We start from the raw sequence: 57,671 nt of genomic DNA, 5'->3' as shown, positions 1-57,671 counted from the left end.
TGGCTTGATCGCGTAAGAAGAGCTATGAGCAGATCTGCAATGGTCGCCGGTCACTGCGCTGGTGCAAACTACCAAGCCTTGCCTCTCTGGCTAACAAAGCGCATGTCGCTCGATCAAAGGCTTTTCGATGCCTAACGCGATAACTCTGAGAAGAACGGACATTCAATGATACGGTCACGGCTGCAGTCGATCGCTTCGGGGTGCTATCATCGCCTCAAGGATTTACGCTCACGATATGTCCCTCAAAGAGATATGACGGAAGAGGACGAGCAGTACCTTCGTGAAAAGCTGAACTTTTCATTTATGGCCGATGCGGAGAATATCCGCATTATGTCGCAGTTCACGCCGGAGAGTAGGGAAGCCTTTGCCCTAAAGACCAATTCTTTCGTCCTTTATCCACCAGCAGAAGCTATTGCTATTATGAAGCAGGAGGAAGAAGCCGCGTTGCGCGCCGCGCCAACTGGATACCCTTTGATGATGCTGAATGGTATCAACGTCGGATGTGGTGACAGAAGAATCAGCGAGCACCTAACTCCCGTTGACATCATGCGTGAAGATAAAGGGTCGAGCGGTGCTCACCACGCTTTTCTTAAGGACGCTATTCTGGCAAATCCCGAAGATCTGCCGTTCAAGCAGGCAAGCCTCGATTACATCGTTGCCCTCCATATGCTGGAGCACGTCTCCAATCCCGTTGAAGTGCTGTTGCATTGGGAAACCGTCCTTAAGCCAGGCGGTGGCATAGGACTTATCTTGCCGGACTATCGTTATACCTGGAACGCTTCAGGCGATAATAGCCAGTTTGGGCACAAGTGGAACTCGTGCGCGGCCGTCTTCGTCCGTCTTTTCGAGCAGTCGCTCTCAGATTGCTTCGAGCTGGAGCAGATCGACACCCTTCCTAGAAAGATCAGCTTCGATGTTGTCCTTAGAAAAAAGGGAAACTTTGTTCCCTTTTCCATATCAAACGCTACCAGCATGAAATCCGGTGCGGAGCTTGCTGCGTCTGGAGAAATGGTAAGTGGATTGAACGGTGGACATTAGTGGCATACGCGAGGGCGATTGGTTCAATTTTTAAGAAGTTCGAAGAGAGGTCGATCTAAATGTACTTCAACGTCTATTCCGATACTGGTGAGACGATCGAAGGATATCTTATCCCTGATGGCTTCTCAACGAAGCCGGCTATCACTGTTACTTGTAACTCGCGGAGCTATGGCCCTTTTCCGTGTGATGTATTTCTGGAGGGCCCGTTGAAACATGGACACCACGACACGGGAGTGGTGGGTTTCAGGCTCGACAACGAGAAGGTGCCGAAAATCGCAACTTCATCGGATCTGACTATAGCCGACGAAGAAACTGGATTTGTCATTTATCAGCGTTACAATCCAGACAGGCATATCGCTAAAAGACTGTTCAGGCTTGAGACGCAATTCGCGCCCCATAAGGAACTGGACAACAGCCTGAAGGCCTACTTCCAGTTTCACTCTGGAAGCGCCGAGCTATATGGCGGCGAAACGGTTCGCCAAATGCTGGAGATCATCAATCAGCCCTCCACTTACGTGAGTGGAAGAGTACTGTTACGGACGGTTCATCGATATTTTACAGACGATACCATACGGATAACGTCGCTCAGGGATCCATTTTATGAACTCGCGATAAGGCTTCTTACTGTATCATCCCATAAAAAGCGTCCGCTCAATTTCATGTCAGAACGAGACATAATCTTGTTTAAGCCCGCAATGGAGCATTTTTCCGATACCAACTTCAACGACCCGCTAAATATAAAGGCGAAAATTCTCGGTGCTCACAAAGACGTCTTGTCTCTTTTTGAATCGCCGTTCACTCATCAACTAGTTGCAAGTAGCCCCACCGATAAGGTATCCCGTGAAGGGGTCCCCAGCGCTTTAGATTCACTTTCACAGTTCACCATTTTCGACCCGCATGAATCCGGCAGTGAGATTGCGGATGCGATCAGTGAAAGTACGAATATCTTGCGCGATGAGATTGCGTTTTCACCGTTAAGGTCACCGTTTATCGAGTTAGCCGGCGTGCTGCGGGAGATAAAGGTGCTTGAACATGTGCTGGAAAACGACCTCATTCTCATGCACTTCATAAAGAAGGCTGAAAATCGCGCAAAGGGTCAAATGAGATAGAGTGGAGACGAGCTAGGTCCTTCCCAGGTCGCTAAGTTGTTTGAGAGGCTCAGGATACGTCGTTTACGCATGGGCTCTCTGGTATCAGAGCATTATTGTCGCTATACAAGGCAACTGCAGGACCGCTGTCAGTCAATTGTGCCTCGCAGACGGGAAATCTCGTTGCGTTCACGAGCTTAGCGGGTGGATTTTGCACCCTTGGCACACCATTTGCGAGTGTGGAGTAGGCGCCAGATATGAATGTTGAGGTTGGACAGCTGACACATGCGGATGGTAGAAAGGATTTGATTTCTGCTGATGCGACAAATGATGAGGATCTCAGCGAGACTAAAGGTTTCTTCACCAAGAAAACGTCCTTTATGCTCTTCGTTATCCTGCCAAGCATCGTAGCTGCCGTCTATTACGCTTTCGTCGCTAGCAGCCAGTATATTTCGGAATCTCGTATGGTGGTTCGCACCATCGGGGTCAGTGAGCAATTTGACACGTCAGAAAAACGTGATGGTCGATCCATCATTGGTGGTGACTCTCTCACTCAGGATTCCTACATCGTTGCGAACTATCTTCAGTCTCCGCAACTCGTCCGGATCCTCAACGACCGCATCGGGTTGCACGACATGTTTTCGAAACTCACTATCGACTGGTTCTCACGCCTGCCGGGAACAGCGAAGTTTGAAGACTTGCATAAATATTGGCTACAGCAAGTCGACACCTACGTGGACGGCCCTTCGGGTATCATTATTTTGACTATCCGAGCCTTTTCACCTGACGACGCAGCAACCATCTCCAGGGCAGCCATGCAAGCAGCCAATGAGATGATCGATATGATTTCAGAGAAGGCAAAGCGCGATCTTATCAAACGCGGCGAAAACGACATGGATTTAGCGTTGAACCAGTATCGCAAGGCGCTTGATGATTTGCGCGAGTATCAGAACGAAACCGGAATTCTGGATCCACTCGCTTCCGCTAAAATGTCGAACGCGGTGATCGCCAAATTGACCGAGCAAAAGCTGACGCTGACCGTAAATCTCAACTCGATGAGGGCCGCCGGCGCAGACAATTCTGCTCGGGCTCGTGATCTCAAGCGAACCATTGAAGCCATCGATGAACAGATTAAGTTACGGCAGGATAGTGTTGCGGGTAACGACATGCCGTCCGCCGGTGTGCAGCTTTCGAGTAGCCTTACGGAATTCTCAAGGCTTGAGACGCAGCGTATTGTTACCCAAGCAATTTACGAGTCCACGGTGAGAAATTTAGATACTGCGAAATCAACCGCGCTGAAGCGTACGACATTCATCTCGGTCTTTTCCGACGCTGAAATACCCGAAAAGTCCCGTTACCCGCAACGTTTTTCACAATGGCTAATCATTTTCGGTGGTTTGCTGACATTGTGGATGACGGCCACCCTCATCTGGATGTCGATCGAAGACCACAGGGTGTGAGCATGATCACTTTGGATCGCGTCACGAAATACTACAGGACAGCGGCACACCGTCGCTATATTCTTCGTGATCAAACAATGCATTTCCAGGCTGGTCGGTCTTATGGTTTGCTAGGCGTCAACGGAGCGGGAAAGTCAACGACGATGCGGCTTATTTCAGGTGCAGAACTACCAAACGCCGGTAGGATTAGGCGCAACGTCCGTGTGTCATGGCCACTGGGTTTCGCCAACGGCCTAAATCAACAATTGAGCGGCAAGGAAAATCTCAAGTTCGTAGCGAGAGCATATGGGGAAGACTTTCGTCGAGTGCTGCGGTTCGTGGCAGACTTCGCCGAAATAGGCAGTTACCTGAACGAACCTATCCGAACGTACTCGTCGGGAATGATGGCGCGTTTCGCGTTCGGTCTCTCGATGGCAATCGAGTTCGACTGTTACCTTGTGGACGAGATAACCGCGGTTGGTGACTCCAACTTCCAAAGGCGCTGTCGTGAGGCTTTTCGCCAGCGGCGTGAGAGATCGGATGTTATAATGATTTCGCACGATATGGACACAATCAAGGATTATTGCGACGTTGCCATTGTTCTGATTGACGGACATATGGTGCAGTTTGATAGTGTCGAGCAGGGTATTGCTACCTACATGCGCCTCAATCGCTAATCACGGTGTCAGGAGAGACGCGTGAAGGATCATAATCAAATCTTGCAGCAAGGCGCACTGGCCTCATCAGATCGCCGGCAGAAGATGGCTTCTGCGTTAAGTGCATATGCCCGTATGCTGACGTTTGAAAATCGATCTCGACGCAATCTTTATCGCCTCGCTGGCTTGGCGCCGCGGACGCGCGATAAGGTATTTTCGATCTTGATACTGGTGTGCTTCGCGTTGACATTCGTGTTGCCGATGATGGCTAGCACAGCTTATTACGCCTTCTTAGTTAGCCCGCAATACGCCTCTGAGGTTCGCTTTGTACTGCGTTCCTCCGCCCCGATGCTAAGCAGGGACAGATATGCCAGCTCAATGGTCGAGCCGAAGGCAAAAATCGTCCAGGATACAGCGGTACTGTTGAACTACATAGACAGCCCCGCGCTGATCCAGGAAATGCAAGGGAAGATCTCACTTACGGACTATTTTGGCGCAGACAGTATTGACCGACTGTCGCGGCTAAGTGTCAATGCCAACCAGGATCAGGTTTTGAAGTACTGGCGCAAGCACTACACGGCCTCTGTAAATCCTAAAAGTGGCATCGTGGAACTGGAAGTAGCGGCCTATTCCGCCAAGCAGGCGCGCGATCTTCTGCAACTCGTACTTCGCCTCGCGGAGATGCAGGTAAACAGGCTTAGCTCCGGCATGTGGGATGACCTGTTGCGCTCGACACAGAAGGATGTTGACAACGCCATGCAGGAGGTAGGGGACTTGCGGGGGAAGTTGCGGGATATTCAAAACGCCAGCGGAATTTTCGATCTCGGACTCTCTGCGCAGCGGCTCAACACCGTCCTTACGGGACTAGAAGGCGAGATAGCGGAGTTAGAGAGCCGCCGAACGGCGCTGATACAGACGGTCGGGCAAGGATCGCCGCAACTGGCGGAGATGGAGAGGCGGCTTAATGCACTAAAAAAGCAGGCTTCTGAAGTAACAGAGCGTGCTGCCGGCAACGGGACAGACAGCTTATCGGGCTACGCAACGCAGTTTGAAAATGCGCAGCTCAATTTAAAGCTTGGTGAGGATCGCTTGAAATCCGCCATTTCGGATCTCGAAAAGGTCAAGCTCGTTAGTTCGCTGCAACTGGTTTATGTGGACAACTTTACACAGCCGACATTGCCAGATTCTCCGAAGTACCCAAAGGTGGCGCTCAGCCTTTTTTTTGCGCTGTTGATTTCTGGATCAATCGCCGTAGTGACGTGTGGTCTACTTGCGCTATTGAGGAAAAAGCTGGATTAGCGATAGCGACTTCTCCATAAAGGTCCAGGTGATGCAGATCGATAATTCCCCTTCAATGAGCGCGGACGCGCTAGGTCAGACATCACTTGCGCGCGCTAGTAAGGGAAAAGTATCGATAAAAGAGGCTTTGAAGCGGAAGCTGAATGTCATGCATGCGGTTATTCTGCGTGATATCCGCAGCAGGTACTTTGACCACGGACTGGGTTTCTTAGTTGTGCCCCTCTTTCCGGCAGCGCATATGGCCCTGCTTCTTCTCATATATAAGGTTGTCGACAGGCAGGCAGTTTTTGGTGAAGATCTCGTGCTATTTTTCGCGACGGGGTTGATACCCGTGTTAACCTTTATTTATGTGTCCCGTTTTATGTCTGTCTCGCTAGTTGCCAATAAAGGTATGCTAGCGTTTCCAGCCGTGAAGCTTCTTGATATTGTTTTGGCTCGTTCTGCATTAGAGCTTGTCGGCATAGTTTTATCCGTGATGTTTGTTGTGGCGATTATCGTTGCTGTCGGATCTAGCCCAGTGCCCAGATCAACAGTGGACGTCGTCCTAGTATTATTTTTCGTGTCACTACTCTCCATTGGAGTCGGCATTTTTGTTAGCGTGATATCGGCAATCTGGCCGTTTTTTGCTATGGCCTACGCACTTTTTACGGCTGTTATTTATCTCAGTTCAGGTGCTCCGATATACCTGAACTCATTTCCGGATATTGTTCAATATTATTGCTCTTTTAACCCTGCTTTCCATGCTGTTGAATGGATGCGCTCCGCTTACTATTTAGGCTATCCAGCGCAGCATTTGAGCAAAAATTACTTCATTGGCTGGTCTCTTGGCAGCTTAGCCGTGGGGCTCACAATGGAGCGGTTGTTGCGCCGACACATCGCGAACTGAGCATACACCCATACTCCTCCAACTTTTTGGCACCTGTATAAGAACATGCGATGGATTTCACTGAGCAGTTGGAGATGCGCGCGAGCCAAAGTCTCGGACAATGTGCTGCACTACAATTCAGTGACTGTAAGGGAGGGGATCTACGTCTAACGACTCCTCATGCGAGCGCAGGCATCCAGTACTTAGGATACGTTTCGTGACTATGAAGCCATGCGATTAGTGAAGAGTCATCCACTGCGCCATTGAGCGAATACTCTTTGGAATGCACGCCCCCAGCAATGTAAAGAAATTCCAATCCTTGAGCCAGTGCGCCGCGCGCATCTGTTAACATTCCATCACCGATCGCGAGCACGCGAGAGTGTTCGAAATCACCTCTCTCCTCGCGTGCAACAGTAAGTGCCTCGTGATAGATCGGAGAGTGCGGTTTGCCCAATAGGATCGACCTGCCACCTATCTGTTCATAATACGCGGCGATCGCTCCCGCACAAGGAATTATCTCGTTCCCTTTTTTCACCGAGAGGTCGGGATTCGCGCAAATCAAATCAATTTTCCGGTCTGCGAATTCTTTAAGTAGGTCGGCATAGTTTGCGGGAACGTCAGTCTCATTGATCAGGCCTGTGCATACAACAACTTCCGCACATTTTGCGGGGACTACCTCTATATGCAGCCCGTCGAAGAAGTTGCTGTTCCGCTTGGGACCGATGAGGAAAATCTTGCTCGGCCCCGCTGCGACTATTTGACGGCAAACGTCGCCCGAGGTTACGATGCGGTCATAGGCCTGGTCGGAGATGCCTAGCTCTCTCAGTTGAGACATAACCCCATGTGATGGGCGAGGCGAATTTGTTAATAGAATGACAGTCGCTCCCGCCTGTCTAACCGAGGTCAGGGCGGCCTCCGCCAGCTCTAGCCCTTTCACTCCATGATGCAAGACCCCCCAAACGTCGCAAAGAATGACGTCAAATTTTTCCGCGATTTCGCCTAAACTACAAACGCGCTGAGTCATCTTTCACCGTCCTTCGCTTCACCTTACGATCTGACAAAACGTTGTTATTCGCAAGGCCGTTTCTGGAGCGGCACAGGTGAAAGATTAGTTCTTATTACGCAAAGAGAAAAAAGGGCTTGGCGGAAGCCTGGAGATGAAGCCAAACGAGCAGTCTCGACCTTTATGAGGAAATTGTGTGGTGCGTTGGTTAACATTCCGCGGAGCGTGTATTCAGCCTCCGGGATCAGAACCTGAGTGATTGACGGATATTGACGTAAGCGTGAGTTTCGTATCGCCGATAGAGCGATGTTCTCTTGCGTTCGCGTCACGCAAACCATATGAAAAGCTAATTTTTGAATTCAACTAGCTCGGTGGTGATCAGGTACGTTCATGCAGTACAATAAAAACCTATCTGACGCTCAATTTAACGATATCGAGGTCGCACTTGATCAAACGAGGGATCGAATTGCTCTATTCTCTAGCAGTGATTTCCGTGAAAGGTTGTATCGAAGGCTGTTCGCTGACCCAGCTATCAAGGTTTGGTCGCTTGATGTCTTCGACACCGTTCTATTACGCGACAACTCGTCAGAGTTAACAAGGTTCTTAGAAATCGGCGCTGCAATGTCTAAGGTGGCTAATGATACTGGTTACACGAGAACATTTAAAGCCGTGGATGCTTTTCTTGCGAGGCATATGGGTACCAAGGCAACGTACAGAGGCTCCGATCCGCGAGATGGTTGCGTGGAAGGATCGCTCGGAGAAATCCACACGGTAGCCAGCCGCCTCCTTACAGGTAACAGCGAGTTGACGGAAAAATTCATTGAGGCGGAATTGGAGTACGAGTCGACGAGACTCAGTCTCAATGAAACATTGGTGAATGCAGTTGTCGACTTCAAAGGAAGAGGTGGCTCTGTTATTTTGGTGTCCGACATGTATATGCATGCTGTGCATATAAAACACCTTCTGAAAAAAAAGGGCGTTGACCTCGCTCTGTTTGACGGAGTTTTTTCGAGTGCCGACCTCAAATTTTCGAAGCATTCTGGCAAGGTATTTCCGTATTTGGAGAATGAGCTCGCAACTGCTGCAGCGCAAATCCTCCATATAGGCGACAATCTACAGAGTGACTTCATGAAGGCGCTCGAGCACGGCTTCGCAGCACTGCATCTTCCTATACCTTCGACTGACGCAAGTATTAGAAGGCAGGACCATAGGCGTACGGCTGAGATGCTAAAGCGCGATCATGGGGTATTGCTTGATATTGCAATGCCGCACTAATTTTCAAGTATTGTCGCGAGAATAGAATGGCCATTTCTGATGAAATTCTCATTTCGGAACAAATTGCGGAGGAGTTATTCTGTCCTGTAATCCATAGGTGGATATCCAATCTTCATCAATTTATTACTTATTATAATGATGGAGACACTCAATTTCTGTTTCATGCGCGGGCCGGCGTCCGCATACGCCACCTGTATGATCTCTTTCTTCAAGGAAGAGGCGGGGACATGGACGATGCATTTTCGATGTTTTGGGCATCGCGGCTGTCGGTGGCGAAGGGTACGTTCTCGCGCCAGCCTGCAGCAGCTATCGATCTTATAAAAAAAGAATATGAGTACGCGCCACTCTCCAGCCTACTGGCCGGATTGCTAAGAAATAATCGCGATATATTGAAGAGAATCAATCTATCTGACGGGCGTCTCGCGGCCCAAGGTTCTAAGTTCCCCGAGTGGCTGGAATCCGGAACGTCATCAGCCAGGTTGGTTAAGAGCTACCTTCAGGATGCTAGTTTCGCAATGGATGAATATATCGCGAAACTGATTGGTACCAAACGGCGAGTAGTCCTCATTGACAGTGGATGGCAAGGTACGGCGCAAACGTTGTTGGCGGATGCGTTTCCAAGCTATTCATGGAAAGGGCTATACTTTGGACGTAGTTTTTTGCCCGGTCGTCAAACCTCGCGAAGCCGTGACATCATAGGCGTCCTTTTTGAAAATGACTACTACGATCCACAGCAGCCGGAATCAGCGTTTGTCAGGCACCGCCACTTAATTGAAAGCCTTCTTGAGCCAAATGCCCCTTCGATAGAGGAGGCTCCAGGAGGGAAATTTCTCAGCGCCGTTCAGCCCGCAATCGATGCAAATATGGCTGATACGCCAGACCCTTCTAAAGACTTTTATTATGCCAGGGCTGTGTCCTATTTTGAGCGCAACGCAAACTTAAGTGACGTCCAAATCTTGATGCGTCACCAGGAGGCTATGCCCAAACTTGCGCGCATCATCGTGCATCCAACGGCAAGCGAAGCTTCGGCACTTGTATCAAAGGAACGGTCTGCGGATTTCGGCAAGGAGTTGCTCGTGCCTGTCCTGCTTTCACCATCAGGAGGAGACCGCGGCGGTGGCGCGGGGCAGCGAATAAAGGACGCGCTTTGGCAAGAAGGGCAGATTGCGCTTGAATACGAGAATGACCAGCGCTCCGCCTTTGCGCTTCAGGCGCAGGTCGCGCTTACAGGACATCCTGATCAACACCGAGAACCGCCGGACACATTGCCGCACGCGTTCAGTACAAGCGTCGAGATTATTAAGCCTACCGTTGCTGTCATCACCCGCACAAAGAACCGACCGATACTTTTGAAGCGGGCGGCTGAGAGCGTTGCTCGACAAACCTATGCCGAATACACTTGGGTCGTCGTGAACGACGGTGGAGACCCGCGGTCGGTTCATAGCGTCATCGAGCGATCAGCAGTAGATAGGCGTAAAGTCGTAGTCGTCAACAACTCTTCCAGTTTGGGGATGGAGGCGGCTTCGAACATCGGTATTCACGCATCGCAATCGGATTATGTCGTAATTCATGACGACGATGACAGTTGGCATCCCCAGTTTCTTGAGAAAGCGGTCGGATTCCTAGAAGGAAAGACTGGATTGAGATATGGCGGCGTAATAACGCGCTGCGAATATGTTTCGGAGGAGATTGCTGGGGAAACAGTCATAGAGCACGGGCGTCATCCATTTATGGAGTGGGTCCAGAATGTGCATTTGGCGGAGATGGCCTGCGGCAATATTTTCGCGCCTATATCGTTTCTCTACCGCCGACGGCTGTTTGATGAAATAGGTGGCTATAACGAAACGTTGCCCGTTTTGGGCGACTGGTACTTTAACCTAGAATTCCTCCTCCGTGCGGATATAGGTGTGCTGCCTGAGTTCCTTGCCTATTACCACCATCGTGATCGTGGCGAGGCGCCTCAATCCTATTCGAATTCTGTGATCGGTGGAATTTCGAAGCACGAAGAGTTTCTTTCTGTCGCATCGAATGAGTTTGTTCGCCGTAATTCCAGTAAATTTCCTGGCGCTCTCGCAATCTTGTTTGGATTTGGTGTCAGGGTAAATCGTTGGGGCTTTGAGCAGCTAATGCATCATCCGCTCGGCGGCGCGAACAATTCGCAAGATACGAAAGACAGATACTGGTGTGCGGCTCATCTAAATATGACCGCCGCCAGACACTTCTGGTCGCGCCTGTCGGGTTCAAAGGTGGTCGATCCCGGTCAAAGCTGGGAGGAGATGTTGAGCGGGGTGAAGCGGCGTCGCTCGCGTCTGCCTGCGCCTCCTGATTTTGATGAGGATACATATCTTCGAGTGAATAAAGATGTCGCGGATGCCGTTCTCCAAAAGAGAATACCCAACGCCTATTTCCATTACATCCTGTACGGACGCAGAGAGGGAAGGGCAAGGGCAACTCGGTAAATCCTATGGATGGCCGCTAACCGCTTAAATGAGGAGGGAGTATGATCCGTCTACTTAGTAACGATCTCGACGCAGCCGTATCGAAGGCGATCGAGCTAACGAATTCAGGTCGGTACGAAGAGGCACGGGCGGCGTGGAAAAAAATCCGAGCGAAGTCGGATGCGCATGAGGAAGCGTATGTTTTAGGTGGGTATACCGCGCTAAAATTATCCGACTTCCCTGAGGCCGAACTGCTCCTTCGCGAGGCGACAGAGCGTTTTCCAAACAATCCGTATTCGCATCTTTATTACGCTGACTGTGCGCGTGCAGCTGATAATTTGTCTCTTGCAGTTGAACGGTTGTTGCAAATAGAAGGAGGAAATCACCATGAAAACTTATTTCAAGCGATTTTGACTTACCTATTGGAATTGCAAGACAGTGTCTTGGTCGCTAAACTGATGAGAATTTTCATTCATCAACAGTTTTCAAGAACCGATGTTCCTTACATCGTGGGAAGGCTCAACACCTTACGTGATACCAACCCGCCAGCGGCAGAAAAACTCGTCGGTGCGTTCCTAACATTTGCCCAAACAGCATCCGCGTTCGAACGCGAGCTGGAGATATTTTTTATTTTGCAGATCCTCTGTGAACAAGATTTATCTACGGACAGGGTGAAGTATATCTCTGAAGAACTATATAAAAAGAAAAATATATCATATCTATTTGAAGTATTTCATTGGGGTAGTTACAAAGCGGGCACAGTTCTTGCTGAAATTATACTTGATGACCTTTTAGTCAACGGAGTTAAAGCGAAAAGCACATCTGAGATCAAAATTATATATGCCATTTTATCTTCTTTTTTTCCTGCTGCGATTATTGATCTTTTCAAAGCGGTTCGTGTTTCGATGACCCCGCAGGAGCTGCCCGCTTTTAGCACTTGCATAGCCGCGGGCGCAGTGGCGTCGAATGTACCAACGCCCGCATTAAAAGGTTTCCGGAGCAGATTGCGTATCGCCGTTTGCGTATCGGGGCAACTGAGGGGATATGACAAAGCGCGGCGCACTTGGGACAGGATTGGCTTACGTGACCACGACTGCCATTACTTCGTCCACACTTGGCGGAATATTGGCCGTAAGTTCCCGATACCACAGCATGCTCAACGTGTTCTCTCTGGGAATTTTCTCGATGTTTATCGCAACGCATTTATGCATCTCGGAGAGGAGGAGATGCGTCGATTGTACCCGTCTTTATTTCTACTATTCATAGATAGTTCAAACGTCTCCATAAAAGATGTCACTAATGCATACATGACTGATAGTGTTGTCGTCGAAGACGACAATGATGCCGAGTTTGAGAAATTCAATAATTCTGAGAAAATGTACTACAAGATTAAGATGTGCCACTGCCTCTCAGTTATGTCTGGTCGAGAATATGATCTATTTATACGGATAAGGCCCGACTTGGCGATCGGCGGAGCAATGCGTCCGCTGGGATCCCTTCTTGAAGAGATAAGGGGACAAAGTGTGATATTTTTGGATACAGGTCCTTATATTCACCCCAAGGTTGGGTATGTGGTAGGGGACCAATTCGCAATCGCTGATCGGCGCGGAATGGACGCGTATGCTGCGACCTTTGACAACACGCGTTTCTCATCTGAATATTTCCTCAGCGATTTTACTAAAGGCTATGTTCCCCATGTAAATCTTGCAGACAGCATAACTGTTTCCGGTATGCGACCTACCAGCCAACATGGAATCTCTTTCGACGGATGGCGTGATCCCGACAGAATCAGTGAGAAGTCTCTTTATGCCGCTATAAGCAAAGATGCGAGCGCACGTGGCGCAAGCAAGTGGGATGCGTTGTTGCAGGCGGCTTGCATAGACTAGTCCGAATAAGTCTGAGACAGGACCAGACACAACCACTGGAGTATTCAGCAATGAAAATATTGGCGCATCGTGGCTGGTGGCATCAAGCGAATGAAAAGAATTCGGAAACGGCGATACGTCGCGCTCTCGAAAATGGGTTTGGAATAGAGACCGATCTAAGAGATCACAATGGCACGATAGTTATTTCGCACGATATGCCAGTAGGTGACGGCTTAATGAGTTTGGCTCAGTTCAAAGCGATATGCGAAGAGTATTCGGAAGATAATGTCATCGCGCTGAACGTAAAAGCAGACGGTCTTCAGCAATCCGTAACTGAGTGCGTTTCAACCTGGCGAAATCCAGTATTCTTTTTTGATATGTCAGTCCCGGACACATTGGGGTATCTCAAGATAGGATTGCCCGTGTTTACCCGCGAATCTGAGTTTGAGCCACACCCTGCAATGTATTCCGAAAGCCAGGGTGTTTGGATTGACGCTTTTCTTGACGACTGGGTAAGAGCCGAAACAGTGGAGAAGCATCTGGCAAATGATAAGCAGGTGTGTTTGGTGTCGCCGGAGCTCCACGGGCGAGGGCATACGCGAGCGTGGGATCACTGGAGAGATATATCAACAGAGAACGTAATGATATGCACGGATTTCCCGGAGCTAGCAGCTATTCATTGGAAGTAGGTTGGGTTATCACCGGGTTATCCCAAGTGCGTAAAATACAAAGGTGGCGCAGTGATCAAAGCAGTCTTGTTTGACATGGACGGAGTTCTCATCGATGCGCGAGAGTGGCACTACGACAGCCTCAACAACGCCTTGGCATTATTTGGTCTGGCCATCAGCAGGGCTGAACATCTCGCGGTTTATGATGGGCTACCAACCAAGAAGAAACTCCAGATTTTGAGTAAGACGGGCGTTCTTCCGGAGAGGCTGCATTCCTTTGTTAATAATTACAAGCAAAAGCTCACTTTTCAAATGACTGTTGAACGGTGTCGTCCTGTTTTTCATCATAAGTATGCTTTAGCGAGGCTGCGTGGTGAGGGGAAACGACTAGTCGTTTGCTCCAATTCAATACGCGCCACTGTGCAGATAATGATGGAGCAATCAAGTCTACTCGAGTATCTCGAGTTCTTTCTTTCGAATCAAGATGTCGCAAAAGCTAAACCCGATCCAGAAATCTACCTGGCGGCTATGAGTCGCTTGGACCTAGATCCAGACGAGTGTCTAATCTTAGAGGATAATGACCACGGTGTCCATGCTGCGCGGGCGTCTGGGGCTCATGTCCTGGTCGTGGGGTCACCAAATGATGTGACTTACGAGAAAATTTCTAATGAAATCGCATTTATCGAGGCCCGATCATGAGATATGTCATCCCCCTCGCATCAGGAGATGATCTGTTTCCTAAAGATGAGTTCCATTTTCCCAAGCCGTTGATTGAAATCAATGGGCGCCCCATGATCAGTTATGTGATTGACAACATCAGGCTTACAGATCCTGATGCTAATTTTATATTCATCATACGACGGGAAGACAGCGTTCTACACAGCTTAGCATCAGCTCTGGAATTATTAGCCGGAGCAGGTACGCACGTTGTCGAATTGTCCCACGCAACGCAGGGTGCAATATGTTCCGTCCTAATGGCAATTGAACTGGTTGAAGATGACGCTCCACTGGTTATCTGCAATGGTGATCAGGTCATCGACGTAGATTTCAAACGGGTTGCTCAGTATTTTCAAAACAATGCCTATGATGCAGGAGTCATCACGTTCAATTCCGTTCATCCCCGCTGGTCATACGTCAGGATCGATGACGACGGTTTTGTCAGTGAATCGGCAGAGAAGCGAGTTATTAGTAGAGCCGCAATTGCGGGCTATTACTACTTCAAGAGTGGGAAGCAATTCGTCGCAGCTGCAACATCGTACCTCCTCAACGGTGAGGCGATAAACGGTCGCTATTATTTGTCGCCGTCCCTGAACGAGATTATTTTAGTCGGCGGAAAAGTCGGTGTCCACAGCGTTGCAGATGATCAGTACACAAGTTTCTATTCTCCTCAGCGAGTCGAGTACTTTCAACAAACTCGGTCCCATGAAAGCGCTGGGAGTCGAGGGCCGTCTGCGATACAAATCGTGGTTCCCATGGCCGGTCTCGGCAGCAGATTTTCAAAAGAAGGTTATGTAAAACCAAAGCCCTTTATTGATGTAAACGGAAAGACGATGATTGAGCGGGTTATGGACAATTTGCGAACCGATGATGCCCGGTTTGTTCTGATTGCCCGCCAAGAGCACCTTGATGCTGAACCAGATATTCACAAGGCTCTAGAGCGGAATGGGGTTGATTTCTTACCGATCAATTTCGTGACAGAAGGCCCAGCGTGCACAGTAATGACCGCTCGGTCTATTTTGCGATATGAGGATGCGCTGGTTGTCGCCAATTGTGATCAGATTATTGATTTTGACCTCAGTGACTTTATCGCAGACGCACGGCGTCGAAAGCTCGATGGTTCAATCCTCGTCTTCCGTGAGCCTGAAAAAAATCCGAAATGGTCGTTCGCTCGGCTTGGTGCGAACGGTCTAGTTCTTGAAGTTAAAGAAAAGGTCCCAATCTCTGACTTAGCGACCGTTGGTATATATTATTTCGCGAAAACGAGTGCATTCTTTGATGCCGCTATAGATATGATTGCACTAAAGGATCGGACGAACGATGAATTTTATGTTTGCCCCATGTATAACTATCTGATCAATAACGGTGGGCGGGTTGGCGTGTACGAGATCGAGCAAGCTGCAATGCACGGCATCGGCACACCGTCGGATTTGAAGATCTATCTGGAACATGTTCGCAAATGAAGTGCGTTGTTCCAATAGCCGGACCTGACCTATTCTCTAAAGAGTTTGGTTTGCGGCCGCTCTATGATTGGAACGGGCGCGCCCTGATTGAGGCTGTGCTGGAAGCTCGACCGTGGCGAGGTGGGCTGCGTTGTGAAGATTACATCTTTGTCGTCCGGGAAGTTGACCAAATCGACGCTTTGACGGACTTTCTGAGATCAAAATGGCCAGGCTGTGCGCTTGTTACTTTGTCTAACGTGACAGGGGGGGCCCTGTTTTCGTGCTTAGCAGGGATGGCTTTTGTTCAGTGTCACGAGCCGGTCATTGTTGATCTAGCTGACATATACTTTGATTCTGGGCTTGTTGATCCTTTAGTGCATTTCCAGGAAGGTTACAAAGCTCTAGTTCCGGTATTTAGATCGTCCGACATACAGTTCAGCTATTTGCTGTATGAGGGCGGAGTCTTCAAAAGGGCCGCCGAGAAGGAGGTCATTTCCGATTTGGCTTCTGCTGGTGTATACATGTTTGCAAACTTAGAGACGTTCCTCGATTGCGCTGCTTGGTCGATCAGGAATCGAGACGACGTATCTTGGGCAAACGCGCTCTACATCTGCCCGATGGTGAATGCTCTCGCTCTCGAAGGGAAAAGCGTCAAATCTCCCGTGATAGAAGACGTTCAACCTGTTGGTAAAATTTTCCATCTAAAGTAGATAATTCGGGCGTCGGTGAAGAGCTCACGGTAGGCGCTCATGCATTTCAGGTAAAGATCTAATGTCCGATCCTCTCTGGCTCAAGCTAACAAGAGAAGCTGAAAAAGCTTATCACGATCGAGATTTCAAACAGGCCGTTGCTCATATCAACAGCATCGATATTGCGGTACTTCCGACGATGGAAGCCTTGGAACGGCTTCCCTACCACGTACTATCCATTCTCCTATGCCAACTGCCATCGGTTGACGAGGTTTGGTTGCTCGAACTGATCAACCCCGCTCTACTGAAGTGGCTCGCAAACCAAAACAGCGATACAAGTGCAGGAGTCCCCTATCTCGCTCGGCACATATCAAGCCTCTACTGGAGCGATACTGTCAAATACGAAGCTTATCGAAGCATAGTCCAAGCCGCCATTCAGTTATTTTCGTTCGATGGTCGTATAAACACGGCTGAGGCCACAATAGTCTGTCAGACAAGTCTTGAGAAAAACAGAAGCGCGGTATACGAATTTCTTGACCAGAATTTTCAGTGCTTAAGTCTTTCGCAATCGAACTTTATATTCGCATTCACGAACAAAATTTGCATTGACTGGGTAATCGAAAATAGAAGGGAACTCATCTTCAAGGTAAAAGACAGTGCTATTTATTACAACTTGTTGGCTGCGATTTTATCTTACTGCCCCGAAGCTGATGCCGAAATGGCCATTATCAATTCCCGGTTTTTGGTCAGTACTGACTGTTCTATCACCGAGACTTTTGAACGCATCGACAGCGCTCGGAAATCGGCTAAAAAGTCTCGCACCATCAACTCCCGCCTAAGTGTTGCTCTTTGTGTCGTCGGACAACTAAGAGGCTATCGGAAAGCATTCCCCACATGGGGTGCACTAGGCCTTTCTAACCACGATGTCGAAATTTTCGTAGATGTCTGGGATGAGGTTGGTCGCAAAGTTCCGGTATCAGATCATGCCAGCCGAAGTTTTGCACCCAGGTTGGCTTCAGCATTTACCCGCTACGTTGCCGAAGTGGGCGCTGAGGAATTTTGGCGGCGATATCCGACGTTACTTTCTTTGTACACAGACCCGGACAAAGTCTCCATCGATGTTATCTCTGAATTTTATAATTCGTCTAACGTGTATGTGGAAGCTGACACTGGGGGATTCTCTTCTAACAGCGAGCGGATGTATTATAAGAACTCGGTCTGCTTCGAGAAAGTCAGGGAGTTCGGGGGACGGTTTGATCTGGTTATTAAGATCCGGCCCGATAAAGCGATTGATGAGGTGAGTACCGCACTGGATCTTACACAGATTTTGCGTGAGTGCCACAATGACAAAATAATTTACGTGGATCGACCTAACTTTATGTTAGCAACCGGCGGCTATAGCGTTGGCGATCAGATAGCTGTCGGAACTCAAGACGATATGGAGGAATACTGCGCAGTTTGGAAGCGGTACAGGAGCACTCGATCTCATGAAAAAATGCCACTGGATTATGGTATGCCTGTGGAATTATACCCCCACACAAACATCGCTCATAATTGTCTAGACCGTGGTATTCTGTTTCGAGATTTGAACACACTCGGATTGATAGCGGGTGACCTACTTGAGCCGGGACAAATAGATGAGAGCACCATTAGGGCAGCTGTACTTAACGACTTACCCGTGGATCCTACAGAACGTGATCTTGAATTGATAGATGCGACAGGAGGTTCCCGAGCTAGCGGCTAGTGGAGAAAAGATCTATGGGTTCCCTTGCCGGATTTGTCTCACGAACAACCCATCGGCGTGTCGACATTAGTGAGGCGCATGACGAATTTGATCCGTATGCCGGTGCCGTATTTGGCATGCTGACGAAATAAACCGTCTCATTTGATGCCATCGCGGAGTAGTTCTTCAAGATTGCGACTGAGCATACGGAGCTCGCACACCCGGAATTTGGAGAGCGCTGCGCAAGGCTGCCAAAGCTATTGTGGAACCGCAGTCATGCCGCTGAAGCGGGACACCGCCAGCGACAACCGCGGTAGTCACCGGATGCTTACTATACCCAAGCGGTACTGAGCCTTTCTGCTTCTGCCGACTGTAAGGTCGAGATCTTGGGGCGCGCCGATAATTTGAGCGGGAACATCCTCTTCACCTGCGGCGATGGCAGCGGAAGGACTTGGGCGACACAGCCGACGTTAGCCATAAGTCTCTAGGCTCTGCCGCCCTGAAAGCTCTCCCCGATGAAGTGCGTATTGCCGCAACTAGAATGACTGTATAAAAACTTACCATCGAATCTGGATTTAGGGCGGTCTGCCGTTGTTGTGGAAAAATTTCGTGTCGTGGCTGTCAAGTAGCGTGAAAAACGACGCTCAATCCCAGGCAACAGATTTTCGGCCACTTGAGCTTCACCCAGCCACAGCAGACTCGGAGCAAGTTGAGGTTGACGCAGCCCCAGCAGACTCGGAGCAAGTTGAGGTTGACCTAGCCCCAGCAGCATCGCGGGAAGTCGAGGTGAATCCCGCATCTAGGATGGCTGCCATCGAAGCGTCGATGCTTAGTAAAAATTACCTGGAGGCCGAACGTCTAGCACTTGTCGCGCTTGAGCTATTTCCGAGAGAACCAGGTCTATATAACCAACTGGCTCATGCGTACAAATTTCTCGGGAGAGATAGTGACGCAGATCAATGGGCGATCAAAGGTGCTGCTGTTGCTCCAGAACACGTTTGGCTTCGGTTGCTCGAGGCTGATGCGGTTGAAAGACGAGGTGACCTCGACAAAGCAAAACTATTTTGGGCTGCTTTTCAACGCGACTTTCAGCAGATGCCAGATGGATACTTCCGCCAGGCTTCAATAGCCCTTAATTCGGGGCTTCTGCAGGAGGCTAAATTGCATGCGGACCAGGGGGTAGAGGCGGCATCGCTTGGGATTTACGACATTCGCCTCGCTGTAGAGATCGATGCCAAGATTGGTGATTTCAGTCAGGGAGTTGCTAGGTGGCTGAAAGGTGTGGAGCGGCTTGATGCAAATCCACCGTTCTACGACGTGGGCGCATTTTTGCTTGTGAAAGCAATCGAAAACGATTGGCGCCGACCTATGCTCAACGAATTGTGGTCACAGCTCGTTGCCCAACAGCCCGATTCCTACGAGCGGTTTATGCCGGCCATCATTGGACAAACGCTACCCCTTGCGATCAGAGATCCATCGGCGTTTGAGAAGTTTCGAGCTTTCGCGAGGTCAATGGGGGGGACGTTGCCGCCGGACGCAGACGATACTTCATTAACGGCAATGGTGAAATTCATCGTGGCTCATGATATTCCAAAGGCTGTAGCGGAGAAATGGCTCGCTACAAACATCGGGAATATTTCGACGCAGATGCTTTGTTGCCTGTGTGATTTTTTATTAAAAGGCAACCTAGAGAATTTTGGAGCCGTTGTCGATCGTCGCATAAGCTACGATTCTATGACGCCTCAGGCTCTTTATAACTTCGCAGTTCTAGCATTTGCTTACAGGCCGGAGGCCCTAGAGAGTTTGTGGTCACATTTATCCGCAGATACTAGTGTCGTCACCAAGTCACCCCAGTCTGACGTTTTGGTTGAAGCTTCTAGAAGGCGCTTGAAACGGATCCATTCCTTGCCTGCGAAAACGGAAACATTACGTATCGCATTGTGCATATCTGGGCAGTTAAGGGGGTATAGGGATGCATTCTCCACATGGGGCGTGCTTGGTTTGGACAGGCATGAGGTGGATATCTTCGTGCATGTTTGGGACGACCTCGGGCGAAAGTTGCCGTATCCTCCACACTGTGACCGAGCATTTTCCCCAGAGTTTGCGCAGACCTTTCAGTCGGCATTCCGGACCTACGGCGAGGGCGGGATTGAGCGGCTTTATCCGAACTTGATAGGTTGGTTTCGTCAAAGTAGTAAAGTTACTGAAGCTGAGATAAAGGATTTCTACAAGACCGACTTTGTAGTCGTACAAAGTGCTGAAGATATGGAGCTTGCCTCGTGGCCAAACCACTATAAAATGTACTATAAAGTGGAGGAATGTTTTAAGCTCGCGCAGCATACGGGCAAGGAATATGACTTAGTTATTAGAATACGTCCCGACAAATCTTTCCACGATGGGCCGCCCATCGACCTTGCGGACTACGTTAATGAAATGCGAGCTAGATCAATTGTATATGTGGATGACCGCAACTTCCTTCACTATGCTACCCGGCTGTCTGTAGGGGACCAGTTTGCTGTGGGGTCTTGGGAAGATATGCGGATCTATTCGACGGCATTCTCTGCGGTGCGTGATACGTCATTCACAACTCAGTATATGTTCCCCACAGACTTGCTACCACACGAAAATTTCGCCTGCATGTTGTTCTATAACGGCATAACACCACTACCATGCCCAAATGTTCGCTTCGCTGCGCCGCTTGATCCAGAGCGGCTTTCCAACGATGACCTAAATCGTCTCCTGGTGCAAGATATTGGCGCCATTCCGCGTAATGACCTAGACTTAGCGCTGCTTGAACTGTTGGTACGTTAGATGCTGATCTCAGGGAGGGATCTCGTAGGGCGGCAACCATCTCCGATGCAGCGCCGCTCTGTGAGCGTGATGGCATCAAAATCCAAGACGTCTAGGACCTTATCATCGCGGTCGTTGAGAACGCCTTCGGTCTCATCAGCACCCTTCCAAAGGCAATCGACTAGCTGACGGACAACGGCTCCTGCTTCACCCCGAGGGAACCAAATCGCTGCTCATCGGCATCGGAATGGAGCCGCGTTCAACCCCGTTCGCAGCCCTCAGTTTAAAGGGAATAGCCGAAGGCCTCGTCAAAACCTTCGTAAGCGGCAAGCTGAGGCCGTTCAGGCCTTGTAGCTCCACGGCGTAAGGGCGGTGAACTTAATTGGCGACCTCAAAATTGTGCTTTTGGCTTTCGGCACGTTCGCTTGCGGTCTATACCTCGTTCTACTGGTCCGTTCGGCTCAATGCATTTTCATCGCTGGCCGATAAGAGGTAAGCCCCCGGTGAAGGCCGCAGGTCAGGCCGCTTGAGCGTTGATGGTCGGCGGTGTCCAATTCCAAGGAAGCAGTTGTGCTGCAGCTTGGTAATCGGGGTGTCCGGGATGCGGGCAAGAACGTCGGCAAGCCATGCCTGCGGATCGATGTCGTTGAGCTTTGCCGTCATGATCAGGGTGGCCATGAAGGCGGCACGGTCAGCACCACGATCCGATCCGGCGAAGAGCCACGATTTTCTGCCGAGTGCGAAGCCTCTGAGCGCCCGCTCAGCGGCATTGTTTGTCAGGCAAATTCTGCCATCCTCCAAGAATGACGTGAAGCCATCCCAGCGCTTGAGCATGTAGTCGATCGCCTCTGCGACCGGAGAACTGCGTGACAGCTTTGACCGCTCGGTTTGAAGCCAGGCCTGCAAATCGTCGACGAGCGGCAGACTTTCCTTGTGGCGACCTTCCAGGCGTTGGTCGGCCGTAAGCCCGTTGATCTCCCGCTCGATATCGAACAGGCCGTCGATCCGTTTGACGGCTTCGAGCGCCACAGGCGAGATCGGCGCGGCGTTCTTTCCACGCTTGGCGTTCGCGGCAATGTCGGCGAGCACAAAGAATTTGCGCCGCGAGTGCGCCCAGCAGAGTGCCTGCGTCAGCGGACCGGGATCGCGATCAACCTTGAACAGCGGATTGTAGCCGCCATAGGCATCCGCCTGCAGAATGCCGGTGAAGGTCTTCAGGTGGCGTTGCGGATGTTCCTACCGTCGATCGCGCGAGGCATAGTAAAGGGCGGCCGGCGGTGAGAGCCCTCCGAACGGTCGATCGTCCCGGACATAGGTCCAGATGCGGCCCGTATCAGTCTTTCCCTTTGCCAGGATCGGCACGGTCGTGTCGTCACCATGCAGACGGTCGGCAACAAGGACATGCGCTTCGATCAGAGAGTGAATGGGCTTCAGCGCCGCGGCGCATGCTCCAACCTGATCGGCCAGCGTCGACAAGCTGATGTCGACGCCCTCGCGGGCGTAGCGTTCGCTCTGACGATTGAGCGGCTGGTGCTGGGCAAACTTCTCGAACAGGATCATCGCCAGCAGGTTCGGTCCTGCAAAACCGCGGGGCGTTACGTGGAATGGTGCCGGCGGCTGCGTGATCTTCTCACACTCGCGGCAGGAGAACTTCTCCCGCACGGTCTGAATGACCTTCCACTGACGCGGGATGACCTCCAGGGTCTCGGTGATGTCCTCGCCAAGCTTCGACAGTTTGGTCGATCCGCAGCAGGCGCAATTCGCGGGAGCGGCGATAACGACGCGCTCACGCGGCAGGTGTTCAGGAAAGGGCTTGCGTGATGGGCGCTTGCGCTCGAAAGCTTTGACGGCTGAGGCTTTGGCGGCGATTTCCGCGACCAATTCATCTTCACCGGCGTCTGCTTCGAGCTCCTCGAGTTGCAATTCCATCTGCTCAAGGAGCCGCGCCTTACGCTCGGACCGGCTGCCGTAGAGTTCACGGCGAACCTTGTCGATCTCCAGCTTCAGCCGCGCGATCAGCGCCTCGGAATGCGATACAAGTGCCTTTGCGCTGGCGGCTTCTGCCTTGGCGGTTGCCGCTTCTGCTTCGGCTGCAACGCGTCGAGCGCGTTCCTGGGCCAGCAGTGCAAGGGCACTGGCAAGGTCATCCGGAAGCTCTTCGGTCGCATTGCTCATGACAGAATGGAATCATATTCGACCCCGTCATTCCAGTGTTTTTGCTCATCCGGCCGACGTCGGCCGCCAGGTCTTTTGCGGCATCCGCCAGTCGATACCCTCCAACAGGTAACCGAGCTGCGCAGGCGTGATCACCACCGTGCCATCGGCCGCTGATGGCCAGATGAAACGACCGCGCTCCAGCTTCTTCGTAAACAGACAGGCTCCCTGGCCGTCATGCCAGATGACCTTGATCAGGCCACCACCACGGCCGCGGAATACGAACAGATGACCGCACATCGGGATCGCTATCCACGCGGACCCGACGGCCCCGGCCGAGCTCGATCGTTACATCGCTGCGCTTCCGACGAGAATGGGATGTGGTGGGCGGTTCCGGTTGAACGGGAGAGACTAACGAAGCGGCCTCAGACACGATTACCGGCACCAAAGTCGCCGTGTCCGACCTCGGCTCCTCGATCCGGCAAAGCTCCTTTCGCCAGCGAAAGAGTTGACTGACATGAATGCCGGCTGCGCGGGCAATCTCGGAGATCACCGCGTCTGGCTCAAAGCAGGCAGCGACGAGGCGCTCTTTGTCTTCGCGTGACCAGCGCCGACGGCGCTCTACGGACGTTATCACCTCAATTGGATGCTTCGTCATATGATTACTCCTAGTGTTACCACTAGGACTGGCAGTCAGCAGCCCGTCATCGCAAGACGGCCTTCACCGTGGGCTTACCCTTGCTACGCTACCCACCAAAATTCATTAGGACAACCGCGCCCTTCAGCTCCGCAGACTTTCAGTGCCAAAGGTTTGGTCCGCAACGAAATTGCAATTGGCCCATGGGGAATTCGGTAGGGAGAGATTAGAGGTGTTGAGCTCGACGCGATTTTGTCGATCAGCCGGAGAAGTTGGGTGTACACTTACCTCTTGGCGACAGCGTAACGCTCATCGAACGTTTGCAAAGACTCTTTAGTCTCCTATATGCGAAACCTGGCACTGCGGACAGCGAAGCGAAATACCAACATACTTTATAAATTATCGTTTTAGACGATAATCGTATTTCGCATTAACTTTGATTGTGAAAACGGCTTTTACTCTTTCCCGTTAATGTCTCTGCATCGACGATCAACCGATCGATCCATTTAAATGTCTCTACCAAATCTCGGCAGACAAAATGTCGGACAGTCAGATCTCTGATGCTCTATATGCAGCGCTAAATCATCACTATCGGAACCCACACGTCGGATTACTACTCCTCTCTGATATCGGAGCCAGCCTGACAGCCTCGAAAATCTGGCCCGCCCCAACGGAAAACCGGCGGCTCAAAGAAATCATAGAGGACCTCGACGGTATGAGCTTACGATGCGACCGAGGCTTCGTTGTTGTGGTTCCGAACGGGTACGAGCAGCGTGCGGACCAAGTGATTGAGGAACGACGAAGACTCGAGTTTCTTCGTTCGCTACCAAAAGGGCTACTTCTAGCTTTCACAACGATTGCCACTGAACGACAAGTCGTCGGCGTCGGCATCAGAGGAAAGCTCTTCTATGAAGCTGCGGCGATTCTTGGGACGGGTGTGAGGCTGGTAGACGACGACCTTCGTGTACCAGGAATGGAAGTCTCCGACCTCCCATCGCAGAGAGACGATTTATTGAAGTTGCTGTATCAAAACATACACATATGGTGCGACCGCCACTGTCTCGATCCACACGGCCTCGCTTACCACCTTTTAAAAAATCGGTCAAAGACATAAGGTTCCATCCATAACAAGATGTGAAAGTCACCGCAAGCTTGATAAGTTAACTCGTCTTTCCGCCATTGTGGCTAAGCGAAATACACTATGACGTTTCTGAAGAAGCGCGAAGTTTTTAGGCGACGGAGTGAGGCCATTCAGGCCGCGTAGCCCCACAGCATGAAGTTATGAATGTCACTGCTCAGTCAGCCATTTTTATCAACGAAAACAGATGATGACCCGACGCTTAAGTAGGTCGCCACGGCGGCAGGTCCCAGGTCTTGCCGAAAAGCGCTGAGCGTTTCTGACGTCCGGATTTATCTTCGCCGCCTAATAAACAGCTGTACGTGACACACTGACCCACACGGCGAAAATAACGCAAACCATCGCTTTCTCCACACGACGACTAGGTTAGAAGAAAGTGCGACAGCGGGCAGAATGCATCAGCTTCGCTTCGGTGATCCGGTATAGCTAGACAGGAGAAACAAGGCCTACGTGAGTAGCAGACCTCGCGTTTAGCCATACGCTCGGTAATCTTATACGCGCCTGCGCCACTCATCTCCCCGCTCCTCGCTACCGGTCATGGCACTCCTGTCAAGCCAGACCTTCACGCCACTCGCGACGGCGCGTTCGTAATGCGGCGACCATAAGTGCGCAAATGCAGCGCGGTAAAATTATAAATACGACCGCATGCGCCAGAGAACGTCGGGGCACTCGACGTTTATACCGTCGGGTGCGCCATGGTCAACCCATTGACACTAGGCCCTATCAAAGCTTCTCGTTAGAAGCATCGGACGTGTAGAAGCTCCGCATATCCCCACTCCCTATGTAGGGGGTTCAGGTCGCGCTTCTAAATAGGTTACGCGCATTTTGTGGCGAACCGTAAGCGAGGTCTCAGGTACCCCCGCACGGAACAATTGGAGGATTTCCTAAGGTAGAGCCACTTGATAGGTATGAACGCTTCGTCCGACGTCATCGGTAGCGCCGGTAAATGTTATTATTCGCGCCGCTGTCCGCCCAGTCCCTACCGTTTTCGCGGCGCCAGTCGCAGCTCCCGGCATAGGGGTGGGATATATCATTTTCTCCATTTCCGCACGAGCGGTTGTGGCTCAGGCCGGAGGAGTACACACTGCCACGGTTCCCGCGATCATCTACACAACCGCTGAGGATGCTGACAGATACTAGGCAGACCACCGCGCTCAAATTATTCATAGCTTTACCTCCGAGTGACCGAGATTAACCAAACTCTGTTGAACCCAGTTCCATCTTCGTTAATCGCGCAAATTCAAATCATAGGAGTGCCGACCAGCCAAAATCTACATCTACGGGAAGGCGCCCATGCGGCGTTCGAGACAGAAGGACTCCAATGATAAAAGGTCCATGTCCATTCCGGTTTATGCTTCACAATTGCTGAGGCAAGCACGACACTTATCAAACGTGAGAGGGGTGCATTCTTACTTTTGGCAACCGCTCATTAAGGAAGTCAACACCCATTCTCGGCTCACCCGATGATGGACAGTTGCCTGTATCCTTAACATCCAAACGCTCATCCGGCTGCTTCGTCGCTTTCGTTATTTGTATGGGCATTTCCGGGTTACACGCTGCTTGGTAGAAGAACCAAGACCATTATCAACGCTCAGCGCTGGCGGACATGGACACAGGCGTGCGTAGTCCGCTTCGGACCCAGGGGGAACGCGATTTTCATTCCAATTTCGGAGGAAATTCTGTCATTGCTTTGACTAACATGGGGACCTGTCGAAAGCTTTGGGTCCTGTAACCGAACGCGGTCGGTCAACTCCTACTCGATCCGAAGGCGCGCCACTCTATCCTCTTCGGCTCTTTTTTCACCCACACGAGACAGCGGACCAACCATCAGACTCTTCTCGACCTTGTAGTTGTTCTGATCTCACAATCCTCACTGCGTTCGGAAAAACTTGAAGTTCATGCTGATAGTCGATATTGCGGTAACCTCGTAATCAACAGACGAGGACATCATGGCAACAGGTACAGTTAAATTTTTCGCACGATAAGGGCTTCGGCTTCATCACCCCAGACAACGGCGGCCCAGACGTCTTCGTTCACATCTCTGCCGTCAGCTTCGGCGGCGCCCTGACCGACGGTCAGAAGGTGAGCTACGATGTTGGCCAGGATCGCAAGACCGGCAAATCGAAAGCTGAGAACGTTACTGTTCTGTGAAACCGAAGCGGCCCCGTCAACCTTGCCGGGGCCATCCAGGCCCAGTCGATCAGCGGCTACGCGACCGCCCCTCTCGGTTCGTAATGGGGTATATACCGCTGGAACAAGTAACCTGGCACCCAGAACCCTTCGTGCTTCTGCACAGAACACCACTCGCCGCTCCTAGAAAAATTAGACGTCTACCTCGGTCATTGACCGCCGTCGCTGACCGCTTCACCAACGGTGTCAGCAACAAACGCGCCCCGCTCCCCCATGGGCTTTGGCGCACCAGTCGTTGAATCCTTGCGCGTTTGATGCTCGAGCTCGGCATTGATTTCGGCGCCGACGATCAAGATGATGACCGAAATCCACACCCAGACCATTAGACCGATCAGTGCCCCGAGAGTGCCGTAGGTCGCATTATAGTTTGCGAAATTCTCAAGGTAGAAAGAAAATAGGACGGAAGCGACCAGCCAAAGCACGCTACTGAACATGACACCCCAACTCAGCCACTTGATCTTTGCTTCCTCACGGCTAGGTCCATAGCGGTAAATCATCGATATGCCGCAGCCAAAGACAAGTATGATGAATGGCCAGCGTGCTAGACGGGCAAGCAGCTCCTGCCAGTCATCAAGCCAGAGATACTTCAAGACTGCAGGCAGGATGCCTATCGTCGCGATTAGGACGATCGCAACAACAAGCGCGCAAAAGGTAAAACCCAGCGATAACAGGTTCAAGCGAACCAGGCTGCGCTTTTCATCTTCGCGATAGGCGACGTTCATTGCATCGAACAAAGCCTTAATGCCGCTGTTGGCGCTCCAGATGGCGACGAGCAAACCACCAAAGAATGCCAGACTTCTTGTCGAAGTTGCCTGCTGCGTGAGAGATGTCAGTTGATCCAATATCAAATCAAACGACCCGGGCGGAAAGACACCGGCCAAAAAGCTAATGTGGGCCATAATGGCAGTCGGATCTGCGACAAATCCATACAGTGCGACCAGAGCGCCCAGTGCCGGAAACAGCGATAGCAACATGAAGTAGGTGACACCGGCGGCGATCAAGGTCACGCGATCGGCGATGATTGCCTTCACGACGCGCCAGAAGACATCGCGCAGGCCCTTTGCGGGGATATCCTGAGGTGCCTCGGCGTCACGGCCACGATCAGCCAAGGTGTCATTCATCATCGTTGTCTCCAGTACGCTTATCCCTGAACCCGCATCATACGAGCAAGAGCTAACGATTCTCTTCGATTGAGGACTTATGGTATGCCATCTCGACGGGGACAACGTCGCCACCGAAAGTGTACCCACTTTCGTCGTCGCGTAGCAAAAGGGAAAGTTGGATCTGGCTTGCGTTCGATCATCCGACGAAGAATCCCCACGGAGCGCAACAAACCCAGCCCTTCGACGCGCATATGGTTGACGCTACCGACGCCTGTGCGAAACGATCGAAGTGATCAACAAAGGTGAGGCACGCGTCGGATCCAAACAAATTGCTTAGGCATGGTAGCCCTCGAAGCCTCTTTCCGGCTTCTCCGGACGCACAGCAAAGCAGCTAGATCAAAGAGGCCGGGCCCACGAAGTTCTCGAACACATCGATGCGATTGATGCCAAAGTATATGCGTGACCTTCTCGAAGCATTACCTAGGTGAGCTGTGTCGAGCGTTCAACCTCGCATACGCTAGCGACCCCTTTCCAGACCAGGTGTTGAACTTATGGCGACCGGTTCAATTCTAACGGATGCCTGCCCTCTATTCCTTCATGAATGACCTAAAAGCACTCAAGGAGGCGAACGACGACGGCAGCTTAAAGCAAGCCGCGCTCGTCGCTTTCGACGCTGACGCAATGCCATGTTCGGTACTACCGATCATGTGTTGCTAAACGGTGCGGAGTTGGAGCTCACGTTCTTGGCGCTACCACGTGGCGTGCCGACATGATCATGCCTTCTGAAGCACCAACGCAGCTCTTTGCGCGAGCTCTCAAAAAGAGGGCGCCTTCGGCTTTATCGTCAGGATTTTTGGCTTAGCGCGAATTACGACGCCCTTTAACCTGGTACGATGGGACATGGGAGACGCCTTGCGCGGTCGCGTGACCTTGATCACCAATGGGCGACCCGTATCCTAAATCAGCATGATCGGTTTAGGGATCATTTAGCTGTGCCTTCAACGACATCCTCAAAACCGAAACACAAAGAACGTGTTACGAAGCGGTTGGCTCTTGCAACCAAGCCGCCTCCGTCATGACCGCTCGTCGTTCTCAATTTTTCAAATGACATCCGTTCACAGCGACCCATCACGCGCGTGCATTGACCAGTTGAAATGGATGACCTGACGAGCGTCTCAAAATAACTGACCCATTACGGTTACACAATAAATGTGGATGCTTGTCGTAGGTCGGTTAAAGCAAAACGAGTGAAACCAGCGACATAATGAGTGCTGGAAACATGACAACCACGCCAAGCTTCAAAAATCTCCAGCTGCTGATATTGAGCCCTTCACGACGAAGTGCCGACAGCCATAGGATCGTCGCCAGCGACCCCGTGACGGAAAGATTGGGCCCGAGATCAACGCCAATCAGAACCGCGCCTGCGACCTTATCCGACACGTGCGCTGCCTGAACCACGCTACCGGCAAGCAAGCCAGCAGGCAAATTATTGACGAGATTGCAGATGACGGCCACAAAGGTCCCGGCTACACCAATGGCGTAACCTTCGGATACCGAAGACAAAGATACCAACTGATCGGCCAGAATGGTTGTTACACCGGTGCGGTCAAGCGCCTCGACGATGATGAACAAACCTGCAACCAAGGGCAGGACGCTCCAACTGATACCCTTTATCGTCTCCATGGGGCTCTGTCGTGTCAGCAAGAGAACGAAGATAGTCGTGATCGTCCCGGCAACGAAAGTAGGGACGCCGAGGTCAGCATGTAGGGCCGACGCAACGATGAGGATGATAGCGGTGCTTACGATGCCCCACCCTGCAAGGCTAGCGCTACGGCTAAGGACCGGTCGGTCTGCCGCGGCAGCGAGCCTCTCTTCCGACAAAGTGCGCCTCTGCGTCCAGTAGAGACATATGAATGTCACGATGATGGAAACTACCGACGGCAGCAAGAACGTTGCCAGCCAGCGCGACAGAGGAGGCATTTCGCCCCCGGCGAAGATTACGAGATTGGCCGGATTGGAGATTGGCAACACAAAGCTCGCGGCGTTCGCGATGAAGGCGCAGATCAACAGGTAAGGCATCGGATCGCGAACCCGGCTCGCACGGCAGGCTGCATAGACGGCAGGCGTGAGAACAACAGCAGTCGCGTCATTCGAAAGAAACACCGTCACGACAAGGCCGACCAGATAGACGAGCACAAAGAGACGCTTCGGCGATCCCTTGGCGTAGGAGGTTGCAATCGCAGCAACCCAATCGAAGAGGCCCTCTTTGCGAGCCAACTCAGATAGTAGCATCATGCCGATCAGGAAGAGATAGACGTCAATCCCCTTGGCAACACCTTCAAGCGCATCGGCAGGCTCGATCAGCTGGAACAAGAGAAGGAGAACAGCACCAAGAACTGCCCAAACGGCCTCCGGCCAGCGGAACGGCCGGGTGATAACGCCAGCCGCTGTAACGCCCTGCGATACCCCATACGATCGCATTTTGGGTCATAGGGTCGTCCTTAATGTGTGAGAGGCACAACGGCCGGCTAGTGGGAAAATCTGGTTCTTTTGACGGATCCCGATACATCACATCTTCATTTCCAGCAACAGGTCCCACTAACCGTGAGAAGCGCGAGAAGCCTTCATTAGGCTCGCTTGACAACGCCATAGGTTTGCAAGCAGGCCGTCTTTGTGCCTTCACGCTGATGCTTAACAGGCGCTTTGACCTGAGCTGATTTTTAAAGCCATACGGCACGGCAAATCGGCTACGTAATGGCGTGAAACCGACGATTTCCTCAGAATGCATATTAGAACTGAAATGATATCACATCGAGTACACAAAGCCCTGATCCAACGCTTGGTGCTCACCGCGGCCCTAATCCTCTTATCGTAAGCCCACGGTGAAGGCCGTCTTGCGATGACGGGCTGCTGACTGCCAGTCCTAGTGGTAACACTAGGAGTAATCATATGACGAAGCATCCAATTGAGGTGATAACGTCCGTAGAGCGCCGTCGGCGCTGGTCACGCGAAGACAAAGAGCGCCTCGTCGCTGCCTGCTTTGAGCCAGACGCGGTGATCTCCGAGATTGCCCGCGCAGCCGGCATTCATGTCAGTCAACTCTTTCGCTGGCGAAAGGAGCTTTGCCGGATCGAGGAGCCGAGGTCGGACACGGCGACTTTGGTGCCGGTAATCGTGTCTGAGGCCGCTTCGTTAGTCTCTCCCGTTCAACCGGAACCGCCCACCACATCCCATTCTCGTCGGAAGCGCAGCGATGTAACGATCGAGCTCGGCCGGGGCCGTCGGGTCCGCGTGGATAGCGATCCCGATGTGCGGTCATCTGTTCGTATTCCGCGGCCGTGGTGGTGGCCTGATCAAGGTCATCTGGCATGACGGCCAGGGAGCCTGTCTGTTTACGAAGAAGCTGGAGCGCGGTCGTTTCATCTGGCCATCAGCGGCCGATGGCACGGTGGTGATTACGCCTGCGCAGCTCGGTTACCTGTTGGAGGGTATCGACTGGCGGATGCCGCAAAAGACCTGGCGGCCGACGTCGGCCGGATGAGCAAAAACACTGGAATGACGGGGTCGAATATGATTCCATTCTGTCATGAGCAATGCGACCGAAGAGCTTCCGGATGACCTTGCCAGTGCCCTTGCACTGCTGGCCCAGGAACGCGCTCGACGCGTTGCAGCCGAAGCAGAAGCGGCAACCGCCAAGGCAGAAGCCGCCAGCGCAAAGGCACTTGTATCGCATTCCGAGGCGCTGATCGCGCGGCTGAAGCTGGAGATCGACAAGGTTCGCCGTGAACTCTACGGCAGCCGGTCCGAGCGTAAGGCGCGGCTCCTTGAGCAGATGGAATTGCAACTCGAGGAGCTCGAAGCAGACGCCGGTGAAGATGAATTGGTCGCGGAAATCGCCGCCAAAGCCTCAGCCGTCAAAGCTTTCGAGCGCAAGCGCCCATCACGCAAGCCCTTTCCTGAACACCTGCCGCGTGAGCGCGTCGTTATCGCCGCTCCCGCGAATTGCGCCTGCTGCGGATCGACCAAACTGTCGAAGCTTGGCGAGGACATCACCGAGACCCTGGAGGTCATCCCGCGTCAGTGGAAGGTCATTCAGACCGTGCGGGAGAAGTTCTCCTGCCGCGAGTGTGAGAAGATCACGCAGCCGCCGGCACCATTCCACGTAACGCCCCGCGGTTTTGCAGGACCGAACCTGCTGGCGATGATCCTGTTCGAGAAGTTTGCCCAGCACCAGCCGCTCAATCGTCAGAGCGAACGCTACGCCCGCGAGGGCGTCGACATCAGCTTGTCGACGCTGGCCGATCAGGTTGGAGCATGCGCCGCGGCGCTGAAGCCCATTCACTCTCTGATCGAAGCGCATGTCCTTGTTGCCGACCGTCTGCATGGTGACGACACGACCGTGCCGATCCTGGCAAAGGGAAAGACTGATACGGGCCGCATCTGGACCTATGTCCGGGACGATCGACCGTTCGGAGGGCTCTCACCGCCGGCCGCCCTTTACTATGCCTCGCGCGATCGACGGTAGGAACATCCGCAACGCCACCTGAAGACCTTCACCGGCATTCTGCAGGCGGATGCCTATGGCGGCTACAATCCGCTGTTCAAGGTTGATCGCGATCCCGGTCCGCTGACGCAGGCACTCTGCTGGGCGCACTCGCGGCGCAAATTCTTTGTGCTCGCCGACATTGCCGCGAACGCCAAGCGTGGAAAGAACGCCGCGCCGATCTCGCCTGTGGCGCTCGAAGCCGTCAAACGGATCGACGGCCTGTTCGATATCGAGCGGGAGATCAACGGGCTTACGGCCGACCAACGCCTGGAAGGTCGCCACAAGGAAAGTCTGCCGCTCGTCGACGATTTGCAGGCCTGGCTTCAAACCGAGCGGTCAAAGCTGTCACGCAGTTCTCCGGTCGCAGAGGCGATCGACTACATGCTCAAGCGCTGGGATGGCTTCACGTCATTCTTGGAGGATGGCAGAATTTGCCTGACAAACAATGCCGCTGAGCGGGCGCTCAGAGGCTTCGCACTCGGCAGAAAATCGTGGCTCTTCGCCGGATCGGATCGTGGTGCTGACCGTGCCGCCTTCATGGCCACCCTGATCATGACGGCAAAGCTCAACGACATCGATCCGCAGGCATGGCTTGCCGACGTTCTTGCCCGCATCCCGGACACCCCGATTACCAAGCTGCAGCACAACTGCTTCCTTGGAATTGGACACCGCCGACCATCAACGCTCAAGCGGCCTGACCTGCGGCCTTCACCGGGGGCTTACTAGCAAGGCGATCACCGTTTTAAGAGAGTGACCTACGTCACGCTCCAAAGCCGATCGGCGCGTCGTGGCTGAGTCGAACATTAAGATAGGGGCGCGCGCCCCCCGGCGATCCAAAGTCGATAGACGCTGCTTGTTGCATTTATCTGGACGACGTTCGAGCCGTTTTCGTAATATCCAAAATGAGCGAGTGGGTTGGTCGATTTCCGGAATGGTCTAGGTTCAATTCCCATCAAGAGCGTCTACACCCATCCCGCACGCTTGAAACGGTAGTAAAGAATGGCGCATAGAATTAGAATGACGGCCAGTACAACATAATATCCGTACTCAGTCTTCAACTCAGGCATGTTCTCGAAGTTCATGCCGTATATGCCAGCGATGGCTGTTGGCACCGCCAGGATCGCCGCCCATGCGGCAAGCTGTCGGGTTATTGCGCCTTGCCGCTGTTGCTCGAGAAGATTTGCGGCTTCGAAAACGGAGGTCACAATATCGCGCAGCCCGATGACCATGTTTTCCACCCGGCGGACATGATCATGAACATCCCTGAAAAACGGTCTGGCATTGTCGTCGACGCAGGGTAGTTCGAGATGGGCGAGTTTGCTGGCAACTTCCGACATTGGGCCGATCACTCTCTGGAACTTGATGACTTGCCTGCGCATCCGAAAGATCCTGCGGATCTGCTCCGGCTCAAGGAAGGAAATCAGAACGTGCTTTTCGATCTCGAGTACCCGGTCTTCTATCGTTTCGACGATTGGCAGATAGCCGTCTACTATGAAATCCAGAATGCCGTGGAGAACATAGTCGGGACCGTGCGAGAGGAGCTGTGGTGCCTGCTCGAGTTGCTCGCGCAGTTTTTGGTGCGATCTTGCCGATCCGTGCCGGACTGTTATGACGTGCTGTTGGCCGACAAAGATACAGGTTTCCCCATAGATGATTTTGTCGTTTTCCAGATGGGCGGTCTTGGCGACGACGAACAACTGATCGCCGTAGATATCGACCTTGGGCACCTGCCGTCCATTGAGCGCATCTTCGACTGCAAGGGAATGAAGCCCGAACATCGCCTTCAGGTGCGCCATTTCTTCGGCCGTCGGATCGGCCAATCCAATCCAGACGAAGCCACCTGCAGTGGTATCGAATGGTTGCGATGAGAGTGCGACCTCATCGGCGCGCTTCCCGTTGAGGTAGAGGTATGATGCGACGACTGTCATCTGTGTCCGTTGAGGCTGCTTGGGGCGGGAGACGGGATAGGCAAAGACATCGAAGACTTGATACACGCAAAGCCGGCGCGGAGGTAGCGTTTTAAGATCCACGGACGAGTGTGCACCCGGAGCTATTGGAGCCCAGCGGCAAGATAATCAGCCTTGCGTTCGCCCTTTTCGGATCGAGCTATTGTGGTTGGAATTCCAGCAAGTGCGCAAGACAGCACCCGGTGGTCGAGGCGAGGCGCGGCATCTTCATCGCGACAGCCACTGTGCGATCAGCTCCCGCGAAACTGGCGCCGGATCAACCGCTAAAGCCTCTTCCGCCCGCGGGCGCCCGTTAAGCACTCCACACCTGTGACACCTGCGCATGACAGCTGAAGCTGCTCGACGTAAAACGGCTGGATTTTTAAGTCGTCTATGTGCGATTTCGGCTGACGGCCACAAATGAATATGGTGGATACAGGGTCACATACATGGCACGCACTGTCATCAGCCGGTGACAGCACTCTAAAAAAAAGCCGGCGCGAACCGCACCGGCCTTCCGGCTGTTTGCAGCAGGGAGGCCTTCTTCGCACAGCCTCTCTGCGTTTGTTTACTTACGGTACGCCAGGCCACCCCACACGCGACCTTCGTCGCGGTGACGTCCACCGTGCACGGCACCAATATAGGCTGCTACAGCCGCCACGAGCGACGAAGCTGCCAACAGGAATGCTGTAAGGATCCCTGTGATACGGGCCTTCTCCGCGGCGTCTGCTGCTGCTGTCTTAGCGTCCTCGGCCGCCTTCTCAGCTTGCGCTCTCAGTTCATCGATCTTCTTCTGTGCTTCGTCAGCTTTTTGCTGCGCTGCCGTCCGCACAGCCTGCACACGCTCGACCGTCTGATTGACCCGTGTCTGTGCATCAGCCTGTGGGATACCCGTGCGTGCAACGATCTGGTTGGCTAGCCACGCCTTATCGCCATCTGAAATTTCGCCAGTGGAAAGCAGATTGCTCAAGATGCCGCCAGCTTGATGCTGAAAGTCAGCAGCGTTCGGATCGGTCCCAGGGGCGGGCGTGTCCGTCCGCAGCATCGTATCTGTGAAATAGTCGATCGGGTTCGTCTTTACGCCCTGTGGCAGGGACTGCTCGATACTTGGAGCGGCAGCTTGGCCCGCGCCCTGAGCAGCACCACCGAGGGCGTTGCCAGCGCCTGATACGATGCCGCCTGCCAACTGACCTGCACCTTGTGCTGCGCCACCAACTGCAGAGCCGGCTGCCTCAACCGCTGTCTGTGCGACACTCCCGACGGCCTTTGCGCCACCCGTAACTACGCCGAGCGCTAGAAACGCTGAAACGACCGTGCCAATGCCCCAAACAACAAGACCATTCATACCGTCTCGGGTCGTCCGTTCATCACGTAATGTACCATCCGAAACTGGGCGTCGCATGCGGCCCGCAATGTAACCACCGAGCATGTAAGACGCGACCATCGACACCACCACGAACAGGCCGGTGATGATGAGCCATGTCATGCTGATTTCGCCGCCGTTGTCGGCCGAAATTGCATTTAATCCCAGCCCACCGGCGAATGCGGTAAACACTGCCATGGTACCTGACGCTATAGCGGTCCCAGCAAAAATCGCTGGCCAGTCGACGTAGCTGCGATGTGGGTTCTCAATCAATTCAGATCCTACCATCAACGTAACCCCAACAGAGAGAGAACAAACAGGACAACTACGACTAGTCCCACCAAGTAAATGATCGAGTTCATGAGGGTCTCCTCTAAAGAAATCAGTTCCAAGGGTGCAGCTGATCTAAAGCTCGTTATCGCTTCCTGCACGCAAAGAGCGGCGCAGCCTGGTCGACTGCGTTTAGCCACATCTAAACACTTTTGTGAGGACATCGTTCCGCCTAAAAAAAGACCAGATATTTCCTTTTTTAGCCATCCGTCACAAACACCGCCAACTCGCGCCGCACAAGATGCCGCGCCTTCGCGCCAGACCACACTATCAAGCAGGGCGGGACGTCATGTCGCTCTCATCATCTTCTGCAACGCGCTTAACGCTAAATCCGCCGGGCCGCCCAGAAGGCGCAGGACGAGCATTGCCTAAAGTCTCTCAAGCTGGACGGTGACCGCCGCGATCTCGGGCGCCGTGCCGCCTGCCAGAGCCATACCTGTGACTGCAGTACCGCGGAGGTCGTTGAAGCTTAGGGTGGTCATCACGTAAAGTCGACGGGTCGTAGACTTCGGACCTAGTACCGAAAATTCCCTCGACGAATAGTGCGACCTAGCCGCAGGCGAGATTGTCAGCCTTGCATTTAATGAGTTCGGATCGAGGTTGCGGTTCGATCTTCTGCAAGTGTCCTAAGTCGTCGAGAGCCTCCCATCTCCTGCATCCTGCGGGGCATGCGCGGCATAGTTGATTTATTGCGCCGTACTACTTGATCAAAAACGATTGCGTCTGCCATATTGATCTAGGGGGCGCTTATGCAAAAACGGTACTGGCTGCTATGCGGCGTGATCTTGCTTGGGATCATGAAACTCGGCGAGACGCCAGAGGATGGTCGAGGCGTGGCACATCCATCGTCGACGGCCACTCTGCCATCCGCTCCCGCCAAACTTGAGCCGGATCCACCGTCGTATCCTCCGCCACCGTCGACACCCGCTGAGCGCTCGACAACGGTGCCGCCTGCGCAAGACATTGAGCGCGCTCGACCCAAGTTTGTGCGGGGAAACAGCGTCGCGTTAAGACAATCGCCGAACGCAAAAGCCAACATCCTCGACCGGCTCAATATGGGCAAACGCGTGATGGTGCTGGCACATGAAGGCCAATGGTCGCGCGTGAGAGACGACCTTACCCAGCGCGAAGGCTGGGTTGCGACCAGGTTTCTGAGCGATGATGAGCCCGTTGCGAAACGCGACGGATCGGAGGTCAAGGAGACCGTCGAGGTCAAGCCGAAGATTTCTCCGTCGATCATCATCCATAGGATCATTGCGGAGTCGATCGCGGGCTATCCTGGGACGTGCGCGTGCCCGTACAGCACGGACAGGCGCGGCCGAAAATGCGGCAGCAGGAGCGCTTATTCGAAGCCGGGAGGGTATTCGCCGATCTGCTTTGCTGGCGATGTGACGAGGTCGATGATCGAAGCCTACAACTGAGCTGCATCTGTATCTGGACGCTACCGCTTTAGGTGGCGGACAGTAGCCAGACCCTCCGAGTTGCACAGGTGTTAACTGGCCAAGGATGGTCTTGCGCTCGTGGAGCTCGTCCGGATTGCTTAAAGCCTCAGGCCCAACCCCTTCTTCAGCGACTGTTCAAGCTGATACGTCCTTCTCTGTTCAGCAACATGCGCCCGTTCAACCAGCCGCACGATGTCCCGAATACGATCAACGTTCTGAAGCTGATCCTTGTCCAGCCGCAGGTCCATCTTCTCCAGCTCCGACCTATTTCGCGTGCCAAAGCGTTTCTCGATCGCATTGGCGATGAGGGCTGCTTCGGAGAGCGCTTGTCTACCCTCTGGCGTCTTCGTCATCTGCTCAAGGAACTGCGGCCTCTGCTCCTGGTCGAGCTGATCGAATGCTTTGAGGATCGCGTCGCTCTTCGGCGACAAACCCGGCACCTCGACAATGTCGCGCTTTTCGCGTTGCCACTCTTCCGACCGGCTTGCTTCGTTCAGACGGCGCTTCCAGGTCTCCGCAGCAAATCCGACATGGCTGGAGAGGCCTTTCGCCTTGCTCAATGCCTGCTTGCGCTCGGCATTGTCGCCGAAGAGGCCACTCTTGCCACGCAAGGCTCCAAACTGCTCCGGCCGTTCACGGACCGCTTCGACCAGTTCGGCTTTGTTCGTTTTGTCTTCGAGGATGAGGCTCTTGAAGGCGAGCGCGACGGTAAAGGACTCCTGATAGACCAAGCCTACCATCGACTGCAGATGCTCGATCTCACGTTCCAGATGTGGCATCGCATTGTGCCGCGCCACCTCGTCGATGGTGCGGTCGTAATGCGTGATCGCGGCAACGAGCGGGGCAGGGATATTTTCCTGCTGCTCGCTGATTCGCTCGAGCGGTTGCTGTGGCCTAATGCCAGATTCTAGCTTATGCGCCTTCTCTCCTGCCGCGGCAACTTGCAAATCGTTCGGTCCACTTGTTCCCGCCTGCAGACCTCGCCGCTCAGCAAACACCTGCTCATAGTCGAGCGTTGTTTCCTTGACGCCCGAGCGACCCATGCTGGCGAACATCTCCTTCATGTCATTGAGCTCATCACGACCGGCATACAGCGTCACGGCGTCCCGGTGACGGGTCATCGCGACATAGGTCAAATGCCGATCCATGGTCGAGGATGCCATGGCGAAAGCGCGGTCGACTGTCGCTCCTTGAGCCTTATGGATTGTAGTCGCGTAGCCATGATCAAAGGATTGGTAATCTTTGACCGGTAGAGCGAGATGGCGGGCGTTGTTTTGTCCGCCCGAAGATCCGTCGAGCCGCAAATGTAGTGCGTTCGGCTCGACGGCTTCCACCGTCCCCAACATGCCGTTCTTGACGCCAAGATCCCGATTGTTTTCCAGAAGGATGATGCGGTCACCAGGCGCAAAGGCACGCTTGCCATTGACCGTCTGATAGACGATCTCGCGGTTCGTCTGGCCCTCTGCGTACCCGCGTTCACTGCCAGCTTGACCATCGCCTTTCGCCAGCAGTCCTTCGGCCTGAAGTCGCTCGCGAATACCGTCATTGATGGCACGAACATCGACCCGCCGATGGGCCAATGCAATGCGTGACCCTTCCGGGTTCTGCGCCCGATCGGCAAGATAATCACGGATGAGATCGGCACAGGCCTGCTCTCGATCTTTGGCGAACCGAATTCTGTCGCGCTCCGCATAATGCTGCAATCCCTCTGCGGTCCGATGCGTCGCAAAAGCGACAGAGGCTTCTCTCTGCCAGTCGTGCTTCTGCCGGCGGATATCGGTGAGTTCGACGGAGCCGATGCGCTCGGCAATGGCGCGGAACGGCGAGCCTGCCCCGATCGCCTGAAGCTGCTCATGGTCGCCAACGAGAACGAGCTTCGCACCTCGCTTTTCGGCCTCTGCAACGAAGCGCGCCAGCTGACGGCTTGCCACCATGCCAGCTTCATCGATGACGAGAATATCGTTGCGGCCAAGTTCGTTTCTGCCACGGCTCCAGCCATACTCCCAGGATGCCAGCGTGCGCGCCGCAATTCCGGATGATGTGGTTAGACCTTCGGCCGCCTTTCCGGCAAGGGCTGCACCATGAACACGATAGCCTTGCGCCTCCCATGCCTCACGCGCAGCAGCCAGCATCGTCGATTTACCAGCCCCGGCAAAGCCGATCACAGAAGCAATCTGTGTCGGTGAGGTGATGTGCCGAACAGCCGTCCTTTGCTCATCGGTGAGACCCGAGCCGCCAAGCATCGCATCCTGCCGGAGCAGTGCCTGGTCGATCTTGTTTATGCTTACGCCATGACTGTTTCGCTCCGCCATCCGCAGGCTACTCGCTGCCATCGTATGCTCGACACTGATCATCTCGCGCGTCGAGTATTTTGCCAATTTGCTGTTTTGCGCAGGCATTAGCTCGACGAGCTGAGGCGACGCCATGACAGCGGCAAAGGCGCGCTGGAAGCCGTCATTGTCATTGATGTAGCGATGGATGGTGCGGGCGATATCATGACGATCGAAAACGCTTCTCTCGTCGGTCAGGATGCGCAAAACCTCTTCCGGTTTTCTGCGGATTAGATCGGCGTTTTTCTTCGCTGCTTTCTCTTCCAGACGACCCCTGGATACGTCGAGCCCGCGCCGCTCCATCTGGCTGGCATGCACACCCATATGCTCTGTTGGTGAAAGCTCCAGACCGCGATCGAGATGCGATCGATGATCGACACGGATATCGAGACCGGCCTCCAGCAGATGGCGATTGGCATGATCGGCAAAGGCCTTGCGGATATCGCGCATCTGCATATGCGAGGTGGGCAGACCGTTTGCCAGCAACCATCTGTTCTCGCGCTCGATCATGGTCTTCTCGGCTAGACCTTCTGGTGTCACCTCGCGCGTCGTCATCATCACATGGGCATGGACATTCCGGATGTCGCTCTTGGCTTGCGGAACATGAATGGCGAAGTCGACGGCAGCACCGTAACGATCTGCCAAATCCTGGGCAAAGGCACGGGCGAGTGACAGGCGGGCATCTGCGTTTAGCTCATGCGGAAGAGCAATCTCGAACTCACGAGCAACGCGGGAATCCCGACGACGCTCTGCCCTCTCTGCTGCATTCCACAGTGCTGAGCGATCCAGTGCCCAGTCCGCCTCGACATCGGCAGGAAGAACGATCTCGGAATGAACCACGCCCTTCTTGGCAGTAAAATCATGGGTGAGGCCATCGCGTTCGTTGGTGAGCAGGCTTGCTGTACGGTAAGCGATGGCCGCGACGGCACTTCTGCCGCCCGATCGGCTGACCGGCTTTGCGCTGCAATGATAGATCGCCATCATTCCCCCGCGATAGACAAACCCGACAGGCAGACAGTCTCCAACTGCGCCTTGTTCCTTGGCCAAAGGGCGCAAACGACGCGCCAAAATGTGTTCAACTCGTAAGTGCGCCCTTGTTTGATCGCCTCACTGAGTAACACCGCATGGTGATGGCTGCGACCTGCAGATCTGCAGATTGCAGCCTGAGCGCATTGAAGCTCGAATGCCTGCCATTCGTATGTCAGGAAAGGATGCAGCGATGAGGAAACCAATTCGTCAGCGCATAGAGGAACTTGAGCAACAAAAGCGCACGCTTCAATTGCGCCTGGACAGGCAGGAGAGGGCACAGGAACGGCGCCGCACAATGCTGCTTGGCGCGTTTCTCCTGGAGCAGTTGCGGCTTGATCACGACGCCGAACACATGCGCGGGCAGGATCTCAAGGACTGGCTTGCGCGCACACTGCCGTCATTCGTCAAACGTGATGCCGATCGCGCCTTGTTTGCCGATCTGCTGACAGACGATAAGACAGCACGCGAGCAAGCAAGCCTGATTGCTGCTGGCGGTGACAGGCATGACAATGAAGGCTGCGATAGTCGCGGTGACGATAATGAGGGCGGTGGTCTGTTTGCCCGCAATCGTCGCCGCGACGACCGCAGCGACCACGTCGGTGGCGATCGCGACTGTGACGATAGCGATGAGACCGTCCATCATGGTGATGATCGGCCATGACGGTGTTGCGATTTCTCAAAGCCCTTGCGCTTGCACCGCTGATCGCAATGGTTGGAGCAGCTTTTGGCTGGTGCCTTGCGGGCGCGGTGATTGCGCTTGATGTGATCGCTCATCTGGTTCTTCATCAGCAACAGGGTGCAGTCAGCAAAGGCATAACGCTCTTTGCCGGGTCGCTACCGATCATATTGGGTATCGGCGGTTTGTTTGCCCCGTTCGTGAGGCAAACGTCCCACCAATTCGTATTCGGTTCGGCATCCTGGGCAACAGCGGGCGATCTGGCGTTGTTGAGGAGGACGCACAACCAAGGTCTATTGATTGGCCGTGATCCAGCTACGTTGAAGCTTCTGCGATATGACGGGCCATCGCATCTGATGACGATGGCACCAACGCGCACGGGAAAGGGCGTCGGAACGATCATTCCCAATCTTTTGACGTGGCAGCGCTCGGTCGTCTGCATTGATCCGAAAGGCGAGAATGCCAGGATAACCTACAGGTCGCGACAACGGTTCGGACCGGTCCATGTCCTCGACCCGTTCGGCGTGACCGGTCACCCATCTTCGATGTTTAACCCGTTCGCACATCTCGATGCCACCGTTCTCGACATTGCCGAACATGCCGGGACGCTGGCAGAGGCTTTGGTCTATGATGAACCGGGTACATCCGGGGATGCACATTGGAACGAGGAGGCCCGCGCTCTTATCGCTGGAATGATCATGATGGTGGTTGCCAGCGAGCCGCCAGGTAAGCGTCATCCAGCAATGCTACGCGACTATCTGACGAGACCACCAAAGGCGTTTGCCGAGCTTTTGGCACGGATGCAGGAGAGCACATCCTGTGATGGCCTGATCGCACGTGCGGCCAACCGGCATCTGGGCAAATCTGATCGCGAGGCATCAGGTGTTTTATCGTCGGCGCAGCGCCATACGCATTTCCTCGACAGTCCGCGCATGCGACACGTGATGCAGCGGTCAGACTTTGACTTCTCCGGGCTCAAGCGCGCGACCGGATCGGTGTTTCTGGTGCTTCCACCCGACAGGCTTGGCGCTTATGCGCGATGGTTGAGGCTGATGATCAATCAAAGCTTGATGGAGATGGCGCGAGATCATGATGTTGGCACGACCGGCCAGATGACAGCAAAAGGAAATCGGCTTGCGTCGGCGAACCGGAACGATCTCAAGCAAACGGACCAGACCGTTCTGTTTCTGCTCGACGAGTTTGCAAGCCTTGGAAGGCTGGCAGCTGTCGAACGCGCCATGGGACTGATGGCAGGATACGGGGTCCAGCTATGGCCAATCCTTCAGGACATTCATCAACTGCGCGCTTGCTACGGCAAAAGTGCCAACACCTTCCTTGCCAATGCAGCCGTGCTTCAGGTGTTCAGTGTGAATGACATCGACACGGCTGAGCTTGTCGCGCGCTCGATCGGCAAGACCGATGCGCATTATATGACCAGGTCCTACGCCGAGGGTAAGCAAACGAGCGCGGAACACATTTCTGCGCGCAATCTCATCAATGCCGACGAGATCATGCGACTGCCGGACAACAGGATGATCCTTCTTCGCCAGGGGCACTATCCGGCGAAGCTCCGCAAGATCCGGTACTACGAGGACAAGGAGTTCAAGGGATTGTTCGAACGGATCTGAGAGTGTCACAGGCGACACAAAAAGCGACCGACAAACCGCCAGACAATACGATTGGCATCGAACGCAAACGCTTATCTGCTAGCCCCAGGAATGAGCCACCCCTGCGACGGAAGATGGAAGGCGATGATCGAGCCTGTCCTGACGGGAACGCGCTCCCCCATAGCGCCGAAGTGAGCGGCAGGACAGGCGTGCGTCTTGCTCCGACGGGTAAAAGGGAAACGGCGTATACTCGATGAGGACGCACGAGGCTCAACGGCAGAACGAAAGCCGCATGGCAGGTCGTAGGGGAGCCTTATAGTAAACGATTTAATCTTGCTGGCACCTTCATCAAAGGATCCAAATTTATCGAAGTGAGGGGGACGTAAAGATCGCGGCATTTGAGCGCCATCATCTTTTCCTCTGTGGCTCATTCAATAAAGCGACCTGGAGAATTGCGTTAAATTTAAATGCTATTATATTGGCATTAAAGGCGCTTTCTGACGTTAGGTGATAATATGTTGGCATTTAATATGTTGTCCCCTAGGGATGTTATCGAGGGGATGGCGGAGAGAATGAAGCGTCGTCGCATTGAGCATGGATTGACGCAGCGTGAATTGGCTTCGAAATCGAATGTGTCTTATGGATCGCTGAGACTATTTGAGGAAACCGGGAAAATTTCACTTGAGAGCCTCGTAAAAATCGCGTTTGCCCTTGAGGCGGAAGCGGAGTTCGAACGCTTGTTTCCAAGCCGACCACCGCAGAATATCGACGACGTTATTGACCGTCCTCTCAAACAGCGTGTGCGCCGGAAATGAGATTCAAGCCGATCCAGCAGCTAAAGGTTTATCTCAATCTCGAAGGGACTGAGAAGAAACTCGGTACTCTTGCCTGGAATGGGAGAGAACGAAGGGCTTACTTCCAGTACGCAGCGGAGTTTCTGGCTGCGCCGCTTTTGGTCTCACCATTCCATATGAGGGCAGCCACCGGGTTGATTGCGGCGCCTCGGGATCCGTTCGACGGGCTCCACGGGCTATTCAACGACAGCTTGCCTGACGGGTGGGGACGTCTTTTGCTAGACCGCCGTCTCCAGCGAGCGGGCATTGACTATACAAGGCTCACGCCAGTTGACCGGCTGACGGCCGTGGGACGATCGGGGATGGGGGCGCTCTCATACGTTCCGGAACTGCCAGATGATCAGAAACAACAGCCAGAGGATGATCTGGACTGGTTTGCTGATCAGGTTGAACTGGTGCAGACGCAGATGGACATTGCGGACATAGATCGTTTGCAGGGCGCACAAGGTGGATCCGCAGGTGCGCGTCCAAAGATTATGATCGGCTTCAACAAGGCGGAAAACACCTGTGTTCTTGACTATGGCCAACCTTTGGCTGCGGGGTTCGAAAGGTGGATGGTCAAGGCACCAAGTTCCGATGATCCGCCCGAGATTGGCGCTGAAGAAAGGGCCTACGCGCTGATGGCGGTCGCTGCAGGACTGACAATGGCTGACACGCGGTTATTGGAGACCCGCAAAGGCAGGCGACTTTTTGCGACGCAACGTTTTGACAGGACATCTGCCGGCAGGCTTCACATGCACACGGCAAGCGGCCTGTTAAACGCCAGCCATCGCGAGGCCAGTGTGGACTATCAGCAACTTCACAAGCTGACCCATCTGATGACCCGCGATGCTGGCGAAGTCCTCAAGATGTTTCGCAATATGGTCTTCAATGTTTACGCGAAAAATCGCGACGACCATGCCAAAAATCATGCATTTCTTATGGATGGGAAAGGCCGGTGGTCTTTGGCACCTGCATATGATCTTACGTTCTCGTCTGGACCGGGCGGTGAGCATAGCGCTGCAGTCGCCGGGGAAGGTAGAGCTCCCGGCATGACACACCTCTTGGAGGTCTCCAGAGGGGCTTCGATCTCCGATCATGATGCCAGGCAAGTTATAGAGCAGGTAAGAGACGCTGTAGATCGGTGGCCGCAGTTTGCCGAAGAAGTTCGCCTATCCAGATCCCGCACCGCTGAACTCGACAAATTCCTGAATGGCGATCGGCTGGCTGACCGATGATTTGGTCTTGCCTGGCGTCGCTCATCGATACGGCACCATCATGCTGGAAACACGTGGTAGGATCGAAATGTTTGCAGCCATCCCGAACGTCGCCAGCAGGATAAGTTTCTTATCCGTCGCGTGTTCGATCGCTATGGGTACTCGTTCTCAGCGCGAACAGGGCGGCGATAGCGCTGCCTATATAACGCCGCTGCTTTCGATGTTGAAACGTCTCTGTTTACCATTGCCCGTTGATTTTTGAATGGATTGTAAGCTCGTTACCGGACACGCCCCAGGCGCCGACATGACTGGATCGCGAGACTCACTCAGAGGTTTCAATCGGGTTCCCAAACAGATCAACTGGGCGAGGCTCAGGCGAACTCTTTTGCGCCGACAGGCGACCGCCAAATGAACGCGGGCTATCGGCTCGTCCAGCCCACAGCGCGAACTCGACCTTCTCTCCTGCCTTAATGTCGCGGTCTGCGATGAAATACCCACGGTGGTCGGGAGCGGTGTCGTGTCCGGCTTTTTCATTTTCGAACAAGCAAACCTCTCCCGGCTTCGGCTTGTAAGCCATTTGAGCGTCCTCACTTTGAATTTGGTCTGTAGATTAATGGTTGGGCGTCTTTGTCGTAATGATACGGGATTTAGCACCGTCGGCACGAAGAGAGATCGGTACGACTACGTTGCAGGTGTCGGCACCCAGATCGCCGACGTCTCGTCGCCATAGGCTGTAGCGCTTCCGTCCAGAACACATGTGCCGACCCAGGCACATACGACTGCATCCAGGCAATCCTCGAAGGCTTTCAATTCATAGCCGGAGGAGGACGGGTCGGGTAAAGGCAGAGCGGATGCCACGCCCTCGATACGATGGTCCAGTAAGCTGACGATGACTGCCCAGACGCTTAAGAGCTTGTGCCGGCGATCTATAAGGCTAGCGTCCGGCCAGTATTTGCGGGATTTCGCGTGCTTGTAAGGCAGCCTTTTTTCCGCCTTTGCCAATTCGATCAGAGCAGGATGCGGATAGACTTCGATGAGAGCAGGGAAGGACGCTCCGGATGTAAGGAGTGGATAGCTTGCTCGTGCAAAGCCCAAGGTCAGGTCGTCACTGAGCTTTCCGGGTCGGCTTTGGCTTGGCGTATGCGTACCGGCATGCCTTGATCCATAGAGTGAAGAAATCGCGTTGTCGGAAACGCGTCGTCCAGTAATGGGGTCAGTTGACAAAGGCATGTCGATTGCAACGACACTCACTGGCGCTGCGGTGAGTTCAGCCGTCTTCGAGAGGAGAGCATGCGGGTCGGGCGTCGAACCGCGATGTCTTGTGCCCCCCAAGTGATCATCAAAGAGAAATCCTTGGTAAGACGCTGCAACCCGAACAAGTCGCCAGCTAGCGGCGTGGCGTTCAACCAGGGCTACGCCACTTGGCTCTGTGGATGTCCATGCTGCATCAATGCCGAGAACTACTGTCATGGTGTATCGCTATGGCATGTTCAGAATGCTTGCGCCATCCCGACGCCATTGCTGAAATCTCGATCTAAACGACGATGGCCTCGCGTTCGCGCGGAGGCGCTACTCTTGATGGGCCTTATTGTAGAAGATTTGTATGCGTATCATTTGTGTTTGGAAAGATACGTTTGGAGATCATGTGTCGATGAAGTCAGAAACCTTGGCTGAAATAGGCGGAGTTTTAAGGGCGGCGCGAAAAAGGCTGGGTTTGACGCAAGAGCAGGTCGCCGAGATGGCTGGCATATCGCGCCCACGCTACCGCGAGATAGAGACCGGAAGCAGCGCTGCACGCGCGACCACGTTGGTGAATATCGCGCGTGCGGTTAGTCTCGAGCTGATGTTCATCCCGCAGTCGATGGTGCCGGCTGTCAATGCGCTGCTTCAGCCGCATGATGGCGACGAGGATTTGCCAGCGTTCGTTCCCAGTTCCGATGGTGATGCCGATGCCTGATCCGGATCTTGATCCAAGGCTCTCTCTCGTCGCTTGAAATGGTGCTGAACGAGCGGAAGGTTGATGCTACCTCGATAGTCGGCGCTCGTCGTCGATCAATGACAAACGATTTGGGAGCGACGTTCCCCATGTCCACAGGACAATATTGAGGTCAGCGTCAGTCGTGCCCGGAGTGAGACTCCTGACGATCAGCCCGTGAAAACCGGCGTTTTTCAAACTTCGAGCAAGCTCCTGTGTGGGCGCTTCACCGCGCACGTTCATCTCGTCTCGCCAGGTCGTGTTACCCAGCGATTGAGGCGTGATCTGGTATTTTTCGAGAAGGTTCGGGTCACGCGTGTCGAACAACGGCTCAAAATCTGCGTCATAGGATACGAGCGTGGTTGGTTGCAGACTTCCCGCCTGATTTGCTTCTCTCAGCGCCGTCATGATGGTCAGTGACGTGTAAAGTGCCGGCATACCCTTTGGATTAAATCGGCCGCCATAAAGTTCGGCACCCCGTCCATAGAGCGGCTCACGGGCGTAGAGCGGATTGAGCGCTCGGTAGAGCTTGCCTTTGTAGTGCATTTGCACGGTCAGGCATGGACGCCGGCATCAACGGCATCGATATAATTGAGCACTTCATCAGCCCGGCCGTTTCGCACAAGTTGCATTGCGGTGTGGCCGGAAAAGCCTGAAAGGGGTTCCGACCGATACCAGGCATATGCCATCAGCGCAGATCCGAACCGAGGCTCGACCTTATTGACGACCTCGACCATTTCACGCAGGCGCCTCTGGGTCCTGTCGGATTTGATCCACTCCTTGCGCTGGACGGCGTCTTTGCCCAGCCCAGCACTACGAGCGACGTCCTCGCTTGTCGTATGAAGAACCTCAGCGATCTTGTTTGGCGCAAATAGGCCATCGTCAGCATACTGTGTCAGAGCCATATCGAAACCCTCCGGCATTTCCGCTAATTATGACGCAATATAACGTCACTTAATGCGGCGTTCAAGTCACGGCGCGGGAATATGGATCGTTCAGCAGCCCTTCAAATGGCAGCGTGCCGGATCGATGTCTTGCTCATCAATGAGGGATGATTGGCTTGTTCTCGAAGCGAATTCTAAAGTTTCGCCGCTGAAAGTCTTCCGGAAAACAGACGAAGACAAGTTCGAGATCATGGGATGCGTCGTGTCGTCCTAGAAGACTGAACGAGGCGATGATGACGTCGTTATATCCACGGGTGATGCGAAACGCCGCGTTGCGCATGACGATCGCATCAGGATCGGCACGGTCCCCACGACGTTCATAGATGACCCAGAAGCGGGCGGCTTTCCAGGTCACTTCAAGTTGCTCTTTGACTGTGGCAAGGAACTCTTCGGCGCTCATGGAGGGGCCCCACGGCAGCGGCGTCTCGCCGCTATCGTCCGCGACACTGAAGTAGCCATCGTACTCAGCGCCAGAATTGAGCAGTTGCTCGATCCTGGAAAATGCCTTGTCTTCAGAAATGGTCGTCTTGAACAGGATCGCCATACCGGGCCGTCTCATAGATATCGGTCTATTGCGGGTAGACCATCCTTACGATGAATACCAGTGCTTTGCGCTGCGGGGAATTTTTCACATCCGGTGGGTGATCATAGCAATTTGCTGACTTACGCGGTTTTGCAGTCTCTCTGTTTAGAGGTCATATGATAATGAAGGGTCCTGATGGCCCCCACTACGTCGATCTGTCGACACAGGTTCATGGAAGAGGTGGTGCCCAAACCCTTGCAGCAGGATAGCCTATGCGCATCTTTCTTGTCCGTCACGGCGAATCCCTGGGTAATCTGGACGAGCGGGCTTACAGTCAGTTTGGCGATCATAATGTCCCGTTGACGCAGTGGGGATATCGCCAGGCCAGTGAAGCTGGATCTGTGATCGCAGATCATCTTGCAGGACTGGCCGAACCGGGGTCAAAGCCGCTGCGCATATGGTACTCACCGTTCTTGCGCACGCGCCAAAGCAAGGACGCGCTCCTTGACGCCTTGCCTGCCGAGAGCGTCGGCAAGGTCCGCGAGGACTATCTTCTGCGGGAACAAGATTTTGGGCTCTTCACGGAAATCTATGACCATGCTGAGCGCAAGCAGAAGTTTCCCGACGAATTCGAGAAATGGGCGAGGCTACGCAGCAACAGCGGCAAATTCTATGCCCGGCCGCCCGATGGCGAAAGCCGTGCAGATGTGGCGCAGCGGATGCGACTGTTTCTGCAAACAATTATGCATGAGGCGCGACACGGCCACGACAATGTTGTGATTGTCGGCCACGGTGTTACCAATCGTGCCTTCGAGATGAGTTTCTTTCAGCATCCTGTTGACTGGTTTGAACGGTCCGTCAATCTGGGTAATTCCGACGTCACGCTGATCGAGGGGACGCGCGAAACCGGATACACCTCCAGGCTGCTCCATCAGGCTGGTGATCGTCAGCCTGGCCAGAACGATCTGCGAGAGGTGTATGGCGCGCAAGTAACCGCCAGGCAAGAATTGTAGGCATTAAAGAGCTTTGGTGGGCGCTTTAGATCGCAGATCAGTCCGCCTGCCGACATATGTCGTCGGGGTGAGCATGGTCACGTGAGCGAGGTTTCGGCGGTATATGATCTAGTGACCAAACGGAGCGTTTTACACGTCTGTCCCTGACGCCGGCTTTGCAAAACGCACGCCCACGCCACCGCCGTTCTCGTCAATGAAGGTGAGGCCGGCCTCTTCGAAAACATTTCGTATCGCGCGCAGGGTTGAAGAGTAGCTTGGTTTTCCAGCCTCGATCCGCGTGATTGTTGCGGGCGTCACGTTCGCTCGGTCCGCAAGATCCCGTACGCCCCACTTAAGGGCAGCTCTGGCCATGCGGACTTGATCTGCTGTTAACATTAACACCTTGACATAATCTTGGCGCGAAGTCAGACTCGCGTTTGTAATTTGCAACGGCCAAGGAGGTGCTAGGCACACCTTCCTTGACCTAACCACAATCTAGCTAGTTGGAGCTTGGATCATGGCTGATTCTGAGAATAGCAGAACTTTACCTAAAATTTCGTGCGCAAATGCATTCCCCAACGAGACGTTTGTCGACAACCTGCCAAGCGTGATCAACCGGCGCAATCTTTTGCCGCTCGCAGCACGGATCCTGCCGATGCTGCTCAACGATCTTCCCTCGCGCACCATTGCCGGACCGGTGCATGCCAAGGAGCTGTGGCCGGACTGGTATGACATGTATCAGCAGCGCCTTGCTGCCGAGCGCGAATGCCAGGAACTTGAGGCGCGACTGCTGGAAGATACCGGTGGTCGTCCTTCTGTCGTCATTACGGTCGATGATGGTGGTCCGTCGGTTGGGACCGTATCCTCTTTCGAGGAGATCAGGCAACTGGCGCCGCGGATTGGCGCTGATGCGGCAGAAAGTGCACGTTTGGAGTTGCTGAGGCTGAGACGGACATGGAACGCGGCCGACCGTCGTATCGGCTACAGCGCAAGCCTTGCGAAGGCGCAGGATATCGCCCGGTTCGAGGGCATTGCCGGGCGTGTCCTGATTTCGCTGCAGCCCTATTATATCCACGACATTGCCGCCAAGCTTCACTGCATGCTGGTGATGTATGATCCGGAGCTTCGCAAGGAAGAGACCCCGTGGCCGGAACTGCGAAGCATGCTGCGCGAGCTGATCCAGCCGCGGTGGTCTGTGATCGAGCCGCAGTCGCGTATCCGCCTGCTAAGGCCGAAGACGCGCAAAAGGCGATTTGAGGAGGAACGGGAGAGGATCGCCGTGTAAACGCCGTGAAGGGCTGGGTAGGGCCCGGCAGCGGTCTTTGGTGAACAGGGTCTTCGTCGGGTCTTCAGCACCCTGCGACGGCGTGACAGAAATACACCCTGCCTATGCGGCAAAGGCCCGTTACCAGATAAGCCGACGCGCAAAGTCGGGAAACGACAGTGAAGAATATCAGGGCGGCAGCAAGTTCATCGAACCTGCCGTCGCGTTCATTGCGGTCCCAGTTGTCAGTCATGACCAAACTGCATCGTTGTTGTGAAAGAATGGTGGTTTCGGCATGGTTACGAGACCCTAGCAGTTCAAGCTGAACGTTGCCGGTATGATTTGGTGCCTGGGCCTTATCGGCCGTTTTAGACACGTGTCCGGTTGAAAAAGAGGCACGAAAGTAACACCATCTTCTAGATCGGTATTACAGGAGGGTGGACATGGCGACAACTGTGACGGCCAAAGGACAGGTCACCATTCCAAAAGCCGTACGCGAGCTTTTAAAGATTTCATCAGGAAGCTCGGTCGATTTTGTTCGAGCCCCTGATGGGAGGATAGTTCTCGTCAGGGCTGACAAGAAACAGCCACTCACGCGTTTCGCCAAGCTGCGCGGCCATGCTGGTGAAGGTCTGGGTACCGGCGCCATCCTGGCCCTGACCCGTGGTGACGAGTGACGCTTGTCGATACAAATGTCCTGCTAGACCTTGTGACAGACGACCCGGTTTGGGCCGACTGGTCAATTCAGCAGCTCGAACTGGCAAGCGTTTCAGGTCCGCTGTGCACCAATGATGTTGTGTACGCGGAACTATCTGTTCGATATGAGCGGATAGAAGCGCTTGATGCTTTTGTCGATCAGGCGCCCACGCAGTGATACAAAACCTTCCCTTGCTGACGCGAGATGTGGCCCGTTACCGATCGTATTTTCCGACTGTCACTCTGATCTCGCCTGAAGCCTACTAATGCGCCAGTCTCTGCACTTGTAATTCCTCAGCTTCGCTGGGAAGAGACCCCTTGGCCGGAACTGCGACGCATGCTGCGCGAGGTGATCTAGCCGCACTGGTCTGTGATCGAGCCGCAGTCGCGTATCCGCCTGCTGCGGCCGAAAGTGCCCCCAAAGGCGATTTGAGGAGGAACGGGACAGGATCGCCGGGTAAGGGGCGTGACGGAGGTGCGCGGTCGCAATCGGAATGTCTTAGTTGACCCCCAATCATTCCAACCGAGTCTTTTCTGGCGCCTCGAGACTATCGATCTTGCGAAGCTTGGGAAAACGCGCCGCCCAGATGGCTGCGACCATAAGCGTGCCGATCCCCCCGATGACGACGGAGTGCACCGCGCCGAATACGGATGCCATACTGCCCGCGCGAAATTCGCCAAGTTCGTTGGAGGCTCCGACGAAGACCATGTTGACGGCGTTGACACGGCCACGCACCTCATCCGGTGTCCAGAGCGCGATCAGCGTTTCACGAACATAGACCGACACCATGTCCGCTGCGCCCATCACCACCAGCGCAGCAATGGAGACCCATGGCGTAGTCGAAAGCCCGAAGACCACCGTCGCGGCACCGAAGAGGGCGACGCCTGCAAACATCATCACGCCGGCATGGTGGCGGATCGGATGGAAGGCCAGAAAGATCGCGACGACGATTGCGCCAATGCCTGGCGCCGCGCGCAAGAGGCCAAGTCCCCACGGGCCAAGAGTCAACACTTCCTTGGCGAAGATCGGCATCAGCGCGACCGCACCACCCAGAAGAACGGCGAAAAGATCGAGCGAGATCGCGCCCAGCACCACCTTTTCATGAGAGATGAACCGGAAGCCTGCCAGCATGCTTTCCAGGGTCACCGCGCGCGATGTTGTCCGCTGCTCCGGCTTTCTGATCATGAAGGCAAGGATAGCTGAGAGCGCAAAGAGTGTGAGCGCTATCGAATAGGAGACTACCGGGCTTACGCCATAGAGCAGGCCACCGGCAACCGGGCCAAGAATGGACGCCAGTTGCCATGACGATGAATTCCAAGCAATCGCATTAGGCAGATCGCTTTCCGGCACGAGATTCGGCGCAAGCGACTGCACAGCCGGACCCATGAATGCCCGCTCTATGCCGAACACGATGAGAATGAGAAAGACGAGCGACGGCGTAAACGCATGCGCCAGGGTCAGTCCCAGGAGCGCTGCGGCGCAGGCACAGGCAACGAGCAGGCAAAGCGACATGATCATGCGGCGATTATGACGGTCTGCGACCGTTCCGGTCACCAGAATGAGAAGCAGCGATGGCAGGAACTGAAAAAGCCCGATCAGGCCCAGATAGAAAGCGTTGCCGGTGACCTCATACATCTGCCAGCCGACCGATACGCTGACGATCTGCACTGCAAAGGCGGAGAGGAAGCGCGCGGGAAAGAATCGCCGGTAGGCGGGATGGCGAAATGCGCCGAAGCGGTTTTCGCCTGCTATTAGGGACATTGTGGTGATCTCTTACAAACTGGGTGGCGTCTTGGGTAGTGACCGTGATGTCATACACTACGAATGCACCGCGTGCTGTAATTCTGGACGTTCCATCCATCTATTTCACCCAGTCAAGGACGCCTGGATTAAGCGCAAAAAATAGAGCGGAGAGACTTACTTGCTCAGATGTTTGCATCGAATTCGCGGTCTTTGCTACCTAATGCCGAAATTTCCCAGCCAACGGGGCACTTCCTGAAGTAGTAAGGTTCTCCATGTCTGCTGTCGAACCGACGCCGGGATTGCGGACGCGATTGACAAGGGTTTTGTCAAGCCCGGGCCAGACGTGGTGGGGACCGACTCGTTGGCCGAAGCGCCAATATTGAGGCGTTGCAAAAGCGTTTTGGGGCAAGATTAGGAGCGCCTGATAAACGCAACCACCCGTGCGAATACCTCATGAACGAGGCCTGATCCTTGACTACGCGCGCCAAAATAGATAATTAAACGTATCATTTTGTCATTTGAAGATATGTTTAGGTATCATATGTCAATGGACACGACTATATTGGTTGAGATCGGCGGTCTCTTGAGGGCAGCGCGTAAAGGCTTGGATCTGACACAAGAGCAGGTCGCCGAGATGGCTGGCATATCGCGGCCACGCTATCGCGAGATTGAAAGCGGAAAGAGCGCTGCCCGCACGTCCACGCTGATCAATATCGCACGCGCGCTTGGTCTCGAGCTGATGTTCATCCCGCAACCGATGGTGCCGGCTGTCAATGCGCTGCTTCAGCCGCATGGCAGCGACGACGATTTGCCTGCGTTCGTTGCCAGTTCCAACGGTGATGACGATGCCTGATGCGTATCTCGATCCAAAGTCCATCTCCTCGCTTGAGGTGCTGCTGAACAACCTTAAGGTCGGGACAATTGTCCGGACGCCTGGTGACTTCAATGCATTCAGTTTCGAGGAAAGCTATCGCTCAACTGGTGGCTCTCCTGTGTTGAGCCTGTCCTTTCGGGCGGCAACCGGAGGCTTGCGCAAAGACCCGAAGCCTGTCGCCAGGGCCTTGCCAGCTTTTTTTGCCAATCTGCTTCCAGAAGACAAACTGCGCGAGGCTATGGAGAAGCACCATGCCAGCAGCGTTCGGCCCGGCAATGATTTCGATCTTCTTGCGGCGCTCGGTGCGGATTTGCCAGGAGCTGTCCGCATCGTACCGAGCGAGGGCGCGATGGCTCTGCTCAATGCCCCCTCACGTCCTGAACCGAAAGCCCGGTTTTCTCTTGCTGGGGTGCAGATGAAGCTCTCTGTTATCAAGAATACGGGCAAAGGCGGCGGTCTCACCTTGCCCTTGGGCGACGAGCAGGGTTCGTATATTGCGAAATTTCCGTCGACATCGTTTCCAGGTGTTTCCGAAAACGAATATACCAATCTGGCTCTGGCCGAAGCAATTGGCATGGATGTGCCGGAACGAGAACTTGTCGATCAGTCGGAATTCGAAGGCATACCTAAGGAATTTGAGACGCTCTCGGATGGAAAGGTCTTGCTCATCAAGCGCTTCGACCGCGGCACGGGAGCGACGCGGATCCATATCGAGGACTTTGCGCAGGTGTTCGGCATTTATCCATCGCGTAAGTATGAAGGTGCGGCCTATCACGATATCGCTGCGGCTCTGAACGTCGCTGTTTCGCCAGCCGCAGCGCTGGAATTTGTGCGCAGGTTGGCTCTGGCTGCGGTCACGGGAAATGGTGACATGCACTTAAAAAATTGGTCGCTGATTTATCGCGGAGCGGGAGACAAGCCCGAGCTTGCGCCGGTCTACGATGTCCTCTCGACGATTCCCTACATTCCGACAGAGTCCATGGCGTTATCCGTCGTGGGCGAGCGGTCCTTCAAAGCACTGAGTCCCCAGCGCTGGAAAGCGTTCGCAAGGCGTGCGCGCTTGCCGGAAGCTGCTGTTCTTAGAGCGGTGGTTGATACCGTCGAGCGCGTCAACCAAATCTGGTGGTCGATGCCGCAGCGCGAGGTCGTGCCGATCAATGTGCTCGAACGGATTGATACCCATGTCAAACTCATGACGCCGATTCTGAGTACTTCAGGCGACTAGCTTGCCCTTCCCGGATATGAATGCGTTTCGATCGATGTTGCAGTTTGTAGATCTGTTGAATAGCGGACGTAAAGAGCGGCAAGTTTAGAGGGTAAGCGTCGTCGTTGATCTGCCTGTTTTGGGTCGCGATTATCATGATAGAGATTGCATATGGGATTCGGCGTATTCATCCACCGCACAGACTCGATCTACGAGGATAGCCCGGCTGAGCAGTATCAGTTCCCTGGCCAGTATCTCACTCGCGTTCAAAGCTGTGCTGGAGATTGGATCATCTACTATGAACCTCGAAAGGTCGCTGCAACGCGTGGATATTTCGCTGTCGCCAAGGTCGCTCAGGTTATTCCAGATCCCAAAGCGCCAGGCATGTATGTGGCGCTTATCCAACCTGGCAGCTATCTCGATTTCGTAAACCCCGTTGCGTTTAGTGGGCAGTATGGTGTTGTTGAGCGAGGCGTACTGAACGAAGCGGGGCGGATTTCTGGCCGTGCACAGGCTGCGGTCCGATCAATATCTGCTGCCGATTTCAATCGGATTTTGTCGTTGGGATTGGCGGAAGATCAACTCGAATTGCCGCGAACCGGCGAGTCGCTGGAGACGTCATCGCTGAACGATCTTTCCGAAAGAGTTCAGGAGCCCTTCCTATACGAGAGCGATAGGGAGCGGATCATGCAGCTGTCGTCTCGAATTGTCAGAGATCGGCTGTTTAGGCGTCTCGTCCTACAAGCCTATGATAAACGATGCGCGATAACTGGACTGAAGCTGATCAACGGTGGTGGTCGTGCCGAGGTAGACGCCGCTCACATCCGACCGGTCGAGCAAAATGGGCCTGATTTCCTAGTGAACGGAATTGCGCTCTCTGGAACCGCTCATTGGATGTTCGACCGTGGGCTTATCTCCCTGTCGGATGAACTCGAGATTCTGATTTCGCGTCAAGCGAACGATCACGATAGCATTCTAGGGCTAATCAACAAGACGGGAAGAGCGATTGTCCTGAGCGGTGTTCACCAACGGCCGCATCCCCAGTTTTTAAGTTGGCATCGCGAAAACACCTTCAAGCACTGACGTTGGCCGACGAATTTATCTAATGCCTTCTGGCGGCCCCGATTAAGAATCTCACGTATCTACGACTTTCTGGTCCCTATCCATGGCGTATTGGGCCGGATTGAAATTGTATACCGCTTTGACATATCCCTCCGCGATGACTACATTGGGTTTAGTTGCACTGGGAGATATGAAGAGATGGAACAGGGCTCAGTTTTCAAGACTAATCGTAGCCAAGCGGTCCGCCTCCCAAAGGCAGTCGCTCTGCCTGACGATGTTAAACGCGTCGATATCGTTGCGGTTGGACGCACTCGCATCATAGCGCCCGCCGGTGAGATATGGGATAGCTGGTTCGACGGACCTCTTGTGACTTCCGACTTTATGGATGAGCGCGACCAGCCTGCTGCGCAGGAGCGCGAGGCATTTTGATGCTCAGGTACATGCTTGATACGAACATTTGTATTTTCACGATTAAAAACCGTCCGCAGCGGGTGCGGGAGGCATTCAATCGGTTTCAGGATCAGTTGTGCGTTAGTTCGGTTACCATGATGGAGCTGATATATGGGGCGGAAAAATCGGCAAGCCCCGAGAAGAACCTCGCTATCGTGGAAGGGTTCTCTTCGCGGCTTGGCGTCCTTCCCTATGACGAGCCGGCTGCAAGCCATACAGGTGAGTTACGAGCAGAGCTTGGACGCCTCGGTACTCCCATCGGTCCGTATGATGCACTCATCGCAGGTCACGCGCGCTCGCGCGGGCTGATCATGGTTACAAACAACCGCAGGGAATTCGACCGCGTGCCCGGGTTAAGGGTAGAAGACTGGACCAAAGAGGACTGATTACTCTCTGGCCCCGTGGAA

Annotated in this window: 46 protein-coding genes and 4 pseudogenes (1 of these 50 running past the window's edge); 35 read left to right on the top strand and 15 right to left on the bottom strand. The window is 53.7% G+C overall.

Going from position 1 to position 57,671, the window contains the following annotated elements; translation table 11 throughout:
- The 7 genes from QE435_RS00250 to QE435_RS00220 form a co-directional block, all read left to right on the top strand.
- Nucleotides 1–135, top strand: partial view of a glycosyltransferase family A protein gene (locus QE435_RS00250; RefSeq protein ID WP_349039756.1) — the end only. The gene continues 837 nt to the left of window position 1, outside the view; only the last 135 of its 972 coding nucleotides appear in the window; its start codon lies beyond the left edge, outside the window; the stop codon is at nt 133–135.
- A gap of 117 nt (nt 136–252) precedes the next feature.
- Nucleotides 253–1,038, top strand: a complete 786-nt coding sequence (locus tag QE435_RS00245; RefSeq protein ID WP_349039755.1) for a methyltransferase domain-containing protein — start codon at nt 253–255, stop codon at nt 1,036–1,038.
- A gap of 59 nt (nt 1,039–1,097) precedes the next feature.
- A complete protein-coding gene (locus QE435_RS00240; protein ID WP_349039754.1) occupies nt 1,098–2,147 on the top strand; it encodes a hypothetical protein in 1,050 nt (349 codons plus the stop codon).
- 236 nt (nt 2,148–2,383) lie between these two features.
- Entirely contained in the window at nt 2,384–3,586 is a 1,203-nt protein-coding gene (locus QE435_RS00235; RefSeq protein ID WP_349039753.1) for a hypothetical protein, read from the top strand.
- A 2-nt stretch (nt 3,587–3,588) separates the two neighbouring features.
- On the top strand, nt 3,589–4,242 hold the full coding sequence (locus QE435_RS00230) for an ABC transporter ATP-binding protein (RefSeq protein WP_349039752.1): 654 nt from the start codon (nt 3,589–3,591) through the stop codon (nt 4,240–4,242).
- 21 nt (nt 4,243–4,263) lie between these two features.
- Nucleotides 4,264–5,520, top strand: a complete 1,257-nt coding sequence (locus QE435_RS00225) for a hypothetical protein (RefSeq protein ID WP_349039751.1) — start codon at nt 4,264–4,266, stop codon at nt 5,518–5,520.
- 31 nt (nt 5,521–5,551) lie between these two features.
- Nucleotides 5,552–6,406, top strand: a complete 855-nt coding sequence (locus QE435_RS00220; RefSeq protein ID WP_349039750.1) for an ABC transporter permease — start codon at nt 5,552–5,554, stop codon at nt 6,404–6,406.
- 157 nt (nt 6,407–6,563) lie between these two features.
- Here the strand turns inward: QE435_RS00220 and QE435_RS00215 are convergent, their stop codons facing one another.
- Nucleotides 6,564–7,409, bottom strand: coding sequence for a TIGR01459 family HAD-type hydrolase (locus QE435_RS00215; protein ID WP_349039749.1), 846 nt, complete (start codon nt 7,407–7,409; stop codon nt 6,564–6,566).
- Nucleotides 7,410–7,778: 369 nt separating this feature from the next.
- On the opposite strand from QE435_RS00215, the gene QE435_RS00210 reads away from it, so the two are divergent.
- From QE435_RS00210 to QE435_RS00170, 9 genes are all read left to right on the top strand, one after another.
- Nucleotides 7,779–8,663 carry a hypothetical protein gene (locus tag QE435_RS00210; protein WP_349039748.1) on the top strand — a complete coding sequence of 295 codons (885 nt, stop codon included), beginning with the start codon at nt 7,779–7,781 and terminating at the stop codon, nt 8,661–8,663.
- Nucleotides 8,664–8,689: 26 nt separating this feature from the next.
- The gene (locus QE435_RS00205; RefSeq protein WP_349039747.1) at nt 8,690–11,122 is read left to right on the top strand and encodes a glycosyltransferase family A protein; all 2,433 of its coding nucleotides are present in this window, start codon (nt 8,690–8,692) and stop codon (nt 11,120–11,122) included.
- A 41-nt stretch (nt 11,123–11,163) separates the two neighbouring features.
- Nucleotides 11,164–12,987, top strand: coding sequence for a hypothetical protein (locus tag QE435_RS00200; RefSeq protein ID WP_349039746.1), 1,824 nt, complete (start codon nt 11,164–11,166; stop codon nt 12,985–12,987).
- Nucleotides 12,988–13,037: 50 nt separating this feature from the next.
- Nucleotides 13,038–13,655 (top strand): hypothetical protein, encoded by a 618-nt coding sequence (locus tag QE435_RS00195; RefSeq protein ID WP_349039745.1) that lies wholly within the window; start codon nt 13,038–13,040, stop codon nt 13,653–13,655.
- Between the two features lie 51 nt (nt 13,656–13,706).
- Nucleotides 13,707–14,333, top strand: a complete 627-nt coding sequence (locus tag QE435_RS00190) for an HAD family phosphatase (protein ID WP_349039744.1) — start codon at nt 13,707–13,709, stop codon at nt 14,331–14,333.
- On the top strand, nt 14,330–15,814 hold the full coding sequence (locus QE435_RS00185) for a glycosyltransferase family 2 protein (RefSeq protein ID WP_349039743.1): 1,485 nt from the start codon (nt 14,330–14,332) through the stop codon (nt 15,812–15,814). Before QE435_RS00190 ends, QE435_RS00185 begins: the two co-directional genes overlap by 4 nt.
- Entirely contained in the window at nt 15,811–16,503 is a 693-nt protein-coding gene (locus QE435_RS00180) for a hypothetical protein (RefSeq protein WP_349039742.1), read from the top strand. Before QE435_RS00185 ends, QE435_RS00180 begins: the two co-directional genes overlap by 4 nt.
- 61 nt (nt 16,504–16,564) lie before the next feature.
- Nucleotides 16,565–18,226: a hypothetical protein gene (locus QE435_RS00175; protein ID WP_349039741.1), complete on the top strand. Its 1,662-nt coding sequence runs from the start codon at nt 16,565–16,567 to the stop codon at nt 18,224–18,226.
- A 588-nt stretch (nt 18,227–18,814) separates the two neighbouring features.
- Nucleotides 18,815–21,016, top strand: a complete 2,202-nt coding sequence (locus QE435_RS00170; protein WP_349039740.1) for a hypothetical protein — start codon at nt 18,815–18,817, stop codon at nt 21,014–21,016.
- A 496-nt stretch (nt 21,017–21,512) separates the two neighbouring features.
- On the opposite strand, the pseudogene QE435_RS00165 reads toward QE435_RS00170, so the two are convergent.
- Together QE435_RS00165 and tnpB (QE435_RS00160) are read right to left on the bottom strand one after the other, a co-directional pair.
- Nucleotides 21,513–23,170, bottom strand: a pseudogene (locus QE435_RS00165) (IS66 family transposase).
- 45 nt (nt 23,171–23,215) lie between these two features.
- Complete coding sequence (tnpB, locus tag QE435_RS00160) at nt 23,216–23,455, bottom strand: IS66 family insertion sequence element accessory protein TnpB (RefSeq protein ID WP_349041096.1); 240 nt, start codon at nt 23,453–23,455, stop codon at nt 23,216–23,218.
- Between the two features lie 3,418 nt (nt 23,456–26,873).
- Here tnpB (QE435_RS00160) and QE435_RS00155 point away from each other — a divergent pair.
- Nucleotides 26,874–27,075: pseudogene (locus QE435_RS00155) on the top strand (cold-shock protein).
- Nucleotides 27,076–27,263: 188 nt separating this feature from the next.
- On the opposite strand, the gene QE435_RS00150 reads toward QE435_RS00155, so the two are convergent.
- A complete protein-coding gene (locus tag QE435_RS00150) occupies nt 27,264–28,238 on the bottom strand; it encodes a YihY/virulence factor BrkB family protein (protein ID WP_349039739.1) in 975 nt (324 codons plus the stop codon).
- A gap of 1,212 nt (nt 28,239–29,450) precedes the next feature.
- Complete coding sequence (locus QE435_RS00145; RefSeq protein ID WP_349039738.1) at nt 29,451–30,698, bottom strand: arsenic transporter; 1,248 nt, start codon at nt 30,696–30,698, stop codon at nt 29,451–29,453.
- An 814-nt stretch (nt 30,699–31,512) separates the two neighbouring features.
- On the opposite strand from QE435_RS00145, the gene tnpB (QE435_RS00140) reads away from it, so the two are divergent.
- Nucleotides 31,513–31,758 carry an IS66 family insertion sequence element accessory protein TnpB gene (tnpB, locus tag QE435_RS00140; RefSeq protein ID WP_349041095.1) on the top strand — a complete coding sequence of 82 codons (246 nt, stop codon included), beginning with the start codon at nt 31,513–31,515 and terminating at the stop codon, nt 31,756–31,758.
- 45 nt (nt 31,759–31,803) lie between these two features.
- Nucleotides 31,804–33,461 (top strand): annotated as a pseudogene (locus QE435_RS00135) (IS66 family transposase).
- Between the two features lie 264 nt (nt 33,462–33,725).
- On the opposite strand, the gene corA reads toward QE435_RS00135, so the two are convergent.
- On the bottom strand, nt 33,726–34,691 hold the full coding sequence (gene corA, locus QE435_RS00130; protein WP_349039737.1) for a magnesium/cobalt transporter CorA: 966 nt from the start codon (nt 34,689–34,691) through the stop codon (nt 33,726–33,728).
- A gap of 586 nt (nt 34,692–35,277) precedes the next feature.
- Complete coding sequence (locus tag QE435_RS00125) at nt 35,278–36,360, bottom strand: hypothetical protein (protein ID WP_349039736.1); 1,083 nt, start codon at nt 36,358–36,360, stop codon at nt 35,278–35,280.
- Nucleotides 36,361–37,151: 791 nt separating this feature from the next.
- Between QE435_RS00125 and QE435_RS00120 the strand changes: the two genes are divergently transcribed.
- Nucleotides 37,152–37,823 (top strand): SH3 domain-containing protein, encoded by a 672-nt coding sequence (locus tag QE435_RS00120; protein ID WP_349039735.1) that lies wholly within the window; start codon nt 37,152–37,154, stop codon nt 37,821–37,823.
- Between the two features lie 119 nt (nt 37,824–37,942).
- Here the strand turns inward: QE435_RS00120 and traA are convergent, their stop codons facing one another.
- Entirely contained in the window at nt 37,943–41,155 is a 3,213-nt protein-coding gene (gene traA, locus QE435_RS00115) for a Ti-type conjugative transfer relaxase TraA (protein WP_349039734.1), read from the bottom strand.
- Between the two features lie 238 nt (nt 41,156–41,393).
- Between traA and QE435_RS00110 the strand changes: the two genes are divergently transcribed.
- From QE435_RS00110 to QE435_RS00090, 5 genes are all read left to right on the top strand, one after another.
- The gene (locus tag QE435_RS00110; RefSeq protein ID WP_349039733.1) at nt 41,394–41,864 is read left to right on the top strand and encodes a hypothetical protein; all 471 of its coding nucleotides are present in this window, start codon (nt 41,394–41,396) and stop codon (nt 41,862–41,864) included.
- The gene (locus QE435_RS00105) at nt 41,861–43,507 is read left to right on the top strand and encodes a type IV secretory system conjugative DNA transfer family protein (RefSeq protein WP_349039732.1); all 1,647 of its coding nucleotides are present in this window, start codon (nt 41,861–41,863) and stop codon (nt 43,505–43,507) included. Before QE435_RS00110 ends, QE435_RS00105 begins: the two co-directional genes overlap by 4 nt.
- A 494-nt stretch (nt 43,508–44,001) precedes the next feature.
- Nucleotides 44,002–44,301, top strand: coding sequence for a helix-turn-helix transcriptional regulator (locus QE435_RS00100; RefSeq protein WP_349039731.1), 300 nt, complete (start codon nt 44,002–44,004; stop codon nt 44,299–44,301).
- Nucleotides 44,298–45,557: a type II toxin-antitoxin system HipA family toxin gene (locus tag QE435_RS00095; RefSeq protein WP_349039730.1), complete on the top strand. Its 1,260-nt coding sequence runs from the start codon at nt 44,298–44,300 to the stop codon at nt 45,555–45,557. The genes QE435_RS00100 and QE435_RS00095 overlap by 4 nt, the downstream gene beginning before the upstream one ends.
- Entirely contained in the window at nt 45,532–45,798 is a 267-nt protein-coding gene (locus QE435_RS00090; RefSeq protein WP_349039729.1) for a hypothetical protein, read from the top strand. The genes QE435_RS00095 and QE435_RS00090 overlap by 26 nt, the downstream gene beginning before the upstream one ends.
- Before the next feature lie 60 nt (nt 45,799–45,858).
- Here QE435_RS00090 and QE435_RS00085 read toward each other — a convergent pair whose 3' ends face one another.
- Both QE435_RS00085 and QE435_RS00080 read right to left on the bottom strand, forming a co-directional pair.
- Complete coding sequence (locus QE435_RS00085) at nt 45,859–46,113, bottom strand: hypothetical protein (protein WP_349039728.1); 255 nt, start codon at nt 46,111–46,113, stop codon at nt 45,859–45,861.
- Nucleotides 46,114–46,217: 104 nt separating this feature from the next.
- Complete coding sequence (locus QE435_RS00080; RefSeq protein ID WP_349039727.1) at nt 46,218–46,868, bottom strand: DUF429 domain-containing protein; 651 nt, start codon at nt 46,866–46,868, stop codon at nt 46,218–46,220.
- Nucleotides 46,869–47,187: 319 nt separating this feature from the next.
- Here QE435_RS00080 and QE435_RS00075 point away from each other — a divergent pair, with 319 nt between their 5' ends.
- Nucleotides 47,188–47,493, top strand: coding sequence for a helix-turn-helix transcriptional regulator (locus tag QE435_RS00075; RefSeq protein WP_349039726.1), 306 nt, complete (start codon nt 47,188–47,190; stop codon nt 47,491–47,493).
- Between the two features lie 66 nt (nt 47,494–47,559).
- Here the strand turns inward: QE435_RS00075 and QE435_RS00070 are convergent, their stop codons facing one another.
- The 3 genes from QE435_RS00070 to QE435_RS00060 all read right to left on the bottom strand — a co-directional run bounded on the left by QE435_RS00070 (nt 47,560) and on the right by QE435_RS00060 (nt 48,999).
- Nucleotides 47,560–48,057 (bottom strand): RES domain-containing protein, encoded by a 498-nt coding sequence (locus QE435_RS00070; RefSeq protein WP_349039725.1) that lies wholly within the window; start codon nt 48,055–48,057, stop codon nt 47,560–47,562.
- A gap of 8 nt (nt 48,058–48,065) precedes the next feature.
- Nucleotides 48,066–48,416, bottom strand: coding sequence for an antitoxin Xre/MbcA/ParS toxin-binding domain-containing protein (locus QE435_RS00065; RefSeq protein WP_349039724.1), 351 nt, complete (start codon nt 48,414–48,416; stop codon nt 48,066–48,068).
- Nucleotides 48,417–48,552: 136 nt separating this feature from the next.
- Complete coding sequence (locus QE435_RS00060; RefSeq protein WP_349041094.1) at nt 48,553–48,999, bottom strand: hypothetical protein; 447 nt, start codon at nt 48,997–48,999, stop codon at nt 48,553–48,555.
- A 251-nt stretch (nt 49,000–49,250) separates the two neighbouring features.
- Between QE435_RS00060 and QE435_RS00055 the strand changes: the two genes are divergently transcribed.
- Nucleotides 49,251–49,991, top strand: a complete 741-nt coding sequence (locus QE435_RS00055) for a phosphoglycerate mutase family protein (protein ID WP_349039723.1) — start codon at nt 49,251–49,253, stop codon at nt 49,989–49,991.
- Nucleotides 49,992–50,120: 129 nt separating this feature from the next.
- On the opposite strand, the gene QE435_RS00050 is transcribed toward QE435_RS00055, so the two are convergent.
- Nucleotides 50,121–50,342, bottom strand: coding sequence for a helix-turn-helix domain-containing protein (locus QE435_RS00050; RefSeq protein ID WP_349039722.1), 222 nt, complete (start codon nt 50,340–50,342; stop codon nt 50,121–50,123).
- 145 nt (nt 50,343–50,487) lie between these two features.
- On the opposite strand from QE435_RS00050, the gene QE435_RS00045 reads away from it, so the two are divergent.
- The 3 genes and pseudogenes from QE435_RS00045 to QE435_RS00035 all read left to right on the top strand — a co-directional run bounded on the left by QE435_RS00045 (nt 50,488) and on the right by QE435_RS00035 (nt 52,197).
- A complete protein-coding gene (locus tag QE435_RS00045) occupies nt 50,488–51,255 on the top strand; it encodes a hypothetical protein (protein ID WP_349039721.1) in 768 nt (255 codons plus the stop codon).
- Between the two features lie 422 nt (nt 51,256–51,677).
- A complete protein-coding gene (locus tag QE435_RS00040; protein WP_349039720.1) occupies nt 51,678–51,911 on the top strand; it encodes an AbrB/MazE/SpoVT family DNA-binding domain-containing protein in 234 nt (77 codons plus the stop codon).
- Nucleotides 51,908–52,197 (top strand): annotated as a pseudogene (locus QE435_RS00035) (PIN domain-containing protein). The gene QE435_RS00040 and the pseudogene QE435_RS00035 overlap by 4 nt, the downstream one beginning before the upstream one ends.
- Before the next feature lie 247 nt (nt 52,198–52,444).
- On the opposite strand, the gene QE435_RS00030 reads toward QE435_RS00035, so the two are convergent.
- Nucleotides 52,445–53,692, bottom strand: a complete 1,248-nt coding sequence (locus QE435_RS00030) for an MFS transporter (protein WP_349039719.1) — start codon at nt 53,690–53,692, stop codon at nt 52,445–52,447.
- Between the two features lie 529 nt (nt 53,693–54,221).
- Here QE435_RS00030 and QE435_RS00025 point away from each other — a divergent pair.
- The 5 genes from QE435_RS00025 to vapC all read left to right on the top strand — a co-directional run bounded on the left by QE435_RS00025 (nt 54,222) and on the right by vapC (nt 57,650).
- A complete protein-coding gene (locus QE435_RS00025; RefSeq protein WP_349039718.1) occupies nt 54,222–54,527 on the top strand; it encodes a helix-turn-helix transcriptional regulator in 306 nt (101 codons plus the stop codon).
- A complete protein-coding gene (locus QE435_RS00020) occupies nt 54,520–55,773 on the top strand; it encodes a HipA domain-containing protein (RefSeq protein WP_349039717.1) in 1,254 nt (417 codons plus the stop codon). Before QE435_RS00025 ends, QE435_RS00020 begins: the two co-directional genes overlap by 8 nt.
- Nucleotides 55,774–55,923: 150 nt before the next feature.
- Nucleotides 55,924–56,835: an HNH endonuclease gene (locus tag QE435_RS00015; protein ID WP_349039716.1), complete on the top strand. Its 912-nt coding sequence runs from the start codon at nt 55,924–55,926 to the stop codon at nt 56,833–56,835.
- A 177-nt stretch (nt 56,836–57,012) separates the two neighbouring features.
- The gene (gene vapB / locus QE435_RS00010; RefSeq protein ID WP_111846490.1) at nt 57,013–57,243 is read left to right on the top strand and encodes a type II toxin-antitoxin system VapB family antitoxin; all 231 of its coding nucleotides are present in this window, start codon (nt 57,013–57,015) and stop codon (nt 57,241–57,243) included.
- Nucleotides 57,243–57,650, top strand: a complete 408-nt coding sequence (gene vapC, locus QE435_RS00005; RefSeq protein ID WP_274104273.1) for a tRNA(fMet)-specific endonuclease VapC — start codon at nt 57,243–57,245, stop codon at nt 57,648–57,650. The genes vapB and vapC overlap by 1 nt, the downstream gene beginning before the upstream one ends.
- Nucleotides 57,651–57,671: the final 21 nt, after the last annotated feature.

Source organism: Agrobacterium sp. SORGH_AS 787 (assembly GCF_030819035.1).
GTDB lineage: Bacteria > Pseudomonadota > Alphaproteobacteria > Rhizobiales > Rhizobiaceae > Agrobacterium > Agrobacterium larrymoorei_B.
The sequence above is the reverse complement of the archived record's forward strand: the minus strand, read 5'-3'. Positions and strand labels throughout refer to the sequence as shown.

Bases quoted from the DNA above. Each gene is read 5' to 3' on its own strand.
- QE435_RS00245 (WP_349039755.1), top strand. From the start codon at position 253: ATGACGGAAGAGGACGAGCAGTACCTTCGTGAAAAGCTGAACTTTTCA.
- QE435_RS00240 (WP_349039754.1), top strand. From the start codon at position 1,098: ATGTACTTCAACGTCTATTCCGATACTGGTGAGACGATCGAAGGATAT.
- QE435_RS00235 (WP_349039753.1), top strand. From the start codon at position 2,384: ATGAATGTTGAGGTTGGACAGCTGACACATGCGGATGGTAGAAAGGAT.
- QE435_RS00230 (WP_349039752.1), top strand. From the start codon at position 3,589: ATGATCACTTTGGATCGCGTCACGAAATACTACAGGACAGCGGCACAC.
- QE435_RS00220 (WP_349039750.1), top strand. From the start codon at position 5,552: ATGCAGATCGATAATTCCCCTTCAATGAGCGCGGACGCGCTAGGTCAG.
- QE435_RS00215 (WP_349039749.1), bottom strand. From the start codon at position 7,409: ATGACTCAGCGCGTTTGTAGTTTAGGCGAAATCGCGGAAAAATTTGAC.
- QE435_RS00210 (WP_349039748.1), top strand. From the start codon at position 7,779: ATGCAGTACAATAAAAACCTATCTGACGCTCAATTTAACGATATCGAG.
- QE435_RS00205 (WP_349039747.1), top strand. From the start codon at position 8,690: ATGGCCATTTCTGATGAAATTCTCATTTCGGAACAAATTGCGGAGGAG.
- QE435_RS00200 (WP_349039746.1), top strand. From the start codon at position 11,164: ATGATCCGTCTACTTAGTAACGATCTCGACGCAGCCGTATCGAAGGCG.
- QE435_RS00195 (WP_349039745.1), top strand. From the start codon at position 13,038: ATGAAAATATTGGCGCATCGTGGCTGGTGGCATCAAGCGAATGAAAAG.
- QE435_RS00185 (WP_349039743.1), top strand. From the start codon at position 14,330: ATGAGATATGTCATCCCCCTCGCATCAGGAGATGATCTGTTTCCTAAA.
- QE435_RS00180 (WP_349039742.1), top strand. From the start codon at position 15,811: ATGAAGTGCGTTGTTCCAATAGCCGGACCTGACCTATTCTCTAAAGAG.
- QE435_RS00175 (WP_349039741.1), top strand. From the start codon at position 16,565: ATGTCCGATCCTCTCTGGCTCAAGCTAACAAGAGAAGCTGAAAAAGCT.
- QE435_RS00150 (WP_349039739.1), bottom strand. From the start codon at position 28,238: ATGATGAATGACACCTTGGCTGATCGTGGCCGTGACGCCGAGGCACCT.
- QE435_RS00145 (WP_349039738.1), bottom strand. From the start codon at position 30,698: ATGCGATCGTATGGGGTATCGCAGGGCGTTACAGCGGCTGGCGTTATC.
- corA (WP_349039737.1), bottom strand. From the start codon at position 34,691: ATGACAGTCGTCGCATCATACCTCTACCTCAACGGGAAGCGCGCCGAT.
- QE435_RS00125 (WP_349039736.1), bottom strand. From the start codon at position 36,360: ATGGTAGGATCTGAATTGATTGAGAACCCACATCGCAGCTACGTCGAC.
- QE435_RS00120 (WP_349039735.1), top strand. From the start codon at position 37,152: ATGCAAAAACGGTACTGGCTGCTATGCGGCGTGATCTTGCTTGGGATC.
- traA (WP_349039734.1), bottom strand. From the start codon at position 41,155: ATGGCGATCTATCATTGCAGCGCAAAGCCGGTCAGCCGATCGGGCGGC.
- QE435_RS00110 (WP_349039733.1), top strand. From the start codon at position 41,394: ATGAGGAAACCAATTCGTCAGCGCATAGAGGAACTTGAGCAACAAAAG.
- QE435_RS00105 (WP_349039732.1), top strand. From the start codon at position 41,861: ATGACGGTGTTGCGATTTCTCAAAGCCCTTGCGCTTGCACCGCTGATC.
- QE435_RS00100 (WP_349039731.1), top strand. From the start codon at position 44,002: ATGTTGGCATTTAATATGTTGTCCCCTAGGGATGTTATCGAGGGGATG.
- QE435_RS00095 (WP_349039730.1), top strand. From the start codon at position 44,298: ATGAGATTCAAGCCGATCCAGCAGCTAAAGGTTTATCTCAATCTCGAA.
- QE435_RS00090 (WP_349039729.1), top strand. From the start codon at position 45,532: ATGGCGATCGGCTGGCTGACCGATGATTTGGTCTTGCCTGGCGTCGCT.
- QE435_RS00085 (WP_349039728.1), bottom strand. From the start codon at position 46,113: ATGGCTTACAAGCCGAAGCCGGGAGAGGTTTGCTTGTTCGAAAATGAA.
- QE435_RS00075 (WP_349039726.1), top strand. From the start codon at position 47,188: ATGAAGTCAGAAACCTTGGCTGAAATAGGCGGAGTTTTAAGGGCGGCG.
- QE435_RS00070 (WP_349039725.1), bottom strand. From the start codon at position 48,057: ATGCACTACAAAGGCAAGCTCTACCGAGCGCTCAATCCGCTCTACGCC.
- QE435_RS00065 (WP_349039724.1), bottom strand. From the start codon at position 48,416: ATGGCTCTGACACAGTATGCTGACGATGGCCTATTTGCGCCAAACAAG.
- QE435_RS00060 (WP_349041094.1), bottom strand. From the start codon at position 48,999: ATGGCGATCCTGTTCAAGACGACCATTTCTGAAGACAAGGCATTTTCC.
- QE435_RS00055 (WP_349039723.1), top strand. From the start codon at position 49,251: ATGCGCATCTTTCTTGTCCGTCACGGCGAATCCCTGGGTAATCTGGAC.
- QE435_RS00050 (WP_349039722.1), bottom strand. From the start codon at position 50,342: ATGGCCAGAGCTGCCCTTAAGTGGGGCGTACGGGATCTTGCGGACCGA.
- QE435_RS00045 (WP_349039721.1), top strand. From the start codon at position 50,488: ATGGCTGATTCTGAGAATAGCAGAACTTTACCTAAAATTTCGTGCGCA.
- QE435_RS00040 (WP_349039720.1), top strand. From the start codon at position 51,678: ATGGCGACAACTGTGACGGCCAAAGGACAGGTCACCATTCCAAAAGCC.
- QE435_RS00030 (WP_349039719.1), bottom strand. From the start codon at position 53,692: ATGTCCCTAATAGCAGGCGAAAACCGCTTCGGCGCATTTCGCCATCCC.
- QE435_RS00025 (WP_349039718.1), top strand. From the start codon at position 54,222: ATGGACACGACTATATTGGTTGAGATCGGCGGTCTCTTGAGGGCAGCG.
- QE435_RS00020 (WP_349039717.1), top strand. From the start codon at position 54,520: ATGCCTGATGCGTATCTCGATCCAAAGTCCATCTCCTCGCTTGAGGTG.
- QE435_RS00015 (WP_349039716.1), top strand. From the start codon at position 55,924: ATGGGATTCGGCGTATTCATCCACCGCACAGACTCGATCTACGAGGAT.
- vapB (WP_111846490.1), top strand. From the start codon at position 57,013: ATGGAACAGGGCTCAGTTTTCAAGACTAATCGTAGCCAAGCGGTCCGC.
- vapC (WP_274104273.1), top strand. From the start codon at position 57,243: ATGCTCAGGTACATGCTTGATACGAACATTTGTATTTTCACGATTAAA.